The sequence below is a fragment of the Neobacillus ginsengisoli genome (assembly GCF_030813055.1).
Map to the genome: position 1 here is coordinate 1 of NZ_JAUSTW010000015.1, position 57,671 is coordinate 57,671.

Consider the following 57,671-nt stretch of genomic DNA (forward strand, 5'->3'; position numbering starts at 1 on the left):
CAGGCTGTTATAAAATTATTCCGCAGTAGCTCAGTGGTAGAGCTATCGGCTGTTAACCGATCGGTCGTAGGTTCGAGTCCTACCTGCGGAGCCATTTTAACTAACTAGAAAATCAGCTATGCTTCCATAGCTCAGTAGGTAGAGCACTTCCATGGTAAGGAAGAGGTCAGCGGTTCGAGCCCGCTTGGAAGCTTACCTATTTTAATAATAGTAAGGCCCCTTGGTCAAGCGGTTAAGACACCGCCCTTTCACGGCGGTAACACGGGTTCGAATCCCGTAGGGGTCACCATAATATGGAGGATTAGCTCAGCTGGGAGAGCATCTGCCTTACAAGCAGAGGGTCGGCGGTTCGATCCCGTCATCCTCCACCATATTTGCCGGTGTAGCTCAATTGGTAGAGCAACTGACTTGTAATCAGTAGGTTGAGGGTTCAAGTCCTTTCGCCGGCACCACTTTTTTAAATTGAATATGGAGGGGTAGCGAAGTGGCTAAACGCGGCGGACTGTAAATCCGCTCCCTCCGGGTTCGGCGGTTCGAATCCGTCCCCCTCCACCATTCATATTTTAAGAAAAGTTGGACAAACTAGATATTATTAAATCATCATTGGGCTATAGCCAAGCGGTAAGGCATCGCACTTTGACTGCGACATGCGTTGGTTCAAATCCAGCTAGCCCAGCCAAGAGCCATTAGCTCAGTTGGTAGAGCATCTGACTTTTAATCAGAGGGTCGAAGGTTCGAGTCCTTCATGGCTCATTAATTTAACATTGCAGACCCACGGGATTAATTTCTAAGGGTCTTTATCTATGAAATGCGGAAGTAGTTCAGTGGTAGAACACCACCTTGCCAAGGTGGGGGTCGCGGGTTCGAATCCCGTCTTCCGCTCCATTTCTTTGGGGCCTTAGCTCAGCTGGGAGAGCGCCTGCTTTGCACGCAGGAGGTCAGCGGTTCGATCCCGCTAGGCTCCACCATCACACTACATATATTTGCCTTAAATCACCAAGTGATTTAAGGCTTTTTTTATTTGTTTTTTACTATGCTTGTCGCCCCTGAGCAAGGCGCTTCCGCTTTTCGTATGTTTATACATAATTTTGTCGAGTTGAGTCATTACTATGAAAGCGGTTAAAATAGAAGTATAAAGGGTTAGGAGGAGAAATAATGAAAAAGCTTTCGATAATTGGTATGCCGATGGATTTAGGTCAAATGAGACGCGGGGTAGATATGGGTCCGAGCGCAATTCGTTACGCTGGGATAAATGAAAGGCTTAAACCTCTATTCGATGAAGTACATGACTTAGGGGATATCCCGATCGGCAGGCCTGAAGTAGTTATTGATAAAGAATCAAATCTGCGTAATTTAGACTTAGTAGCTGAAAAAAGTGCATTACTTGCTGAAAAAGTGGATGAAGCGATTGAAACAGGTTCATTTCCTCTGGTACTTGGCGGCGACCATAGTATTGCTATTGGTACATTAGCGGGGGTAGCTAAGCATTATAAAAATCTTGGCGTTATTTGGTATGACGCTCATGGTGATTTGAATACAGCAGAAACAAGCCCTTCAGGTAATATCCATGGTATGCCATTGGCAGTGAGCATCGGATTAGGCCATCGCTCTTTAACTGATATTGCAGGCTTTAGTCCTAAAGTTAATCCGGAGAATGTTGTCATTATCGGCGCAAGGTCACTTGACGAGGGTGAGAGAATTTTAATTAAAGAAAAGGGCATAAAAGTTTATACAATGCATGAAATAGACAGACTTGGTATGACAAAAGTGATGGAAGAAACAATTGATTATCTTAAGGAAAAAACAGATGGGGTCCATTTATCTCTTGATTTAGATGGACTTGATCCACATGATGCTCCAGGTGTAGGAACACCTGTCATGGGAGGAATCAGCTACCGCGAAAGCCATCTGGCAATGGAGATGCTGCAAGAAGCCCAAATCATTACCTCTGCAGAATTTGTTGAAGTAAATCCAATTCTTGATGAAAAAAATAAAACTGCCATTTGTGCAGTTGGCCTTATGGGTTCATTATTCGGTGAAAAGCTTTTATAAAATAAGAAGGCAGCAGCTCACGAGCTGCTGCTCCTTTTTATTAATGCTCACAAGAGTTCTTTAATAAATGATATTTATTTAATAATGAATCAAGCCTCATACTGGTTTCAATAACAAGAGAATTTGCAAATGAGGTTTCGGAAGCCATGCGAACCATTTCTTCTCTGCAATTTTCAATATCCTCATTTAGTTTGAACAATTGAATATCCACAAATACTAACCTACTTTCCTCAGGTCCTTACTATTTTTTATCTCCCTAATAAAAATCTTTTATACGAGTTTATTATCCATTTAAGTAAATTTTTGTTAATATTAATGTTATTGAGAAGTTTTTTGTTATATTTGAAACTTTTTTGCTAACGATTCGTACTATCGTATAGCTGCACTGAAGCGAGGTAAATAAATGGAAGCAGTCGTTAAAAAGAGAATTAAACAAGTCATTAAAGGCGATCAAGATGCTTTTGGTGAAATTGTTGAATTGTATAAAAATAGTATCTATCAGCTTTGCTACCGAATGCTTGGAAACCGGCATGAAGCAGAGGATATGGCACAGGAAGCTTTTATTCGTGCCTATATTAATATAAAATCGTTTAATCAAGATTTAAAGTTTTCAACATGGCTGTTTCGTATTGCCACTAATTTATGTATAGATAGAATGCGAAAAAAGAAGCCCGATTACTATTTAGATGCTGAAGTTTCCGGGACAGAGGGTTTGACAATGTATTCACAGATTCCTTCAAATTCCCCGCTCCCCGAAAATGAAATCCAAAGTTTAGAGCTTCATGAAACTGTTCAAAAGGAAATCTTAAAGCTTCCTGAAAAATATCGAACAGCAATCGTATTAAAATATATTGAAGAATTGTCATTAAATGAAATCAGTGAAATCCTTGATTTGCCCCTCGGAACAGTTAAAACCAGAATTCATCGCGGACGGGAAGCATTAAGACAGCAATTACGATATGTGTGATAAGAGGTGAAACAAAAATGTGCCCAAAACAAATCATTGAATTAATGCATGATTTTTTAGATGAAGAAATAAATTCACAGAATGAAATGATTTTAAGAGAGCACCTCCGGAACTGCAAGGAGTGCGAAACGATATTTAATGAATTAAAAAAGACAATAGCATTCGTAAAGAGTACGTCAAATATAAAAGCTCCTGATAATTTTACTGCTAACGTGATGGCCCGTCTTCCAAAAGAAAAGAAAAAGGTCGGAATACAGCGTTGGTTAAAGAACCATCCTTTATTAGCTGCTGCGTCGCTTTTTTTCGTCTTAATGATGGGAAGCTTGTTATCTACTTGGAATCAGGATCATGAATTTTCAGTATCAAAGCAAAGAAACCTAATTGTACAAAACGATACGGTGATTGTCCCTAAAGGGGAAGTGGTTAAAGGGGATGTTATTGTCCGAAACGGAAACCTAAAAATTGAAGGAGAAGTCCAGGGGGATGTTACAGTAATAAACGGAAAAAAGTATATGGCCTCTGCAGGACATGTAACAGGTCAAATTCAAGAGGTTAATGAAGTTTTTGATTGGATTTGGTATTATATGAAAAAAACCGTTCATGAAACGGTAAGTGTATTTGATGATAACAAAAATGAGTAAAAAACAAATCACTCAAAAACGGGTGATTTGTTTTTTACTGAATCAGAATACATATAATAGGTACATGTTAGATTTATGTTATAATAACTAAGGTTATATTCTAATGTTTTTTTAAGTTATAGTACGGAGGAAGAACAATGCCGTTTTTTGCAGATTTCACAATATGGAAATATTTGTCTAGTATTGTTGATGTTCTCCTTGTGTGGTATGTCATTTATAAATTGATAATGGTTATAAGAGGGACAAAGGCCGTTCAATTATTAAAAGGTATTTTTGTTATTCTTCTTGTAAGGATTGTCAGTGAATTTTTAGGCTTAAAAACATTAAGCTGGATGATGGAGCAAGCCATTACATGGGGATTTCTAGCAATAATTATTATCTTTCAGCCTGAACTAAGAAGAGCACTCGAGCAGCTGGGAAGAGGGAAGTTTTTCTCAAGAAGCAGTAATCCTGATGATGAAGATCCCGAGAAAGCTGTGGCTGCAATCATTAAAGCCACAGACTATATGGCGAAACGCCGTATCGGTGCCTTGATTTCTATTGAGAGGGAAACGGGCATGAGTGATTACATAGAAACCGGCATTCATATGGATTCAAACATTTCTTCCGAATTACTCATTAATATTTTTATCCCGAATACGCCGCTCCATGATGGAGCCGTCATTATCCAAAAGAATAATGTCGCAGCCGCTGCCTGTTATCTTCCATTATCGGAAAGCCCGTTTATATCAAAGGAACTTGGGACGAGACACCGTGCTGCATTAGGAATCAGTGAGGTTACGGATAGTGTTACGGTCGTCGTTTCAGAGGAGACAGGGAATATTTCCCTAACGAAAAATGGGGAACTTCATCGTGATTTGAAAGCAGAGGAATTTAAAGAATTACTCTCTAATGAATTGTTATTTACGAACAAAGTCAAACAGACATCCTCAGCCCGTTGGAATTGGAGGGGGAAGAAAAATGGATAAACTGATGGATAATCCGTGGTTTATAAAAATTATTGCCTTGCTGTTGGCGATTCTTCTCTATTCATCTGTGCCGCATACCGGCAGTAAAATAACGGATGTAAATGTACCAGGTGAACAAACCACTGCAACAATAACCGATATCCCTGTAAAAGTATATTACGATACCGAGAATCTGGTTGTATCGGGTATTCCAAATACAGTTGATATGACCATAAAAGGCCCTGTTACACATGTTCAGTCAGCGAAAGCACTAAAAAACTTTGAGGTTTATGTTGATTTAACAAAGGCGAAAATTGGCAATCAGACAGTTAAACTTAAAGTTAAGAACCTATCTGATAAATTGAAGGCAACAATCGAGCCGGGTTATGTAAACGTATCGATTCAAGAGAAGATTACGAAGGAATTCAAGGTTGAAGCAGAGTTTAACAGCAGCTTGCTTGAAGACGGTTATTCTGCGGGACAGCCTATTGTCGAACCGAATAAGGTAAAGATAACCGGGGCGAAAAATGTAATTGATCGGATTACTTATGTAAAAGCGATTGTTGATACCAAGAATCATCTTACCGATACGATTACAAAGGAAGCGCGTATAAGTGTCCTTGATAGAGAGTTGAATAAATTGGAAGTAGCGGTGGACCCCGGCATTGTAAAGGTAACGATACCTGTTAAAAGCACCAGCAAAAACGTTCCAATAAGCATTGTTCAAAAAGGAACGCCGCCTTCCGGAGTATCGATTGATTCCATAACACTCGATGCAACTGATGCCTCCATTATAGGGAGTGAAGATGTTTTAAAAGATACTGACCACGTCCGGGTAGAAGTAGACGTAAGTAAAATTAGTGACAACACGACCCTTACTTTACCTGTCATCATTTCAAATGGAATCACAAAGGTGACACCGCAATTGGTAAAAGCAACTGTAACAGTGAAGAAACAAGGACAAAAATCAGTATCGGGCCTCCCTTTAAAAATAAGGGGTTTGTCCAATTCTTATCAGGCGCAGATTAATGACCCTGTTAATCAGATGATTAATCTATATGTTAACGGTCCGAATTCAGTCGTAGATGGGTTAACGCCTAATGACTTTAACGCCTTTATTGATCTAACGAGTCTTGCTGAAGGCAATCATGAAGTGAAAATTCAAGTTGAAGGTCCTCCCGATGTAAATTGGACACCGGATAAATCGACAGCAACAATTACTATATCTAAAAATGCATAATACGAGAGCAGTATACTTGAAGGAGCGATTTTTGAAATGGGAAAATATTTTGGTACCGATGGAGTTCGCGGAGTGGCAAACAGTGAGTTAACACCTGAATTAGCCTTTAAATTAGGCCGTTTTGGCGGATATGTGTTAACAAAAGATAAGGATCGGCCAAAAGTCATTATTGGACGTGATACCCGAATCTCGGGCCATATGCTTGAGGGAGCCCTTGTTGCAGGGTTACTTTCCATCGGAGCAGAAGTTATGAGACTGGGGGTTATTTCGACTCCGGGAGTAGCATACTTAACAAAAGCATTGGGTGCTCAAGCCGGTGTCATGATTTCTGCTTCGCATAACCCGGTCGCGGACAACGGGATTAAATTTTTTGGTCCTGATGGCTTTAAGCTATCAGATGAACAAGAGTTAGAAATAGAGGCATTAATTGACCTTCCGGATGACCAATTACCACGGCCGATTGGGTCTGAGCTTGGTCAGGTGATGGATTATTTTGAAGGCGGCCAAAAGTATCTTCAATTCCTAAAACACACAGTAGATGAGGATTTCTCCGGAATTCATATTGCATTGGATTGTGCACACGGTGCTACCTCATCATTGGCTACCCATTTATATGCAGATTTAGACGCTGACTTATCTACCATGGGTGCATCCCCAAATGGTTTAAATATCAATGCAGGTGTGGGTTCCACCCATCCAGAGTCACTTGCGGCTTTGGTTAAAGAAAAAGGAGCAGATGTTGGACTTTCCTTTGATGGTGATGGAGATCGTTTAATTGCGATTGATGAAAAAGGAAATATTGTCGACGGGGATCAAATCATGTACATCTGTGGAAAGTATATGAAAGAACAAGGTCGATTAAAGCATGGTACCATTGTTTCAACAGTTATGAGTAATCTTGGATTTTATAAAGGACTTGAAAGTCATGGGATTCACAGTATCCCAACGGCGGTCGGTGATCGCTACGTAGTAGAAGAAATGAAGAAAAATGGCTTTAATCTTGGCGGAGAGCAATCAGGTCATATTATTTTCTTGGATTATAATACTACCGGTGATGGCTTATTAACCGGTTTGCAGTTAGTAAATATTATGAAAGCAACACAAAAGCCTTTATCTGAATTGGCAGGCGAAATGAAAAAATTTCCTCAAAAACTAGTTAATGTAAGGGTAACAGATAAAAATCATGTCACTGATAATGTAAGAGTTAAGGCTGTAATTGAGCAGGTGGAGCAAGAAATGGCCGGGGATGGAAGGATTCTTGTCCGCCCCTCCGGAACAGAACCGCTTGTACGTGTAATGGCAGAGGCCCCTTCAGAGGAGCTGTGCGAAGCCTATGTAAATCGTATCGTTTCTGTTGTAAAAGAAGAAATGGAATTAAAAGAATAGAGACATATAAATATGCATAAGGGAACCCTATAAACCCCTTATGCATATTTTATTATGTATAATTTTACAATTATTTATAAAAATGTAGAATTTTATAGTCAAGAAGTGGTTGACGGACTTCTGACAATCAGGTAAGATGAATTTGCTTTATATCTTCAAAGTGGAAAATTATTCATTTAAAAAGAAAGGTGGATCGCGGATAGTTTTAACTAAAGCGCCTGAACTAATCTGAAGCAGTCAGATTAGTTGACGAGGAGGAGGTTTATCGAATGTTCGGCGGATACCTCCCGGTTGAATCGCACAACCGTAAACTCTTCTTTAAAACACCTGAGGCAACTCGGTGCACAAAGAGAAGAAGCTGCGCAAACAAAAAAAGGTATAGACGGATACCTTAAAAGAACAGAGATAAGGGGGCAAGTACGCCTCCGGTGCATTCTTGCCCCCTATATTTAGGGAGGAAAAGAAAAAATGTGTGGAATTGTTGGATATATTGGAAATAATGATTCAAAAGAAATCTTATTAAAAGGTTTAGAAAAGCTTGAATATAGAGGATACGACTCGGCCGGTATTGCGGTTAAGAATGAAAATGGCGTTCACGTTTTTAAAGAAAAGGGCCGGATTGCCGACCTTCGCAGTATTGTCGATGAAAATGTTGTGGCAAATATTGGAATTGGTCATACCCGTTGGGCTACTCACGGTGTTCCCAGCCAGCTAAATGCCCATCCTCACCAAAGTACGTCGGGTCGTTTTACGCTTGTTCATAACGGTGTCATTGAAAACTACGATATCTTAAAGCGGGAATATTTAGCGGACGCTACATTCGTAAGTGAAACGGATACAGAAGTAATCGTTCAGTTAATTGAGCTGTTTGTAAAAGAAGGTCTTGAAGTAATTGAAGCGTTCCGCAAAACATTAACTCTTTTAAAAGGATCTTATGCCCTTGCTTTGTTAGATGCCGAGAATAATGAAACAATTTTTGTAGCAAAAAATAAAAGCCCTCTGCTTGTCGGCCTCGGTAATGACTTTAATGTGGTTGCAAGCGATGCAATGGCAATGCTTCAAGTAACTGATCAATATGTTGAATTAGTGGATAAAGAAATTGTTATTGTCACAAAGGATCACGTAACCATTCAAAACCTTAACGGTGATATCATTAGCCGTAAGCCATATACAGCTGAGCTTGATGCAAGTGATATAGAAAAGGGGACGTATCCGCATTATATGCTCAAAGAAATTGATGAGCAGCCGCTTGTAATGAGGAAAATCATTCAAACGTATCAAAATGAACAAGGTGAATTAACAATTGCACCTGAGATTATCAATGCGATGAATGATTCGGACAGGGTATATATTATTGCGGCGGGAACTTCCTATCATGCAGGCCTTGTTGGTAAACAGTTTATTGAAAAGATCGCTAAGATTCCTGTTGAAGTCCATGTGGCAAGTGAATTTGGCTACAACATGCCGCTTTTATCTGATAAACCATTGTTTATTTTTATTTCACAAAGCGGCGAAACAGCGGACAGCCGTGCCGTTCTTGTAAGTGTAAAGGAATTAGGTCATCGTACATTAACAATTACGAATGTTCCCGGGTCCACTCTTTCACGTGAAGCAGATTATACTCTTCTTTTACATGCAGGTCCGGAAATTGCAGTTGCTTCGACTAAAGCATACACTGCACAGTTAGCGGTTTTATCTATTTTAGCTGAAGTAACGGCAAAAAGCCGCAATTATACTCTTGGCTTTGACCTTGTACATGAACTGGGCATCGTGGCAAATGCGATGGAAGTTCTCTGTGATTCAAAAGAACTAATTGAGCACATTTCCAGAGAGTTTTTATCTGTAACGCGAAATGCCTTCTTCATCGGCCGTTCGGTTGACCACTATGTTGGTTTAGAAGGTGCCTTGAAGTTAAAGGAAATTTCTTATATACAAGCAGAGGGCTTTGCAGGCGGAGAATTAAAGCATGGCACGATTGCTTTAATTGAAGAAGGTACTCCGATCATTGCTCTCGCAACTCAAGAAAGTGTAAACTTAAGCATTCGCGGTAATGTCAAAGAAGTCGTTGCCCGCGGAGCAAACCCATGCATCATTTCGATGAAGGGGTTAGAAATGGACGAAGACAGCTTCGTCATTCCTGAAGTACATGAATTATTAACACCACTTATCTCTGTCATACCTATGCAATTAATTGCCTACTATGCTGCCTTGCACCGTGATTGCGACGTCGACAAACCGCGTAATTTGGCAAAATCGGTAACGGTTGAATAAAAGCTTATTAATAGAATCGAGAACTGTTGAAAGACAAAAAAGTCGGGTAATGCCATTTTGTCCGTGAAAAATAAAGTGTAACTAAAAAATAAATATGGTAACACACGAAAGGCTTGATCCATTTTGGATTGAGTCTTTTTTTATACGTGCCCAGAAAGCAGAATTTGCCTGACAATTTTCCACTGGGAATTGTGAGACAAATCCTCTTCTGAAATTAACCAATTTTTTGACTTGACATAAGGAGCATTTATCAGACAAATATGGACGTAAGCCGATGATTGTCGTTGGACTATGCTTATTCGTTATTTCCAACTTATTGGCTGCTGCTGCAGATCATTTTTCGCTTTTTCTTGTTTCACGATTAATTGGCGGTATGGGTTCTGCTGCCTTGGTTCCCTCCATTATGGCTTATGTCGTTGATATCACGACAGATGAACAGAGGCCTAGAGCGATGTCATTTCTAGGCGCTTCGATGTCATCCGGTTTTATTATTGGTCCGGGTTTGGGAGGATTGTTTGCTGAGTTTGGAACTAGGGTTCCTTTCTTTGCGTCTGCAAGTATTGGTCTTTTGGCGGTGATCTGTTGCTTACCATTATTACCGGAATCCAAATCTGTAGAGGTTCGTCTCATGCATCTGAAATCGAAACAGAAGAAAGAAAATATTTTTCGTCAACTTGCACAATCGGTTAAATCTCGCTATTTTATCCTATTGTTAATGATATTCGCTCTTACATTCGGACTTACTCACTTTGAGGCGATATATCCGTTGTTCGTTACTCAGAGCTATGGATTTACGACTAGAGATATTTCCATCTTGTTTATGGTTTGTTCCTTGATCGGTACATTCAACCAAGTAATGCTGACCAACAGGCTTACACAAAGATTTGGGGAAAAGCTAATTATTAGCAGCATGCTCTTGCTATCGGCAGTATCTCTTGTGTTCTTACTATTCTCGGGCAATTTCTTTTATGTAATGGTAATTACGATGTTGTTTTTCACATTTAATAACATATTACGGCCGACGATTAACACGTTACTATCGAAGGAAGCTGGAAATGAACAAGGATTTGTAGCAGGGTTGAACAATGCCTATATGAGTCTCGGACAAATTTTTGGGCCAGTGCTTGCGGGGGCTTTATTCGATATTCATATCAACCTGCCTTATCTATTCGGAGCAATCGTGCTACTTGTCAGCTGCTTTATATCAGTCAAGTGGTTAGGGATTAAGAATGGAGTAATCCCCCAAGAAAATAGGAGAGTAAAGGATCAAGCCTTATAGGGGGAATACATTCGCAATGTGTTTAAAAGCCATTTATTGAGTAATTTTCTAAAATGTAGGTAGCAATAAATAGGAATAGGAGCATCTATATATGTGGAAGTGGATGATAGCATTTATAGGATGTATTTTCTTGCTTCAAGGATGTGTCTCAAATGACAGTGGAGAAATCAAAAAACAAGAAAAGCAAAGGGAAGTCGTTACCCAAGGAGTGAATGAACAGCTTCTTCAAGCAGCGGATAGTGGAAAAGGTAAATATCATAAGAAAGTTGATTAAGGAAGGTGTAAGTATTAATGCACAGGACACAAAAGGACGAACTGCTACTATGATTGCAACATATAAAAATGACATAGAGACTGCGAAAGTCCTAATTGAGGCGGGTGCAGACGTCAACATTCAAGATAACATGAAAAATAATCCCTTCTTATATGCTGGTGCAGAAGGATAAATTGAAATCCTGAAGCTTACGATTGATGCAGGTGCTGACCCCGCCATTACTAACCGATATGGAGGAGAGGAACTGCTTTGATCCCAGCCTCAGAACATGGTTATGTTGATGTTGTAAAATTGCTTCTTGATAATACGGATATCGATGTAAATCATGTTAACAATCTAGGTTGGACTGCATAGATGGAAGCGATTGTTCTGGGTGATGGGGGAGAAAGCCAACAAGAAACCATTAAATTATTAATTGAACATGGAGCGGATGTGAACATACCAGATTTGGAAGGAGTGACTCCACTTCAACATGCAAAAGATAGAGGTTTTGAAGAAATAAAAGAAATACTTCTCCTTGCAGGAGCGAAATGACAGAAATTCAGAAAGTAGCATACGTGGAAAATCGCTTTTTTGAAATAAAATAGCCCTATTGCTCTAGATAAAATTTGATGTTTCATGCAATAGGAAAAAATGAAAATAGAACAACTTATGTAATGAAAAGTATGAAAATTGATAAATCGGGCGCTTTAATTTAATAAAACGAGAGCACATATTAGGTCTAATATGTGCTCTTATTTATGTTTAAGAATTTCTATAATTTAGGTCTTTATAACTTAAGGATGCTGCTGATAAATACATGCATACTGTTGTTAAAATTCTATCTTTTTATGAAAATTTTTTCATTTCTTAAACTGGCCCGCTTTGCTAGCTATACCCCTTTATAACGTACCCAAAAGCCGCTGACCGTATCCGATTCCAAGTGGGAGCTGACCACAGCCAGCACGCAATATTTATGATTACAGTTAATTACAGTTAATTACAGATTGAGTTGCATTTTATGGTGGAAGCATTTTCCTAACGATTGGCTGTTTACTTTCTCACCCCAGTAACAAACTATACTGAATTCAATTTATATCGGAGGGAATCGTCAATGATTCAACAAACTGTACAATCAGAAGTTTTAAAAGTGTTAAGCGACCGTCGTGCTGTGAAACAATATAAAGTCGGCCACCAAATGCCGAAAGAGGATCTTGAACAATTGCTGAAATCCGCTTCCGAAACGCCATCTTCTTGGAACCTTCAGCACTGGAAGTTCCTCGTTATCGAAGATCAAGCTCAGAAAGATAGACTGCTTCCAATTGCTTACGGACAAAAGCAAATCGTGGAAAGCACCGTCGTGATCGCTGTTTTGGGTGATCTTGAAGCAAACAAAAATGCAGAGCTTGTTTTTGGTCCTGCTGTAAAAGGCGGATTTATGTCTAAAGAAGTGATGGACACTCTAGTCGATCAAATTAATAGCGCATACCAATATCCGCAACTTGCGCGAGATGAAGCGATCCGCAATGGCTCCTTGGCTTCTATGCAGCTTATGATTGCCGCGAAAGCAATGGGTTACGATACTTGTCCGATGGGTGGATATGACGCGGCCAAATTCGTAGAAGCGTTTAATGTTCCTGCCCGCTATGTACCCGTGATGCTAATCACCGTTGGCCTTGCTGCATCGCCGGCAAGACCGTCCGGCCGTCTTTCTCTGGATCAAATTACTGTTAAGAATACATTCTAATTAAGATTGCAAAAAGGCTAAATGAGACTTCTTTCAGCAAACAGGGGCAAGAATTAAAGAAAATCAATGCATATTTTAGGCATTGTTTTTTGCATACCTATTTAAAAATACTTTCTATAAAGCTCTTGCCTAAAGCTCCCACTTAACTGTGCATAGATCCTTGTAGTCTCACTTTTCTCGTGCCCCAAATAAACTTTGAATAACTTCAAGAGGGGCACCATTATTTAACATGTGAGTGGCATAGCTGTGCCTCAATTGGTGCGGATGAATCGTTTTATTTATTCGTGCCCGACTAGAAATCCGCTTGATGATGTATCTCATTTGAGCTATGCTCATTCGATGTGGATTCCGTTCGGTGACAAAAATGGCGGGATCTCCGTCCTGGCGTTGATCAAGGTAACGCTTAAGCCAAATTTGGCAGCGGATATTAAAATAAACTTCCCTTTCTTTATCCCCTTTTCCTCTTACGACGGCTGAACGATTTGACCAATTAATTCGATTTTTTTCTAATGAAACAATTTCACCAATACGGCAGCCTGTAGAAAACATAAATTCAAACAAAGCCTTTTCCATTGAAGTGGTGCATGCTTCCCGTAAATGTTCGATTTCAAATTCGATCAAAAACTTAGGAATACGTTTCCCATGCCTTTGACAATAACAAAGTACATCTCTCCCTAAAAATTAATTTTTAGAGGAATTATTGACCTTATTCTTAAAATTGAAACGGAAGAAACTATTCAACTATTGTAAGCAGGTTAGTGGAAGAAGGATTAACTATCAGACACTCCAATTATCAGAGAGGACTATGTTGTTTGGTAATGCCAATTTCATTGTAGTTGAGTTTAAGCTGATAGAAAAAAGGCTGTCCAAAAGGTAGTTTCATGGATTTGTGTACAAGCAGTTTTGTCTCTTCTTGCATATTATTTATGGATATCCCTAAGTGAATTTTATTGATTGAAAGGAAGGATTTATTTGAATAACAACTTTGAAGAAAATTTCTTAGAAGAAAGTTCATCAGAAGAGAGTGGTGATAATAAAGGAGGTAATAGAATGGTGAAGGCAATTACAACTGGTGTATTTCATGTGCCCGTTGATAACCAAGTGCCAGATACCAATACTATGATCAACATCTATTTCAAAAATCCGAGTTCAAAACTGCTTACTGCGAATTTCCTAGTGGAATTTTCCTCTCCTGGGGTAGCTCCTGGCGTTCAAAACCCGGAAATTTCGTCTCCACCAAATGGTAGCTGGACTGTAACAGTTCTCCCACACCATACCCTCGTCATCGTAGTCATCGGTCCCGCTTTGGCTTTCGGAACATGGCGTTTTTCATTTTGGGGCGATATTGACCGCAAGGAAATGAAAAACAAACTTAGCGTTGAAGTAATTGCTGGGACAATATTTGGTTCTGGACCGGATTTGGCTTTTGATGATGCAGGGGCGACTTTCCCTCATGCGTTGTTTGTTGATGCAAAAATTGAAGTAACCGGTCCAGCAGTCCCAGTCCCAACAGGCGGTATCATTTCGGTCTAACAAACGAAACAGCTTACAGAATGGAAGGCGATTGCTTGATGCAGTCGTCCTTTCTTTTTCCGGCATGGTGTTATCCCAATGTAACAAAATAAATATTAAGTTACATTCATTTATTGAAGATATAAAAGGCATTAAGCTAAAATAACTGAAGGTTTGTGAAATGATACACTTAAACAAACGGGTGCTTTAGTAAAATAACTGAGGTGCCATTTTTGGTAGCTTTTTCACATTTTCCATCTTCAGCAATCGGGCGCTTTTCCGGAACACGGAAAGCGTCATTTTTAATGGAATAAAGAATTGAGTTAAATAACAAGTTTTGAAATAATTATAATTTAGCATAAAAACTTTGTGGGGTTGCGTTGAAAAAAGGACCACTAATTGCTGGATTTGAGCCAGGAAATTGTTTCTTCAAAACGGTATAAGTGAATATATAACGAGAAATTTAAAAATTTTCGTCTGCAATTAGTATGAATTTGTAGATTCGAAAAAAACACAACAAATTCATTTGAAGTTGTGCTAACATGGCAAGACTAGATTTAGAGAATGGAGAGGGTATCACTATGAAAATAAATCTATTAATTGCGAACAATATTAACAAATTAGATGCAGCACTACCAGTAGATAAATCGTTAGGAATTGCTGGGTTGTCTGGATCTGGTAAAACAACTTTTTGTCAAACTATTGGTGAAGAATCCAAGAAGCGTCTCGTTTCCTTATTGCCTAAGGCTGAATACCAGTATTTATTTTCCAATATTATGGAAACCAATTTTAGTGCCATCAAGATGGAAGACATGCCTTTAGTGCTTTTTCTCGGAAAATCATCGATTTCTTCCAATCCGCGCTCAACGATTGGTACCCATACGGGCGTTTTTAAAGAGTTACGCGTGTGGCTTGCTGAAAAATTTAATCTTTCTCCAGAAGTTTTTTCCTTTAATAATGCATTAGGCTGGTGCCCGGATTGTAAAGGACGCGGAACTACCAAAAATGTCGAATGTCCAAAGTGTAAGGGGAATCGCTATAATCAGGAAGTGGAAGAATATACGATTGAATTATTTGGCAAACCACATACTATTTCCGATATCAACAACTTAAGCATTGAATCTATTAATTCATTAACAGAGGTTTTACATATTAGTGAAGCGAAACAGCATATTCTTAAAAATATTATCAATATGAATATTGGTTACTTAACATTAAATCGGATCATGGGTACATTGTCAGGAGGGGAATTAACACGGCTTTACTTGGCAGAATTCATGGCGGCAAGTGAAAATACCGTAATTATCATTGATGAAATCTCTGTAGGTCTCGATCATCAAACACTCTTAAAAATTTTAGAAGAGATTAAACAATTAGGCTATAGGAATCAAATTTGGCTCATTGATCATTCTGACACGGTACTCGACACAACGGATGAGCAAGTGTTCTTTGGACCTGGCAGTGGTAAATACGGCGGAAAAATTGTCGAGGAATCACCTCGTCCAAAACCTGTTATTTGGGAACGAAATCAGGCAATGCCAACAGAATACTATCAATTTCATGATCTTTACTGTCGTAATATTCAAATGGCTGAAATTCAGATTCCCAAAAATAGACTTGTCACCTTTACGGGTGAATCTGGATGTGGTAAATCGACCCTTGTCAATGAGTGTATGTCCAAAGATTTTCTGAAGCGGTATCCAAAAGATAAACTGGTCATGGTGGGGCAAGATCGAAACCAATCGATTACCAGCCGGTCAACCGTTGCGACTTTTCTTGATATCAAAAAGAAACTCACCAAATACAGTGAGGATATTGATGATATTTTTCAGCGCTCGATTGAAGATATTATTGATGAAATGCCAAATGAAGACATCGCTCATAAACGCTTGAGTTTATTAATCAAACTTGGACTTGGTTATTTGACGTTAGAAAGAAAAACACAATCCTTATCGACTGGTGAATTTCAATGTGTTCATTTAGTTTCTGAGCTGTTTGCCAACTCGAGAAACCCGCATACGCTGTTTATTTTTGACGAGCCTTCAAAAGGGTTATCTCAAAATATTTTAAATCAATTCATTGATAGTGTCAGGGTCATTCTGCAGGATGAATCTGTCTCAATTATGATGATTGAACATAATACTTATATGCTAGAAAACTCTGATTTTATCGTTGATTTTGGTAAAAGACAGCTTGCACCTGTTCAACATCTTGATGTTGTCAGTCATGATGATTATTATCGTCAAAAAAACAGTGCAGATAGAGTTGCTCCATTGCAAATTTCTTCAACACTCAATCAACAAAATGGAATTAACTACTTAAAAGAAAATCATATTGTCTATTTTAAAAATGCAGAAAACGTCTATAAGGGCGGTATCTTAAAAAGCTTATCACCAATGGCCCGTGTGATTTATGGTGAATACGAATCTGAAACAATTGCACCCGTTATCGCCATTGATCTGGAACGGCACTTGTATAGCCAATATAGTTTTCTCTATGAAATTGGCGGCCTGATCAACCATATTGTGGCGGCGCATCCGACCAATAAAGATACGAGAAGCTTCGATTTCTATTATCAAGAAAATCATTGTCCATGCTGCTCGGGCCGCCGGGTGATTGAAAAATTTGATATTGATGTTGTTATTAAGGACAAAACCGTGCCATTCTGGGATGGCCTATTGCATCCAGACGTGATGGAGGTTTTAAAATACTATCAATACCCAAAATTGCAATTCCTCTTTGATGAGATTAAGAATGAGCTCGGTCAGGATATAAGTAAAAGCTATAATGAGATGACAGAAGCAGAAAAGCATACCTTTTTATACGGGTATTGGGAAAAGTCATTCTATGATAAAGCTGGCAAGGCGTCGAGGACATGGGAGGGCTTTAATATCATCATTGGGCGGTATATGTTTATTTCGAAATCGATTATTAAAGAGCATATGAAAGCATCCAAAGAGATGATTACCTGTCCGATTTGTCAAGGAACCGTGCTAAACCATCATAAAAAGCTTAAATTTGGTGACACGGATATTCGTGAGATTATTCAACAGCCACTTGATCAAGTTTTGCAAACAGTAGGGAAGTTACCGGAACTGGAAAAATTGAAAGCCATTGTTGGCGGCGATATGGCTTTGACGGAAGATGTCTCCCTGTTGCCTAGGGAAACACAAGTCGCGCTGAAAATGCTTGAACTGGATCAAGCAAGCTTTGCCCATTATGAAATGGTTTTACAAAATGTCTTACCATTCTGGGACAGAATTAGAGGCAATATCGAATCCATCAGCGTCCATAATCGGATTACCATCTGTGATTTTGCCAATATCACCGAAACGAGAGAAACCATCATTGATAAGTATTTCACCAATGGAAAATACAAAAAACTGACGTATGTCTATGAAGCGTTTGGTTTCAAAAAAATTGTCACCCAAATTAATAAGATTAAAGCAAGTCATCCATGTCCATTCTGTAAAGGGAAGAAAGTTATTTCAGAAGATGGTCTCCATGATGGCGTTTATAAATTATCGATACCATGTGTTAGCTGTCATGCAAGCGGCATTAATGAAGAAGGACGAAAGGAAATCGTCGCATGTCTAGACGTGCAAACATGGCTGACTGGCAACGTAAGTGATGTTGTGGCTGAAAGCTTACGGACGGAGGACGTTGGTGATATTCCAATTTTCAATCGTATTCGGGAGTTGAATAAACAAGATATGATGGCGGTTTACCAATGCCTTGAGCAAAATAATTAAATTAGATTTAATAAAACAAGCGATATTTTAATACAGAGCTAGATGTCAGTCAGTGAAGAAAACTCATTTGCAATAATAAATTGCAAATGAGTATTTATGCTATTCTGAAGAGGAGCTTGTTGGTTTAAAAGAATATTAAAAGTGTCAATCTAGATAGACAAAAGAACGGAGAAAATCTACTTATTATCTAAGCATGCCCATCAAAGCAAAAGTCCTTATGAATGCTTTCAATCTAAGGGAGTAGAAGAAATTGCAAAAGGAAATTACGATACAGAAATTACCCATCCGACAAAAAACAAAATCCAAGCGTTGATAGTATCGTTCAATAATATGGCAAAGAAATTGAAAAAAGGCGAAGAAATACAGAAGGAATATGAAGAAAACCGCAAGCTATTGCTGGCCAAATAAAGATGGTTTCCAAATCTTAAAGGCAGTCCGCAGCGAAAGAGAGATCCCGGTCATCATTGTTTCTGCCAAAACCGATGATATTGATAAAATTAGAGGCTTAGGTTACGGAGCAGATGATTATTTAACGAAGCCGTTTAGTCCGGCAGAACTTGTTTAGAGAGAACAGAAACGAATTATACAGTTTTTAATTGTATGGGAGAAGTAAAGGAACAGGGAAAAGCACCGAGTGTGTTAATAGATGATGGTTTAATTTTATTAACTACGTGCATTAAAAACATAATGACTAAATATAGGTAGCTCAAAATATGTTCCGTCAGAACATCTTCCAGAGCTTACAATGAGTGGATTGGAAACAAGATTATTTGTATGGATTACAAAGTCTTGGACTTGATCTCATGATGAATAGAACAAGCAGGTAAAACAAATCGGAAAGCACAATGGACCACAAAATAATTAAAGGTGAGGTTTAAATATGACAACATTTCTTTTAGTCATCATTTATTTGGCTTTTATCAGCTTAGGTTTACCTGATTCATTGTTGGGGGTAGCATGGCCTGTGATGCAATCGGACTATGGGGCCCCACTTGAGACTGCTGGATTACTTTTTATGACGATTGCAGGTGGTACAATTATTTCCAGTTTAGCTAGCGGAAAGATACTTAAACGGTTCGGTACTGGCAATATCACATTTGTCAGTTGCTTAATGACTGCTGGTGCTTTGCTAGGATTTCATTTTGCTCCATCGGTCGTTTGGTTAATTGTATGTGCCATACCACTTGGATTAGGTGCAGGATCTGTTGATGCAGGATTAAACGATTATGTTGCTACACATTATAAGGCACACCATATGAGTTGGTTACATTGTTTTTGGGGAGTGGGAGCTACTTTTGGTCCTATCATTATGGCTCAGTTTATTTCAGAACAACATTCTTGGAGAAATGGATATCTTGCAATCTCTGGAATTCAGTTCACCTTAACTGTAATCCTTCTCTTCACTTTGCCCTTATGGAATAGAGTGAAAAAAAACAGCAATATCACCTTACATGAAGAGCCGGAAGATTCAAAGGGTGTATTTGATAATGAAGATGTTAAACATGTAAAACCTTTACAAATTAAAGGAGTTAAACTGGCTTTGATCTCCTTCTTGTTTTATTGTGGAGTTGAATCAACAGTGGGTCTTTGGGGAAGTAGCTTTTTGGTAAATGTCAAGGAGTTACCCGTAGCGGTTGCTGCACAATGGGTTTCCTTATATTACGCAGGAATAACAATTGGTAGATTTATTACAGGCTTTATTACCTTTAAGATGAGTAACCGTACTCTCATTCGGATGGGGCAAACAATAGCATTAACTGGCGCCACACTTCTATTCCTACCACTGCATTCCACTTTCTCGCTTGTAGGTTTTATTATGGTTGGACTAGGATTAGCACCGATATTTCCGTGTATGTTGCATGAAACACCAACACGTTTTGGGAAGAAGCATTCCCAGACAATTATGGGTTATCAAATGGCTGTTGCCTATACAGGTAGTACATTCATGCCACCTCTTCTTGGTTTCATTGCATCTCATTCAACAATAGGAATCTTCCCATTTTGTATTGTTGTTTTTGTTGCAGCAATGCTCCTAAGTTCAGAAAAATTAAATACCTTACTGACAAAGAAGGATGTATTAAAGAGGAAAGATACAAGCTCAACAGCATTTTAATCATGTAGGGGTTCAATAGATAACAAAGTTGCTTATTTTTACATTAAAGGAAAATATATTAGGAGTGATTTAAAATGAAAACTGAAAAAGAGAAAATGTTAGCTGGAGAATTATATACAAATGACGCTAATTAAAATAAAATGTGAAACAAAAAACGGGTGATGACTCCCACCACCCTAAATATTTGTTAAATTCATGACCTGTGTCATTATTGAATTACTTGGACTATTGTTTATTTGCAATTACCTCATTACTGACTGATAGATTTATTTTCTTCCTCATTGGATAATAGTATAGGACTAAGGGAGCAACTAACCCCATTATCCAAGCAATATCTGTCCCGTCCAGAATTTTAGAAATTGGTCCAACATACATGGTCGTATTCACAAATGGAATTTCTAGAATAAAAGAAACCAGGTAAGCAATAATTGCAATCCAATTAAATTTTCCATACTGCCCATTTACATCAAAAACATCCAATACATTGTATTCTCCTCGACGTAAAAGGTAATAATCGATTAAGTTAATAGCAGTCCATGGAACCATAAAATAAGAAAGTAAAAGAATAAAATTCTCAAAATTAGTTAAAAAGTTTCCATTCCCCCATATCGCTAATCCTGTTCCAATAAGTGCAGTTGCAAAAACTAGCCAAAATCGAACTTTAGTTGTTGCTTTTAATTTTGTAAATGCTTCTAATGTTGTTGTAATTGACATAAATGCACCGTAAAGGTTTAGCACATTTACCGCTAACACACCTAGCACAATCACCATGTACATTAAAACAGCTAATTGAGGTCCAACAAGTTTTGCTAGCCCTAAACTTGAATTATCTAAAAATTTAGGAATTAATGCCGTAAGAATAACACCTAGTGACATCATCCAAACCGTTCCAATCACAGTTCCTGCATAGGTATAACCAAATGTTTTTGATGATGGGGTATTGCTTGGAAGATATCTTGAATAGTCGGCTACATATGGTGCATACGTTAATTGCCACGTTGCTGCTATACTAACCATTAATAAAAATGAACCCACTGAAAAATGACCTGGTGACCATATATGAGCAGGCATTTGAAGACGAAAAGCCTCAACAGTAACAAAAATAAAAACAATAGCGAAAATAATAGCAAAATATCTCTCCAACTTATGGATTAAATCATAACCAATCATAGTAATAACAAGTGCAATTATGCTCACTAAAACAATTCCCCAGTTAACAGGAATGGAAAATGCACTGCTGATTGCCTGAGCACCGAGCACACTGCTACTTGCAAAAAATCCAATATACATCAGTATGACAACAAAAAGAGGAATAACCGCACCTACTACCCCAAATTGGGCACGACTTTGAATCATTTGAGGAATTCCTAGTTTTGGTCCTTGTACAGAATGGGAAGCCATAAAAATCGCTCCAAGCAGATTCCCTACAACAACTGCAATGAGTCCCCAAAATATGCTTAAACCGAATTCAATCGCTAGGGCACCAGTAACAAGAGTTGTTACTTGCATATTTGCGCTGAACCAAATCGTAAACAAATTGCGAACACTACCATGTCTTTCTTCCTCAGGTATAAATTCTATCGTTCGTTTTTCAATATTCATTGAAACCCCTCCATAAATTTAGCTTTTTTTTAAATTTTACAATGCTGTGCCTCAATCCTATTTTTTATGGAATCGTTTTCAAATGCATTTAACCTAATTAAACTGTTTAGCTATAGCTAAATTTATTCTAATTAGATAAGGAGAAATAAAATAGTAGAATATATATGGAGAATGTAAAAATTATATTTATTTGTAATTTTCACTCTATAATATTTGGTTGACTTTCTTCATTTTATTTAGATTTTATATATTATTTTTATATTCATTCCAGTTATTGATTACTGAATTTTTGAAATAAAAATAAATTTGTACTAGTGTATTCCTTAAAACAAGCATATTTTTTGTAATGTCACAATCCGATTAGGGAACATCATCCTTTTCGTATTTAATGAATGATTGGTTATATCTTACCCCATAGATTTGTCAGAAAGATTATGGTTAGGATCTACAGGAGTATTTTAAACCTTTATTGGGACAATATAATGGCTAATGAAACAACTGCTATGGAAAAGGGGAAGGGAACGTTGATACGTAATTTCAAAGTACAACCAGAGGGAATTATTGAAACCAGCGCAAGAGGGGTTGAAGTATTGAAGACCCCTCAACTCAATAAAGGTGTGGCTTTTACTTCGGAGGAGCGGCGTGAACTGGGTCTCCGCGGGCTTCTCCCTACAACTGTTCTTACCATTGAACAGCAACTTGAACGAGCCTATCAACAGTTTTCTAGTCAGTCCACGGATGTGCTAAAAAATGTTTACTTATCGGCTCTTCGCGACAGGAACGAAGTTTTATTCTATCGACTGGTTTCCGAGCACTTGAGTGAAATGTTGCCCATTATCTACACCCCAACAGTCGGTCAAACGATTGAGCACTACAGCCACCTTTATCGTCGACCTGTTGGTGTTTATCTATCCATCGACGATCCAGACAGTATTGAAGAAGCATTTACTAACTTCGGTGCTTATGCTGACGAAATTGACCTCATTGTAGCCACTGACGGTGAACGTATTTTGGGCATCGGAGACTGGGGTGTTGGCGGCATTGACATTGCGTTAGGTAAGCTCACCGTGTATACGGTTGCAGGTGGTGTTGACCCTCGCCGCGTGATCCCAGTCATTTTAGATGTAGGCACAAACCGGGAAGAATTACTGAATGATCCGCTTTACGTCGGAATTCGCCATCCACGGATTCATGGTGAACAGTATGATGCGTTCATTGATACGTATGTCCGTACAGCAAGCAAGATGTTTCCAAATGCACTGCTTCATTGGGAAGACTTTGCACAGCCAAATGCCAGACCAATCCTTGAAAGATATAAGCATGAGATCTGTACATTTAATGACGACATCCAGGGAACTGGTGCGGTTTCGCTGGCGGTTGTATTGTCAGCTGCGCGTGCTTCAGGAATTCCTTTGTCGGAACATCGTATAGTTGTATTTGGCGCGGGGACAGCCGGTATCGGTGTTGCTGAACAAATTCGCGATGAGATGGTACGTGGGGGACTTTCCCAAGAGGAAGCAAACAGCAGCTTTTGGGGGATCGACCGACCGGGGCTGTTGCTCCAAACTACGGAAGACCTACGTGATTTTCAGAAGCCTTTTGCACGACCAGTGAAAGAAGTGGAAGACTGGAATAAAGATGCAGAGGGTAAGATTAGCATTCTAGAGGTGGTTCAGCGAGTACATCCCACCATTCTTATCGGGACTTCGACGGTTGGAGGAGCGTTTACGGAGGAAATTGTCAAAGCAATGGCTGCTCACACAGCCCGCCCCATCATTTTGCCTCTCTCCAACCCCACGGATAAGTCCGAAGCAAAACCAGCCGATCTCATAAAATGGACAGATGGGAAAGCCTTGGTTGCCACCGGAAGTCCGTTTGAACCGGTCCATTACAAAGGGGTAACATACATCATTGGGCAAGCTAATAACGCCTTTGTATTCCCTGGAATTGGACTCGGCACGATTGTGTCGCGGGCAGAGCGAGTAACCGACGGCATGCTCGTTGCTGCTGCAAAAGCTGTGGCGGGGATGGTTGACACTAGCGCGCCAGGTGCATCATTGATACCCAAGATTGAAGACATGCGGATCACTTCAGCAGCGGTCGCTATTGAAGTGGTAAAGTCCGCCATTTCTGAAGGCGTGGCAAATTCGCAAATCAATGACGTTCAGCAAGCCGTACACGAAGCGATATGGCAGCCTAAATATAGACACGTCAAGGCGGTACAGCATTTTTCATGAGTGTGGGGCAGTTTCAATCTAGGTTATTGATAGTAATGTTAGGGAGTGGGCGGAATGCCTACCCCTTTTTTAATACTCGATTTACTCAGTTTTTACTCACAAAGAAAATCCGTCCCTGACACACAGTTACGGATCTCGCAATAAACCCGGTTGATTTTAAAGGAGAGATTACCTCTCTTTTTATAGCTTATAGCGACAAAATGTCCTTAGCATATTTTAATGTTGGCAACAATCACAGTGACAAAATGCATTTTTGTATAAATTGAAGCAGCGGTGAAAGCGCTCTACTATTAAGATAGAAAGTTCAACAAATAAGTTGAAGGGGGAAAAGAAAAATGAACGAGACAGTAAAAGACAACAAAGATGTCAAAGTTAAAATACAAAAGTTTGGCAGTTATTTAAGCGGCATGGTTATGCCGAATATCGGTGCCTTTATTGCTTGGGGACTTATTACTGCTTTATTTATTCCAACAGGATGGATGCCGAATGCAGGGCTGGCGAAACTGGTTGGTCCAATGATTACCTATCTATTGCCGTTATTGATTGGTTTTACCGGCGGTAGAACAGTTTATGATATTCGCGGAGGTGTCGTTGGTGCCGTTGCGACAATGGGTGTGATCGTAGGTACAGATATTCCGATGTTCCTTGGAGCAATGATCATGGGACCTATCGGTGGATTTGCGATTAAAGGCTTTGATAAGCTCATTCATGGAAAAATTAAGGCTGGATTTGAAATGCTTGTCAATAACTTCTCTGCAGGAATTATCGGTGGTGCTTTAACATTAATAGCATTCAAAGGTGTTGGGCCGGTTGTTGAAGCATTAAGTAAGGTTTTAGCTTCAGGTGTGCAATTTATTGTCGATCATCATGCATTACCATTAGCAAACCTGTTTATTGAACCAGCGAAGGTATTATTCTTAAATAATGCTATTAACCATGGAATCTTAAGTCCATTGGGTGTTGAACAAGCAACGCATACCGGAAAATCGATTCTCTTCATGCTTGAAACAAACCCTGGTCCGGGATTAGGTATTTTACTAGCATACTGGCTGTTTGGTAAAGGTACAGCAAAACAAACGGCACCCGGTGCAGTGATCATTCACTTCCTAGGTGGTATTCATGAAATTTACTTCCCATATATCTTAATGAAACCAATGTTAATTCTTGCAGCTATAGCTGGCGGTGTCAGTGGGGTATTCACCTTTACCTTATTCCATGCAGGTCTAGTAGCAGCTCCCTCTCCTGGAAGTATTTTTGCCCTTCTAGCCATGACGCCAAAAGGCGGTTATGTGGGTACGCTTGCAGGGGTTATCGTAGCAGCAGCAGTATCATTTGCAGTATCGTCATTAATCTTAAAAACAAGCAAGGCGGCGGCAGAAGAGGATTTAACCTCTGCCACAGCGAAGATGGAAGAAATGAAAGGCAAGAAGAGCACGGTTACTGCCGTGTTAAATAACACTCAAGCTGTATTTAATCCTGATCAAGTGAACAAAATTGTGTTTGCCTGTGATGCCGGAATGGGTTCCAGTGCAATGGGAGCTTCAATTCTAAGAAATAAAGTGAAAAAAGCAGGATTAGATATAACGGTAATTAACACGGCCATTAATAATCTGCCTGCGGATGCTAATGTTGTTGTTACGCATAAAGATTTAACCGACAGAGCAAAAGCAAAGCTTCCAAATGCAACTCATATTTCGGTTGAAAACTTCTTAAATAGTCCAAAGTATGACGAATTAGTAAATGGTTTAAAAACCAGTTAATGTAAAAAAGGAACCCGGTGAATGCCGGGTTCTTTATTTACAAGAAAATCTAGTATAAAATTCAATCTTTAAGAATTGTCCAGCTCCAGCGCCTAGGGGCTCGGGGTCATAAGCCAATCCGTACTGAAGGTTAAAAAGCAACCTTGCTGGCTCGTCTTATGCCTGTCGCCCCTGAGCAAGGCGCTTCCGCTTTTATAATTTTGTCAACAAGTATGATGACTAATTTCGTTTTTCCTCTTGTTGTATAAAGGTGTTTAACGTTTTACTATTAAAATGTAAGTTTGAAATTATAATTTTGGCAACAACCTAGGGTAGGAGGACGCTAGTCGGAATTCCTAAACGGAGTGAGATCTATGTATATTTCAGCAAGAGAAAGACAAATTCTTGAAATCTTACTAACCGAATCAAATGAGTTGACCGTAAAAGACCTCGCAGACAAAATAGGCGTAAGTGGAAGAACCGTACACCGTGATTTAAAGAATGTGGAAGATATTCTTGAAGAGTACAATCTAATTTTGCAAAAAAAATCAGGTGTAGGAATCCAGATTACAGGCGATAAAACCAAGATTCGCGACCTTGAGATGTTTTTATTCAATCTCTACCATACCGAATATACACCGGATGAACGGCAGACGATGATCTTATGCACGCTGCTGGAGTCAAATGAGCCGGTAAAGCTGCTTGGTCTGGCAAATGATCTTAATGTAACCATTGCAACGGTTAGTAATGACTTAACGAAATTAGAAGATAGCTTAAAGTCATTTGGGTTGTCATTAATCCGAAGAAGAGGTTACGGGGTTGAAATTGAAGGCTCTGAGACCGCAAAACGAAAAGCCATGAGGAGTTTAATTGCTGAGAATCTGGATGAATCAGAAATTCTTTCATTGGCAAAAGAAAATATTCAAAAACGCTCCAATCAGCAAATTGATACCGTATCTGAAAAGCTATTAGGTTTAGTTGAAAGGAAAAAGCTGCTCATTGTCGAGAATGTGATCGAATCCATCAGTCAGGAGCTTCCTTTTTCAATGGCAGACAGCGCCTATATTGGTTTAGTTGTCCACTTGGCGCTCGCTGTAGAAAGAATCCAAAAAGGAGAAGGCATCACAATCGATCCTTCTTATTTAGAAAATCAACAATCAACAAAAGAATATTTATTTGCGAAAAAGATTGTTGAACAATTAGAACAATCATTTCAAATTACGATTCCTGAAGCAGAGATTGGGTATATCACGATGCATCTAATGGGTGCGAAACTGCGCCATGATCATGAATACTTGATGGAAGCATCCAGTCTGCAGGCAGGAATTAAAACAAAGGATCTCATTGAGTATGTTGAAAGACTATTAGATAGGGATTTAACAAATAATCGTTCGTTATTTGAAGGATTAATGATGCATTTAAAACCTGCCCTCTATCGGATTAAACAGAATATGGGGATAAGTAACCCGTTGTTAGAAAAAATTAAGAACGATTATGGAGAGCTGTTTTCTGTCGTAAAAGAAGCGGTTGAACAAGTGTTTTTTGAGTTTCATGTTCCTGATGAGGAAATAGGCTATCTTGTGATGCATTTTGGGGCTGCGGTGCTCGGTAATAAGGTAATGGGAGAGCTTAATACATTAGTGATATGCTCTAGTGGAATAGGCACATCGAAGATGCTCGTAACCAGATTGCAAAAAGAGTTCCCTGAACTGGATCAAATACAAAATATATCAGTAATGGAATTTAAGAAAATGAAAGCAAGTGATTATCACTTGGTCATCTCAACGATTCCAATCCCCGGCTTTCAGGAAGATTATATTCTGGTAAGTCCGATTCTAAATAAAGTTGAGATTGAAAAAATTCGCACGGTTATTGCCCAATTGCTAAAAAAGAATGCCGGCCAAAAAAAAACGGGCAGCACATTAAAGACTGTAGAAAGTAAAAAAAGTGTCCAAAGACTTGTTGAAGAAATGGACAGTGTTCAGGATTTTGCCAAGGCAATCTCTAAGATATTAATAGGCTTCGACAGAAAAGAGCTAGATGGATATTCCACGATTGAGGACCTATTAACACAGGCATGTCAAGAGCTTTATGCTGACCAAAAGATTAAGGATAGGGAAGAGGTTGTTTTTTCGTTAATCGAACGAGAAAAGCTTGGGGGGCTAGGAATCACCGGAACAACGATGGCATTATATCATGCTCGATCAGTAAATGTGATCGCACCCACCTTCACAATCTATACCCTTAAAAACCCTATTGAAGTACCGGGAATGGATAATGCTTATATGAAAATGAAGCATTTAGTTTTGTTACTGGCACCTGTAATAGCTTCAGAAGAAGAAATGGAAGTATTAAGTTTTCTTAGCTCATTGTTAATTGAAAGTGAAGAAACCATTTCTATTTTTCAGTCGGAAAACAAGGAACAGATTTCAGCATTGTTGACATCAAGATTTGATCAATTTTTCACAGAGAAATTACAAGAAATAAGGAGTGTTTAACCATGTCTCAAGCCATTTTAGCAAAAGAAAATATCTTATTAAATGCATCTGTCGGAACTAAAGAAGAAGCGATTAAATTAACAGGAAGTATCCTTGTTGAAAAAGGATATGTCGATGCAAGCTATATCGGAAAAATGCTTGAAAGAGAAGAGTTAACATCTACCTATATGGGTAATTTTGTCGCCATTCCGCATGGTACAGAGGATTCAAAGGAGTTTGTCAAGAACTCAGGAATTTCATTTGTCCAAGTACCCCAGGGAGTTGATTTTGGCGCTGGAAACATCGTAAAGCTGTTTATTGGAATTGCCGGCAAAAATGATGAACATCTTGATATTTTATCTAATATTGCGATTGTCTGCTCTGAGGAAGAGAATATTGAAAGATTGGTAAATGCAAAAACAGCAGATGAAATTCTAGAAATCTTTGAAGGTGTGGAAGGATAGATTATCCATACATTTGGGGGACGGTAAGCATCGGTTAGTGTAACGTGTATATTTCATTTTTTTGAGAAACAATAAATTTGTCTAATTTGTGACGACAAAGATAGCTTTCTTCTTTATTGAATGAGTGAGATTCGTACTTTATTCTTATTAAGGTACTCTAACAATGAAGGGAAGAGAGCAAATGGCTCAATCTAATATAAAAGTAGCTGTACAAAAGTTTGGTAATTTCCTAAGTTCGATGGTTATGCCAAATATATCAGCTTTTATTGCATGGGGGTTAATTACGGCATTATTTATTCCTACTGGTTTCTTTCCAAATGAAAACCTTGCCAAAATGGTTAGCCCTATGATTACTTATTTGCTTCCGCTTTTAATAGGTTATACAGGCGGTAAGCTAGTACACGACCAACGTGGTGCAGTAGTTGGAGCAATTGCAACGATGGGTGTAATAGCAGGAGCAGATATTCCGATGTTTCTTGGTGCCATGCTTATGGGACCAATCGGTGGTTACGTTATAAAGAAATTTGACCAATGGATTGAAGGAAAAGTTAAATCTGGTTTTGAAATGCTAGTTAACAATTTCTCAGCAGGAATCCTTGGAGGATTGCTGGCAATTCTTGCGTTTTTAGCTATCGGCCCTGCTGTGGACGTGTTTACCGGCTGGCTTGTAAAAGGTGTCGATTGGCTAGTGGGAACGGGATTATTACCGTTGACCAGTATCATCATTGAACCTGCAAAAGTATTGTTCTTGAATAATGCCATCAATCATGGTGTGCTTTCACCAATTGGTGTTGAGCAAGTTAAGCAAAGCGGAAAGTCAGTATTATTTCTACTTGAAGCCAATCCTGGACCTGGTATCGGTGTTTTGCTTGCTTATTGTATTTTTGGCAAAGGAGCGGCTAAGAAATCTGCACCGGGAGCAGCACTTATCCAGTTCTTTGGTGGAATTCATGAAATTTATTTTCCTTATATTTTAATGCGCCCGATGTTGTTTATTGCGGTAATCTTAGGTGGAATGAGTGGAGTATTCACATTGGTTCTTTTAGGCGGAGGTTTATTCGCTCCTGCGTCACCTGGTAGTATTTTAGCAATCACAGCTGTTACTCCGCACCATGCTAGTTCTTACATTGCTAACTTCGCCGGGGTTCTGGTAGCTGGAATCGTATCCTTTGTTCTTTCATCATTCATTTTAAAAACAAGTAAGCAAACAGATGAAAACATTGAAGAGGCTGCTAGAAAAATGCAAGAAATAAAAGGAAAGAAAAGCTCTGTAGCAAATGTATTTGCTTCAAATTCAAATTCACTGCCTGAGAACGTAAGCAAAATTGTTTTTGCTTGTGATGCCGGAATGGGTTCAAGTGCAATGGGAGCTTCTCTGCTTCGTAAAAAGGTAAAGGAAGCAGGCTTGAATATTTCTGTCACGAATACGGCGATTAGTAATATTCCGTCAGATGCACAGATTGTGATTACACAGGAAGAGCTAACACCAAGAGCTAACAATAAAGTTCCAAACGCATACCATGTGTCGGTCGATAACTTCCTCTCTAGTCCTGAATACGATAAATTAATTGATCAGCTTAAAAATCCTGAAATGGATGTGCTAGAGAAAATTGTTGAGGATGCTGATGCAAGTGTCACTTTTGCTGACAATTTTGATGCTGATGATGCATTGCTGAAGGAAGAAAATATATTCTTAAATCAAGAATTCTCCAATAAGGAAGAAGCAATACGTTTCGCCGGTAGAGCTTTAGTAAAGGCTGGATATGTGAAGGAAAGCTATATTGAAGCGATGATCGCGCGTGATGAAATGACCTCAACCTATATGGGGAATGATGTAGCAATCCCACATGGTACCGAAGAAGCGAAAAAGGATGTCCTTAATTCCGGATTTACGGTTTTACAAGTTCCTAATGGAGTAGATTTTGACGGCCAAAAGGTTCGGTTGATTTTCGGTATTGCCGGCAAAGATGGAACACATCTTGAAATATTATCTGGAATTGCCGTTACTTGTTCTGATATGGAAAATATTGAAAAGCTAGTGGTTGCAAAATCGTCAAGAGAAATAATGGATATACTGAATGGTAAAAAAATAGAAAGTTTAGTTTGAAACGAATAGAAAAGCGGCTTTGCTGCTTTTCTATTCACTTTTTTCTTGGTATGTAGCTATGACGCATGTGCTTTTCTAATGTTATTTCAGCTGAAATGAGATGGTAGCATGTTTATTACCTCAAGGGAAAAAACAATCATTGAATTAATTATTAAAACTTCAGGAAAACACACCGCATCGTCGATTGCAGCCTATTTAAATGTGAGTGTCCGGACGATTCAACGTGATTTAAAATCAGTAGAAAAAATTCTTAAGTCATTCGAGCTTCAGCTTGCGCGTAATTCAAATAAAGGTCTAATTATAGATGGAAAGAATGAACAAGTATTTCGGCTCATCCAGCACTTATTGGATGTTGAAACAATTGATCAACCACCACAGGAAAAGAAACTGCAGCTGCTTCTAGCTTTATTGCAAGAAGAAGCATTTAAAATCCAAGCGCTATCCGTTTATCTAGGTGTAAGTATTTCAACCCTTACGACATATTTGGATGAATTAACCGAGTGGTTAAGTCGATTTAATATCCGAATTATTAGAAAAAGAGGTGTTGGGATCGATCTTTTGGGGTCAGAATCAGACAAACGCAAAGCTCTTGCGGGCTATTATTTGCTTAATTTTCATGAAGAACTGATTGAGAGTATATTTCTTTTAGAAAATGAAAAGTGCTCTGAAGAATTGATTCTGTATTATTTAAAACCAAACTATCTCCTAGCTATTGATCGATTAATAAATGCTACCTTTAATAGTTTTCAGCCCCGTCTTGCGGATTTTGATTATATCAGATTAATTGTACATATTGGTATTACCATGCAAAGGACGGAAGAAGATTTTCAACTTGATGAAGATGGAGATTTTACTAGTGAACTGTCACATGAATATAACCTTATTAGGAAAATAAGTGACGAACTTGAAAATGCATTTTCGGTAGAGTTTACAAAAGAGGATTTAGTGTATTTGTCAGTGATTCTAAAAGGTTCTAAGCTTCAAGCTGCGGATGAGGTTCCCTATGATAGTGTTTTGCTGAGCCAGAAGATAAAAAACTTAATACAAAATGTGTCTTCGCAGCTTCATGTTGATTTAACAATCGACTTTTCTTTGTATCAAGGGCTGCTGGCTCATTTGGAGCCTTCATTATTCCGGCTTAAACAGCAAATGGGTCTATTCAATCCATTAAAAGAGGAAATTAAACGAAAGTATCCCGTCCTATTCATGGCGGTCAAGAACAGCGTAGAAAAGGAATTTATAGAAATTGATGAATTTCCTGATGATGAAATAGCCTTCATTGTACTTCATTTTGGGTCTGCATTGGTTATGAGAGAAGAAGAAATTTTAATAAAAGCTTTGATTGTATGTCCCACCGGTATAGGAACATCTAAGATGCTTGCGAGCCGAATAAAAAAAGAAATCATTGAGATTAATTCAATAGAAATCAGTTCGATTAAGGATATTCAGCAACATGGTAATTTAAAAAGCTATGATGTTATTATCTCCACTGTTCGTCTTCCATTTTTAGACATCGATTATCTCTTGGTTTCTCCTCTCCTCAATGAGGAGAATATTCTGACAATCAGGGGTTTTTTACGGAATAACATTGAGAATCTAACGAAAAAAAAGCACTTTATAAAAATTCCGCAAAAAGAGACTCTATCAATTAACTTAACAAAGGTAGGAGTTTCCTCGATTTTACAGGAGCTGGAAGATGTCCGAAAAAGTATCCAAGCTGTTTTAACTAATTTCCGTGTTTATAAGATGCCGCATCAAAGAGGACATGAACAGATTATTGAAAAAATGGTTAAGATGGCCGAAAAGGAAAAGCTTTTAACACATGTAAAAAATGTGTTGGAGTCACTTAAGGACAGGGAAAGAAAAGGTGGATTAGGAATACCGGATACAGAAATGGCTCTTTTTCACTGCAGGCATGAAAATGTCCATGAGCTAATTTTCCAAGTTACTCATTTAGATGAACCTATACAAATTAAAGGCATGGACGGAAAAATCATGTATATGAAGAATTTGTTTCTCATGTTGGCACCTGTGGAATTAAGGGTAAGAGTGCAGGAAATAGTAAGCTTGATTAGTACTAGTTTAATTGAGAGCCCTGAATCCATCATGATTTTTTCCTCAGCGAATGAACAGCATATTCTGCAAAAATTAGAAGAAAACTTTTTAGATTATCTTTACACAAATATAATAAAGGAATGATAAAAATGAAACAAACAGTCCATTTTGGTGCAGGGAATATTGGCAGAGGATTTATTGGAGCACTTTTTTCTCAGTCCGGATATCATGTAACCTTTGTTGATATTGCTGATCAAGTGATTAATATGTTAAACGAAAAAAAGCAGTATCAGGTTAAGTTGGCAACCGATAAACATGAAAGCATGACAATTGATAACGTATCCGGCCTAAATAATATGACACAGGACAACGAAGTAATTGAAGCGATCAAGCATGCTACCTATCTTACGACAGCTATCGGACCGAATATCCTTCCACGTATTGCACCTTTAATTGCGAAAGGATTGACTGAAAGAGTTAATTCAAATGCTGAAAAACTATATGTTATTGCCTGCGAAAATCAAATATCGGCAACAGACCTATTAAAAGGATATATATTTGAACATTTAGATGAAGAGACAACATCGAAATTAGCAGACAAAGTCTTTTTCTTTAATTCCGCAGTTGACCGTATTGTTCCTATTCAAAACAATCAAGGTTCGCTCGATGTTCTTGTTGAACCATATTATGAATGGGTTGTGGAGACAAGAGAAACCATCCCTTCGATTGAGGGAATGACAATTGTATCAGACCTTGCTCCTTTTATTGAAAGAAAGCTTTTTACAGTAAACACGGGGCATGCAGTTATTGCTTATCTGGGATATCTTAAGAACAAATCGACGATTGACCAGGCTTTAGCAGATGAGGAGATTGTCAAGCAAGTTCAGGCCACACTTGGCGAAACTGGCGCTTATTTAATTAAACAATATGGATTAAATCAAGATGAGCACCAACAATATATCAACAAGATTATTAATCGGTTTAAAAATCCCTACCTTAATGATGGTGTAACAAGGGTTGGACGCTCGCCACTTCGTAAGCTTGGACCGAATGACCGTCTGGTGCGTCCGGCTACAGAGGCTAAGAAAGCCGGGCTAGGCTTTACGAATCTTGCAAAGGCAATTGCTTCTGCCTTACTCTTTGATTACCAAGGAGATGAGGAAGCAGTAAAGCTTCAAGCGCTGATTAAGGATAATGGAATTCCAGCTATGCTTAAAGAAGTAAGCGGATTAGACGAAAACAGCGAAATCACTCGTGAAATTGTAAACCAGTACAATGCTATAAAGAAATAAGATATTTTAACTCCTCCCTTAAACACTGTTCTTATTAATGAAACAAGGATGCCGTCTGCACGGCATCCTTGTTTGCTTGAATATGCTCCTTACTCCCTAGAGAAGGGTTTTTTCAAATTGGTAGGCTTCCATTGGCCGCTCGTCATAATTTGCACCTTTACATCTACATCTAAGGAAGATGGAGAAAGCGGGATAACACCGTGTTTTTCATGTTTTTTCCATGATTCTACATTATTACGATAAAGTATTTGCGAAAGCTGATATACATCAATTTCTTTTTTTAGTCCAATTGTGTAGGTTCTTTTGACCTCCTTTTGCAGCATTTGTTCTGATAGTGATTCTAAAGTTTTCACAGGTAAATACTTTACTATTTGGAAAATATCCCCCTCAAAGCTAAGTTTCATCCGAAAATGGGGTTTGTGGTCCTTAATGTAGGGCTGGATTTTGATTTTTGGTTTTTTCAGCACGATTTCGGCAACTGGCTCCCCATCTCTTTTTAATTGGATAGGTGCTCGTTTTATCATCTTATCTGTCCATTTTAAGCCTGTTAAGTCCTTCTCAGACATGTACCCTTTGTAGCGCTTCGATGCTACAAAAGCCGTTCCGCTATACTTTAGCAGGGGGAAATCCTTTTTGTTTGATTTCCATCTTTTTTTTTCAATAGATAAGTAAGGAATTTGTGTTGTCATTCCAGGCTCATAAAAATTGGCACGAAATTTAAAGAACTTCAAAGGACTAAAAAGGGAATAATTTTTTGTCATTTCATTTGGGATATCCATAACAGTATAAAGGGGTGAGATATTCAGGATGGTCCCGGTTGCCAACACATCTTGAATTGATTCCTTTGTTCCAAACACCCACATCCTATTTCTAAACTGAAAGAATCGGGCTAAGAATTCATCGATTTGTCGTATATCTCCATTTTTCAGGACATTTTCAGAGAATACAATTGTTTTAATATGCTCCCAAGACACCTGTTGTTGGGCCGTTCTATAAAAATCGAACGCTGTATGGTCTAAAATCTCCCCGCTTCCTTTTCCGATAAAAATTGGCTGTGGAGCCCGATTTGCAGAACCTTCCTGTTTGGCAAAGGTTGAAAAATTAATTAATTGAGGGTAGATAACGTAACGGTTGTCTTGAAAGTCAATTCCTAAGGCATTAATATACCATACATGTTCTACTTCTCGGGTATCCCAACAACCAGTTAGCAGGAAAATGGATGCAAATACCATAAGAAGCTTTTGCTGAAGTGGGATTTTTTTCATCCTTTTTACTCATCCTTTTTACTCATCCTTTTTTCTTGTGCTATCGTTTGTGTGAAGCTCTTTCGGCCGTTTCAGCATGTTTTTAAAACGAACTCGGAATGTAGCAGGTAAAACACTAGATGGTACAAACGGAGAGTAGGGTGTCATAAACGGAATCCCAAAAGAGCGAAGATTCACGAGATGAATAAAAATGATAAAGATAGCAAATATGAGCCCTACTACTCCGAGAAAGGATGAGAAAATATAGACAAAATAACGGAGGATACTTAACGTTCCAGTTAGTGACTGATTGACTAAAGTAAAGGTTGAAACGACAGAAATTGCCATCATGACTACTATACCTGGGGAGGAGAATCCAGCACTGATGGCAGCTTGCCCAATGATTAAACCACCTACAACGGATAATGTTTGGCCAACAGTAGAAGGGATCCTAAGTCCAGCCTCTCTAAGCAACTCAAATAAAAAAAGCATGATGAAGCCCTCCAGGGCAGCAGGCAATGGTACACCCTCTCTTGACAAGGTCAGTGTTGCCAACAACGTATAGGGAATTTGATCAGGATGATAGGCGACTAAAGAAATCCAAAATCCTGGAAGGAAAACGGATACTAGTAAGCTGAAGATTCTTAGTACCCTACCGAAGCTTGCAAAAGGGGACGTAGAATGTTGATCCTCTGCGTTATTCACGAAAAATGGCAGGGTGACCGGTCCAATTGTCGCAGTCGGGGAGCCTTCAACTAATATAATGAATCGACCAGTAAGTAAACAACTTACAGCATAATCAGGCCGTCCGGTGTATTCCAATAAAGGAAGAAGACTGTAAGTCCGATCGGTAATAAGCTCTTCTATTTGCGTAGACGAAACAACGGCGTCGACATTAATTTCTTTTAGACGGGATCGTACCTGTGCTAATAAATCCAGTGAAATAACGTCCCTCAAATATAGAACTGCAACCCTAGTTTTACTTCTGGTTCCGATTACAAATTCATCGTAACTAAGAGAGGATGTTTTTAATCTTTTCCGAATTAAACCTACATTTGTTTGCAGCTCTTCAACAAACCCGTCCCTTCCTCCTTTCAGAGTAACTTCTGTACTAGGCTCTTCTACTGATCTTGCAGGTAATTGAGCTACTTTGATTGAATAGGCCAGCTTAAATTCAGGGAGCAAAAAGATCAATTCGCCTTCAAAAATTTTTTGGGCGATGTCTTCGGGTAATAAATCTGGCTTTAAGGAGGTTAAAGGGAAAACAACCTTCGACTCTAATTCCTTTGAATCACCGGAAAAATCATTTTCCAGCACCTCATGAAGATGAGGCAATATCGTTCTTCTCAATTCTTTTATATCAATGAGACTTTGACAATATACTGTAAGAATAGAGAACGTATGTAAGTCTTTGCCTAAATGCTGTTTTTGGATGTAGACATCGTTGCATCCCTCAAACCATCCCTGTAAAACTTCCTCATCCCACTTGATGTTACTCGTATCTTGAACAACATGTTTAATGCGCTTCATTTGATTTTATTCCTTTCTTCTTATTCACAATCAAGGATAGGAACGCTAAGAATACAGAAAGAAAAAGAATTAATGCTACAGAGTACGGCATAAATAGGCGGGATAAAAACCAATAAAAAGAAGAATCGTTAATAGACCAAGTTGACAGCAGAGTTATCCCTCCGAGAATGAAGATCTGTAATCCATCTTTTACCTTCTTATTTGTAATTTGCAGAAGATCAGGGATTAAAAAAGTAAGAAGTGACAAGCGGATGAAAGCTCCTACAAACCACTGATAAACGGATAAAAAGTCGAGATGTTCAATATAGCGACCAATTGCTACAAGCCTCCATTCCTCAAAGGCCGGGTAACGTTGCTTTGCAGCTACGAATGGTCCAAACTCTGTGATCGCTCCAATTGTTGGTCCAAGTGTAAGTGTTATAAAAATGATCCCGATCCAAATAAAAGATGTGAACTTTATTTTTGTATTTACGTATTGATGCAAATATAGGATAAAGCCTAACTCGATATAACCTGACACAGGATATATCATGCCATTTATGATCGGTGAGATGCCATGCTCCAAATATGGTTTTAATAAAGAGAAATCTTTATTTGGGAAATTTGCCGTCATGACAAAGAAACCTAAAACAAATACGATCGGCAGAAGGATACCTGTTGTTAGGGCTATGGATTGAATCCCGTGCCTTGAATTATAAAAACAGATAATAGAAAATAAAGCTCCTAAAAAAAGTTTAGGTGTCATCGGGAGATAAAACGATAAAAAAGTTAACGTTTCCTTTAAAGTTACAACACTCAAGAAGAATAAGTATAAGAGGATTATTGCCATTAATGGATAGGCAATAAAAACCCCGAAGTTCCCCCTAAGCCAAAGAAACAGCTGTTCTCCATTCATACGTTTTTGGATAAAAAAGAGAATAGGAATCAAAAATAGATAAGCAACGGATGAGAACAAAATGGTAATCCAGGAATCACGACCAGAAACGTCCAGTAACATAGGGATAATAACTACATGGTTGATAATGCCTGTGCTGCCAATTAGAATAAGAGACATTTGTAGCAGACTTATTGTTTGTTTTTTCAAGTGTATTCTCCTAGTGAACCTATCTTCAATTCCATGATAGTATAACCAGCTGGGATTTTTTCTATGATAAGGAGGCAATTCCAATCTCTTATAAACAACCAAACTTTTCAGCATACAGGTACTAATTATGGCCAATACTAACTTTAAAATAGTTGAATCGAATGGGGGAATGTGGTATATTTATATTCGTTCTTAACTGACCAAAAAACTAAAACAGTCAAAAAAGGAGTTCCGATGGCTACTGATAGAAGAAAGATGATTATTGAGGCCTCGACCAAGTCCTTTTCATTGTTTGGCTATAAAGCGACAACGATGGATCAAGTCGCAAAGCTTGCAAACGTTGGGAAGGGGACAATTTATACTTTTTTTAAAAATAAAGAAGAGCTCTTTGAAGAAATCATTTCTACGATGGTAAAAGAAATGATTGCTGAAGCTGAAAGTGTGATTCAACCAGAATTAACTTTTACTGAAAATGTCCATCGTGCCCTTTATCGGTTATTAGAATTTCGCTCACAGCACCAGCTAATGATTAAATTGATCCAAGAAGAGAGGGAAATGGGAACCTTAGCTGTATCTGAAATGCTTCAACACATTGAGGATGAAATCATTGCATATTTAAAAAAGAAAATTGAAACCGCAATAGACAAAGGAGCAATTCCGGCGGCTGACACTGAAATTACCAGCTTCCTGCTTTTGAAAATGTATATTGCACTTGTTTCCGATTGGGAAAAAAATCATCAGCCGCTGAGTTCAGAACAAATCGCAGAGTTAATGGAAATATTCTTATTAAAAGGATTATCACAATGGTGATTCTTCTTTTTTAAAGAAAAATGACCAGTTGGGAAAAACAGTCATTTAGAAAAGTTAATAGGAGGAAAACAGATGAAGGTGTTAGCATCATTAAAAAGTGAATTTTTAGGAATCCTCCGTAATCGTAAGCTGCTTATTGCAGTTATCGGGGTAATGACGATTCCACTGCTTTATAGCGGAACATTCTTATGGGCATTTTGGGATCCATACGGCCATGTGGACAGAATGCCGGTCGCCATTGTAAATCAAGACCAAGGAGCGGTTTATAACGGCAAAAAGTTAGAGATTGGCAATGATTTAGTGAAGAATTTAAAAAAGAAGAAAAGCTTTGAGTGGCAATTTGTCAGTGAGAAGCAGGCGAATAAAGGGCTTAAAAATCAGAAGTATTATATAAAAGTTGAAATTCCAAAAGATTTTTCCAAAAATGCCACAACCTTGCAAAGTGACCATCCGAAAAAATTAAATTTGATTTATACTCCAAATGAAGGCTTTAATTATCTGTCTTCAAAAATTGGTGATTCAGCCGTTACCAAAATTAAGGATGAAGTGGCAAGCACTGTTACCGAGACTTATGCAGAATCAATTTTTACTAATATTAAGGATGTTGCAAAAGGATTAGACAAAGCAAGTAATGGTGCCGGAGATCTTTATAATGGCATTGATCAAGCAAAAAATGGTGCAGGGGATTTAAATACAGGGATAAATACTGCCAAAAGCGGCGTTGCTGACTTAAGTAAGGGTGCCAAATCCGTTGACTACGGTGCCAAGCAAATCCAACAAAACCTTACGCTGCTTGCCAAAAAATCAGTGGAGTTTTCACAAGGTGTTGTGTCTGCTTCGACAGGGGCTAAACAAGTTCAAAATGGACTTCAGCAGTTCGGGTCAGGGCTTGGTCAAATAAAGGCCGGCAATGCCCAATTGTTAGATGGAGCGAAAAAGTCCGAAGCAGGTGCCAAGCAATTATCTGAAGGATTAGATTCAGCAGCAGCAAAGCTTCCGGAGCTTCAAAACGGCTCCAAGCAACTGGCTGATAATATGGGTCAGCTTTCTTCATCGATTGAGAAATGGAAACAAGGAGCAGGGGACACCAAGACAGGAGCTGACAAAGTAAGCCAAGGACTTCAGCAAGTAGTTACCCAAGTCAGTGCAATGGCCGACGGTACTGCGGATCCTGCTGAAAAGGCAAAGCTTGAAGGCTTGGAAGCAAGCTTGCAACAGCTATCAGAAGGCAGTCAAAAGGTTTCCGGGGGCGTTGCAGTATTATCAGATAATGCAGGCCTTTTAAAACAAGCATCTGATCAATTAGCAACAGGAGCAGGTCAACTGAATCAAGGGCAAAGTCAATTTGCAACAGGCGTTAGTCAACTGTCTGCAGGTGCGAAACAGCTTGCAGGCGGGCAGGAGCAGCTAACACAAGGCTTAAGTGTTTTCGCTTCAAAGCTGGCTGAGGCCGAAAATGGTTTTAGTCAAATTACCGGTGGTAACAGCAGTTTAACAACCGGATTAAATCAATTAGCAGCGGGTTCTGTACAGCTTCAAGATGGAACCAACCAGCTGGCACAGGGTTCTACCCAATTAGCGGATGGCACAGGTAAACTTTCCGAAGGGAATACGGACTTGAAGAATGGAATTGACCGTCTTGCCGGTGGTTCTTCAGAATTGACAAGCGGCATGGGGAAACTCTCAGATGGATCGAAAGAGTTAAGTACGGAACTGAATAAGGGTGCAAAGGACGCAAGTGATGTCAAAGCGAATAAGGGTGTCTACAATATGTTCGCGAAGCCAGTCAATCTAAAAGAAGACCGGATGAACCATGTTCCGGACTATGGTACCGGATTTACCCCTTATTTCTTATCGTTAAGCTTGTTTGTCGGAGCACTGATGCTTTCGATTATCTTTCCAATGCTTGAACCGGCGGCAGCGCCGAAAAGCGGCTTTGGCTGGTTTGCCGGTAAATTAGGCATTTTGTTAGCGGTCGGTATTGGTCAGGCGCTTTTGGCTGACTTTGTGCTCCTGCAAGGACTCGGATTAGTCGTGAAGAGTGTTCCATATTTTGTTATGTTAAGTATTTTTACCAGCTGGACGTTCTTAGCGATTATTCAATTCCTGGTAACGGTTCTTGATAATCCAGGCCGTTTCTTAGGGGTAATCATCCTAATCCTGCAATTAACCAGCAGTGCCGGAACGTATCCAATTGAATTGGTGCCAAAGATTCTGCAAAAATTGAATCAATTCTTGCCGATGACCTATTCAATTGCCGGATTTAGAGCGATTATTTCAACAGGCGATTTTGGCTTTTTATGGGCGAATATCGCACATATGGCGATTTTCTTTGCTGCGTTTATCACGGTAACTCTTACATTCTTTGTGGTTAAATTCAAACGTCAGAGCGGTCCGCAATTTCAATAAAAGAAGAGCTATCTCCTTTTGCAGGAGATAGCTTTTTATTTTACATTTGCATATCTGCTCTTAAGTGAACGGTTATAATGGTTAAACTCTTTGTATGCGAAGCTATCACTTTTTTTAAAAGAATGAGCTTGAACTTTTCCTTTGCTGTTTGAAGTGTATTCCTCAATCAGGCTTAAAAACATTCCAAAACCAAAAACAACCATGCAGGCAACCATGATTCCGATCCCTAATATAGAGAGGAAATATCCTTGGTTGTAACCGCTTGCAAAAAGGCTGAATAAAAAAAGAATCATTCCGAAGCTAATTCCATAAATAGTGGCCTTTTTAAAAGTGAGTAAAGTGTTTAACTGTTTTCCCTGCATCGTTATCAACTCCTTATACTGAATATTCTATCAATTGTCACGAAATTGTCAAATCTTTTTTAAAATTTAGTGAACTTTACATTTAAAAATTGCTTCTGGAAAAAAACTCGGGTATAATGCCCCGAGTTTGCGTTAGTGATTAGAAAGTTACTTTGAACTTTGATAACTGTCTAGCTCCATAAGAGTATGCTTCGGAAGCGATACCTCGCACGAAAGAAAAGCGTTAGCTTTTCTGAGGAGCGCCCAGCGACTGGTGTACTTCGCTAAACGGTCGCTTCCGCTTTTCTTATGTCCGTTTACTTATATTTTCCTGTGCCATTTTCACTAGCTCACGAACCATGCTCCCGCCTAATCTTCCGCCGACTTTTCCTGCCTGTTCTGAAGTCAGCTGTCCATTGTACCCTTTTTTCAATGGAACTCCAGTTTCTTCCGCCGCTTCAAACTTCGCATCCTCAGGGTTTTGAACATTTACTACCTTTGCTTTTAGCTGATCCAAGCCGCTTCTAGCTTCAGGGACAAGGATTTTGTTTCTTCTGGCCATGGTGATTCCTCCTTTCCCTTATCATTTCCCCGCCTGAAAAAAATAATAAACTTCACTGGATAAATCCTTTTTTATCCAGTATAATAATTGTTAAACAATTCGGAAAAAGTCAATGAAAAAGAAAGTAGTTATCTGTGAAGTATTAGCGAGCCAGGGGTGGTGGAAGCCTGACGGGGATCAGATAATGAAGCGCACTTTTGAGACGCCTGCCTGAAAACAGTAGGGTATGCCGGAGAATACTCCGTTAACAATGTAAGCTGGTTCTTTTGAACAATTAGAGTGGTACCGCGGGTTGAACTCTCGTCTCTTTATTTAGAGGCGGGGGTTTTTTGTTTTAGAAAAATAAAGGGAGGTCTTATGAAAATGAATTTTAAAAAAGAACTTGCAGCCCTGCTTTCTACGTCACTAGATAATGAAATCCCGGCGAGTGAATTAGAGCTGCTAATTGAAAAGCCAAAAAGCGAAGTGCATGGTGATTTAGCTTTTCCCTGCTTTTTCTTAGCAAAAACTAAAAGAAAATCACCGAATGTGATTGCTGAAGAATTAAGTAAAAAAATTGCCTCACCTATTTTTGAAAAAATAGAAGTCATTGGTGCCTACGTGAATATTTTTTTAAACAAACAGACGGTTGCCCAAAAGCTGATAACCGATATCTTACAGAAAAAGGAAAGCTATGGTGCTCTTGATTTAGGAGAGGGTGGTAAGGTAACGATCGATATGTCTTCTCCGAATATCGCCAAACCCTTTTCCATGGGGCATTTGCGCTCAACTGTTATTGGGAACTCGTTAGCCTTAATTGCGGATAAATGTAACTATTATCCGCTAAAGATAAACCATCTTGGCGATTGGGGTACGCAATTCGGCAAGCTTATCACGGCTTATAAGCTTTGGGGTGAAGCGGAACAAGTAAGAAAGAATCCCATTAAAGAACTGTTGGCACTATATATCAAATTTCATGAGGAAGCACAAACGGATCCATCCCTTGTTGAGGAGGGCCGAAAATGGTTTAAACGCCTGGAAGAAGGAGACGCGGAAGCATTAACTCTATGGCAATGGTTTCGCGATGAATCACTAACAGAGTTTTCGAGAATTTATGAATTAATGAACGTTCAATTTGACTCGTTTGCCGGGGAAGCCTTCTATAATGACAAAATGGACCCGGTTGTTAAACTCCTCGAGGAAAAACAATTGCTGGTTGAATCTGATCAGGCCTTAGTGGTGGAGTTAACTGAAGAGCAACTGCCGCCATGCCTAATCAAAAAATCGGATGGAGCCACCCTTTATGCAACCCGTGATTTAGCTGCGGCTATCTATCGGAAGGAAAACTATGATTTTAAGAAATCCCTGTATGTAGTCGGACATGAACAAAGTCTCCATTTTAAACAGTTAATCGCTGTTTTGGATAAAATGGGTTACGGGTGGGCTCAGCAAATGGATCATGTTCCGTTCGGGATGATGTTAAAAGACGGAAAGAAAATGTCAACGAGAAAAGGAAAGGTTATTCTGCTAGAAGAAGTACTTAATGAATCGATCTCAATGGCACGACAAAATATTGAAGAAAAGAATCCTAACCTGTTATATAAAGACGAAGTCGCAAGACAGGTCGGAGTTGGAGCCGTCATTTTCCATGACTTAAAAAACCATCGGATGAATGATATCGAATTTTCTCTTGAAGAAATGCTTCGTTTTGAAGGGGAAACAGGTCCATACGTGCAATATACGTATGCGAGGGCGTGTTCCATTTTACGAAAAGGCCAATGGCAATCAGAACTTTCGGCAGAAATAAATCATGATTCTTGGGATAAGGAATGGAAGGTCATTAGCTATTTAATGGAATTCCCAAATACTATTAAAAGAGCGTTTGAGAACTTGGATCCGTCACAAGTCGCTAAATATGTAATTGACCTGGCACAAGCCTTTAATAAATACTACGGTGAAGTAAAAATTCTTGAAGAAAGTGCTGAGCAACAAGCAAAATTAGCACTTACAGCTTCCGTTACAATTGTTCTTAAGGAGGGCTTACGATTACTGGGGCTGGAAGCTCCTGAGGAAATGTAGGGTGAAATATTTTAATAAATAGCTGATTTTGGTTAAAATTAAACAGAATAATTTGGGGAGGTAGATTTGATGAGTGAATTATTGTTTAAGCATTTTGAGCTAACAAGAAGCTTTTTTTTAAAAAATGTTGATGCACTGGATGAGAGCATAACTGAAGTACAGCCTGAAGGCTTTAATAACACGATTCATTGGCATGTGGGCCATGTATTAACGGTAGCAGAGCAATTTATGTTTGGTTTTCCTAAAAAATCAAACAGCTTACCGGAAAAGTATATGGAACTATTTGCTACTGGTACGAAACCGGCTGATTGGCAGGGAGATGTCCCTTCTGTCAGCGAATTATCGGCACAACTAAAAGAACAAATGAAGCGGATTAAGGAGATTCCGGCAGAGAGTTTGAATGAAAAGCTAAAAAATCCATTCCTTGGTCTTGAAACGTTTGGCGAGGTTGCTAATTTCGCCATTTTCCATGAAGCCAACCATTTGGGACAAATCCATGCAATGAAACGCGTGATTGTAACTGCTTCAGCGAAATAATGAATGTAAAGGCTGGCCTCTCCATAGAGTCAGCTTCTTTCATTTTAAAAATTCCGAAGCTGAAGTTTAAATGAGGAAACTATACTAAAGAAAAAATGGAGTAGTTGTCAGGAGCGATCGTATGAGTCTTGGGTTTGCAGCATACCAATCACCAATTGGAATCATTCGTGTTATCGCAGATGAATCCGGTGTGAAAAGAGTTGAGCTTTTCGAAGAGGATTGGAATAAGTTTTTGAAAGAGAATCCAACGATTAAAGAGGATAGGACACTTTGCGGCGAAGCCGTACGCCAATTAGATGAGTATTTTAACGGGCTGAGAAAAGAATTTGATTTGCCGCTTTCCATTGAGGGAACAGAGTTCAGAAAGAAAGTTTGGAATGCGCTGTTAAATATCCCGTATGGAGAAATCCGAAGCTATTCAGATGTGGCAGAAATGATTGGCAATCCGAAGGCCGTTAGAGCGGTGGGTCAAGCAAATAGGGCTAATCAACTGCCGATTATTATACCTTGTCACCGCGTCATCGGTAAGGGCGGAAGTTTAGTTGGATATGCGGGCAGCAACACGCCCATTAAAGAAATGTTGCTTGAAGCAGAAGGACACAAAACAAAATCCTAGATTTTTACAGTGCTTTTGTAAAGGGCATAGGGATAAAAATTCCCTATGCCCATTTTAATTCAAGTACTTTCGTAATAAACAGATGTCTTTCGAGAAGAATAAATAAAAATCTACCATCGCATTAAAAAAGAGTAATTCTGTTTTGTTAAAAAGAAAACACTTCATAAAAACGATTGAGTTGTGATAAAATCAATCGGGTAATTCTAATTAGAATATTTTGGTGGGTGAAATCACATGCTCTCTTCTATCAAGAGGCTATTGATAGGCCGTCCGTTAAAATCGACGGCATTAGGCGAACAAAAACTGAATATATTAAAGGCTTTAGCGATTCTGTCATCGGATGCATTATCTTCGGTTGCATACGGGACAGAACAAATCCTGATTGTGCTGGCAACCATTGGTGCGGTTGCTTTTTGGTATTCCATACCGATTGCAGTTGGGGTATTGTTTCTCTTAGCGGCACTTATTTTATCGTATCGGCAAATTATCTTTTCCTACCCACATGGCGGAGGGGCATATGTCGTATCCAAAGAGAATCTAGGCGTTAATCCGGGATTAATTGCCGGTGGTTCCTTATTGGTTGATTACATACTGACCGTGGCTGTAAGTGTGTCTGCCGGAACGGATGCGATTACATCTGCGTTTCCGGCACTGCATCCGCATACCGTGTTTATTGCTTGTATTTTAGTTGTTTTGATTACTCTTTTAAATTTACGTGGTTTAACGGAGTCAGCAACCATTCTGGCCTATCCGGTATATTTGTTTGTACTAGCCATTTTGGTTTTAGTTGGTGTTGGTATTTTTAAAATTGCCACAGGCCATACCTCTGCTTCGATCCATCACGCTCCAATTGGTGCACCGGTTTCGGGGATTACGCTATTCTTACTGCTCCGTGCTTTTGCATCAGGCTGTTCTGCGTTAACGGGTGTTGAAGCTATTTCGAATGCAATTCCAAACTTTAAAGATCCCGCGCCAAATAATGCATCGAAAACGCTGATATTAATGGGATCTTTGTTGGCGTTGCTTTTTTCCGGTATCACCTTTTTAGCGTATTATTATGGAATTGCTCCAAAGGCAAGCGAAACCGTTGTCTCGCAAATTGCCAGAGAAACATTTGGGCGCAATTACCTCTACTTTTTTGTCCAGGGAACAACAGCTTTGATTTTGGTCCTTGCAGCCAATACCGGTTATTCAGCCTTTCCACAATTAGCGTTTAACTTAGCAAAAGATAAATATATGCCAAGGATGTTTACCATAAGGGGAGACCGTCTCGGTTATTCGAATGGGATTGTTTCCTTAGGAGTCGCATCGATCCTGCTTATCATTACCTTTCATGGAAAAACAGAACATCTAATTCCCCTTTATGCGGTAGGGGTGTTTATTCCGTTTACTTTGTCGCAAACCGGTATGATTATCAAGTGGCTTCGCGAAAAGCCGGCAGGGTGGATTGCGAAACTAAGTGCTAACTTTATTGGTGCGCTCATTACCTTAACCGTTCTACTTATTTTCTTTATTACGAAATTTAGCCAAGTATGGTTTGTTTTTGTCTTTTTGCCACTAATTGTTATTTTCTTTCATCGAATTAATACGCACTATGAAGCTGTTGGCGAACAATTAAGAGTTGACCCTGAACATCCGGCAATTCCGATTGAAGGAAATGTCATTATTGTCCCCGTTGCAGGAATCACAAGGGTTGTGGAGAACTCTATCAATTATGCCAAGTCGTTAACCGATCAAATTTTCGCTGTTTATATTTCCTTTGACAGGGAAGATGAGAAGCGCTTTGAGGAAAAGTGGCAGAAATGGCAGCCGGATGTTCGGCTTGTTACTTTGCAATCCCATTATCGCAGTGTGCTTGTGCCACTTTCGAAATTTATTGATACCATTGAACATAAAGCAAGCGAAAATAATTACAGGGTAACCGTCCTGATTCCACAATTCATTACAAAGAAAAGCTGGCATAATATCTTACACAATCAATCAAGCTTTTTGATTCGCGCTTATCTTATTTTTAAAAAGAGGGTTATTATTTCTACCCTGCCTTATCACTTTAAAAAGTAAGGTTACTATTTTAAAAATTAAATATATATTGGTTTTCTAGGGTTCCGCGGTCAATATGCCGGTCTGGTCCAAGAGAAAACGCATATCAAATGATATGTACACGGAAGGATAAAAGCCTGGGAGAGATGTCGGTGAACGATATTTTTCCGGGCTTTTTTGTTTCTAAAAGATAAGAATGTATAAATTTTTTGACTTTGAGAATGTCTAGCACCGGCGCCCGGCGACGAGACGACTTCGCTAAACGGGCGCTTGCGCATTTCTTATATAGGGGGAATTTGAATGATGGAAATATTAATTACAAACAAATGGGTTATTTTGCTGACGCTGGAGGTGTTAGCATGGTCATCGACATTTTTCCTTCTATATGCCAGATATGGGTTGAAATCAAAAATATGGTTCAAAGCTGCAACAGTTTTATTTGCTCTAACAGGGGTGATTCCTCAAGTGTTAATGGGAATCATTAATTTTATAGTAACGAGAAAAATTGATTTATTTACTTTAATCATTTTGTTATTAATTTTATATGGTTTTACCCTAGGGAAAAACCAAGTCAAAAAAATGGATATCTGGGCGCAAAAGAAATTTTCTACTAAACAATCTAACGAAAAAAACCACCATTAATCAGTGGTTTTCTTCGTTTTCTTTATTAAAAAGTAGATGACAGCTAATACGAGGGCGGCAATAATAAGCGGCAACACATATGGCTGTGCGTATTCTTTTACATGTGACCAGTTTTTACCTAACACCTGTCCTAAATAAAGGAATAGGATACACCAAGGCACAGTAGCGGCCACCGTATATAGGGTAAATTTTCCGATTGGCATTTTAGAAATACCGGCAGGAATGGAAATAGCTTGTCTTACGACAGGAATAAAACGGGCAAAGAAAACCACGCCGGCTCCATATTTTATAAACCATTGTTCTGAAAGGTCAATGTGGCTCTGTTTAAGAAGGATGTATTTTCCATACTTTTGCAAAAATGGACGTCCTCCATAATAGCCTGCCCAATATAAAAATAATTGGGCGATGGTTCCGCCGATTGTTCCTGCAATAACTGCTCCAATGAAATTTACATGACCTTGCGAGACCATATACCCACCATAACCCAAGACAATTTCACTTGGGATGATCTCTACCATTAATGCAAGGGCAATGCCCGGATAGCCTAATTGTGACAAGAATAATAAAGCAGAGTAAATAAAATCTTTCATAATCCACCTTCACTTATATATGTTTTAACTTTATTTAGTGTATCCTAGTTTGAATCATAATGAAATATATATAGTTGCTTGTTAATAAAATATTAATATGTAATTTGTTTTCATTTAATATAGATGAAATGCAGCCGGGAGACAAATAATAATAAAGAATCAATCGAAATAAAAGCTTTAAATTTGTAAAAGAATTGAAATAAGCTATTTGACCTATTATTTGATAAAATGGAAAAGGATTAACCATGTAACCCTATCATCTTGAAGCTTTCTTTTATACATATTTTCATACAAAGTTAGTAATTAGTTCTCATTTTATGGTTTGAACGGAGGAGTTAGGCTTTGAAAAAGCATCATCAAGACATACGGGATCTTATTTATGTTCATTTAAATCAAACGGATCAGTATGTAATGTCATACGGCATCGAATTCAATGAATTCGCTGCTGCTTTTTCAGGTTCATTAAATCATTTGCTTTTATTAAAGCACCGCTTTGATGATGCTGATTTTAATATGCACACACTGCTTGAATATTGTCCGGATGGCAGAATAGCGAAGTTAGCGGCAGAAGATGTCTATAGTTATGGAAATTTCTGTTGGATTGATTTTCTTGAAGAAGAGGTTTTAAATGAGCTCACCGGCCAGGAAATAGCGGAATTATTATATTTAGGTCATCAAAAACAACATTTGAAATTACCTTTTTATAATAAATTAGGAAATCGATTTGTTTACTTGGCTCATGACGATGGCTGGTTTAACAAAATCTATTACCGCAGCTTTAAAGACTTTTTCCATTTGCTAAGTCTGGCAATAGCAGATAAATTAGGGACGTTAAAGCTGGAAAAATCACTCTTAGGTATCAGAAAAAAACGCTCCTATCCTCCGGTGAATAAAGAAATTCTTCTTTCTTTGACACCGTTCATCAAAGAAGGAATCTGTATCTCTTTAAAGGATGCCGATCATCAGCGCAGTCGAATAGAGATTCCAATTTGGGTAATTGGGGACTTTGCAAATATGGATGATATGTATGAGGAATATGAACAAATTGCGGGTAAACCGTGTCATGCTAAAATCATCTTTGATAAGAAAACAAAAGAGTGGAAGCTCAATGTTATTTAAATCTCTCCGGATAAAAGGAGAGATTTTCATTTATGCGCTTATTAATTTTACGGTCGATTGTTTTTAGGCAAGCAGTGGATTTCATAAAATAGTAAATAGAAAAAAGTTGGGTGAAAATTCTTTTAAAAACATGATAGCAAAGTACCCGTTTTTATTTGATTTATTTGATAAAGTGTTAAAATATAAAAGTGAATGAGAATATGGAGGTTTCGTATGAAAACAAAACTTGGTTTATTATATGGTGGAAAATCCGCTGAGCATAAAGTTTCCTTGCAGACGGCTCTTGCTGTTATTCGTGCGCTTGATCATGAAAAATTTGAAATTCATCCTATTTACATAAATGTTGAGGGGCAGTGGATCAAAGGTCCTCAATTAACCGGACCGGTAGAAAATGTGACGGCACTTGAATTTTCACAGGGAAATCAATTATCCCCATTATCATTGGCACCTGCACTATTTCAAGCTGAAAAACAAGAACAACAACCCTTGGATGTTATTTTTCCGCTTTTGCATGGTCCAAATGGCGAAGATGGAACGGTGCAAGGGTTATTGGAATTATTAAATCTCCCTTATGTTGGTAACGGAGTTCTTGCATCTGCGGCGGGTATGGATAAAGTTATGATGAAAAATGTGTTTGCTCAAGCGGGGCTCTCGCAAGTGAATTATGTTGCTTTTATAAAAAGTGAATGGGAAATGGCGAAAGAGGCAGCCTATGCCGAGGTGGAACAGGTTCTTGGTTATCCTTGTTTTGTTAAGCCGGCCAACCTTGGTTCAAGCGTAGGAATTAGCAAGTGTACGAATCGCACAGAGTTGGATGCCGCTTTTGGCGAGGCTTTCCAATTCGATCGCAAAGTGATTATTGAAGAAGGTGTTGTAGCCCGCGAAATCGAAGTAGGTGTTCTTGGAAATGACGCCCCTGAGTGTTCGGTTGCCGGTGAAATTGTTCCGAAGAAAGATTTTTATGATTACAAAGCGAAATATGAAGATGGTGAGACAGCTCTTATCATTCCTGCAGATATTTCGGTGGAAGATTATGGCCAAATTAAAGAGATGGCGATACGTGCTTTTAAAGCATTGGATTGTTCAGGGCTTGTTCGTGCTGATTTCTTTTTAACGAAGGATGGAAAGGCGTTAATTAATGAAGTGAATACGATGCCCGGATTTACGCCGTTTAGTATGTTCCCGCTATTGTGGAAACACACCGGTGTTGAATATCCGCAATTAATTGAGCGTTTGGTGAACCTTGCAAAAGAAAGACACGCTGAAAAACAAAATATAAAATATACTTTCTAGAATAACGGTGACACGGCTGATGTGCCGTGTCCATTTCTTTTGAAAAAGGAGGAAAATATCCATGATAAAGAGGTCGCTTAAGCAGATTTCCGAGATGATTTCGGCGAAAAATGATCTTTCCCCGTTTGCGGATGTCATGATCAAGGGAGTTTCAATTGATTCCCGAAAAATCGAACAAGGCCACTTGTTTATTCCCTTTAAAGGTGAGCGTTCGGACGGACATATTTTTGTTGAGGAATCTATCCGGAAAGGAGCAGCAGCTGCACTTTGGCAAAGTGATGTCCCGAACCCACCTACGCATTTGCCAATTCTAATAGTGGACAACTGCCAGGTTGCCCTGCAGGAATTAGCGCGAAAGTACCGAAAAGAATTGCCTGTAAAAGTGGTTGGAATAACAGGAAGCAACGGGAAAACAACGACGAAAGATATGACAGCCGGGCTCTTAGCCATACAATATAAAGTCCAAAAAACAGAAGGTAACTATAATAATCATATCGGACTGCCGCTAACTGTTTTGGGATTACACGAGGACACGGAAATTGCCGTCCTAGAAATGGGCATGAGCGGAAAAGGAGAAATCGAATTTCTTACGAAGCTTGCACGTCCGGATGCTGTAGTGATTACGAATATCGGAGAATCTCATTTACTTGACCTCGGTTCCAGGGAAGGGATTGCCGAAGCAAAGATGGAAATTTTGAAAGGACTGCAAGACGGCGGTCTTGCTGTACTACATGGTGATGAGCCGTTATTGATGGAGCGGATTCATCGTGATCAAGGAAATATAAAAATCCAAACCTTCGGCAGAAATGATACAAATGATTTATACCCTATCGAAATCCACCAGCTTGACAAAGGAAATCAGTTTACGATTAATGCCTCCAATAGTAGCTTTGAGCTCCCTGTCTTAGGGACGCATAATATTCTAAATGCACTTGCATCCATGTTAATTGCCAAGTATTTTTCGATTCCTTTTGAAAAAATGAATGAAGGCTTAGCAAGGATAAAACTGACAAATATGCGTATGGAGCTTGTTGAAGGAAAGCACGGTGAAAAAATCATCAATGATGCCTACAATGCCAGCCCGACTTCGATGATGGCTGCGATTGAATTGGTCTCAAATCTTCAGGGGTATGAACAGAAAATCCTTGTTCTTGGAGATATGCTTGAGCTGGGACCGCAGGAAGAGCAATACCATCTTCAAATTGGAGCAGGGCTAAATGCAGACCAAATTGATTTGGTGTTCACCTACGGGCAGTTAGGCGGACATATCGCCAAAGGTGCACGTGCCGCTTTAGGCGAGCAACGGGTATATGCTTTTACAGATAAGGCGGAACTTATTCAAGAGCTGGAGCAGCACTTATGTGAACAGACATTGGTTTTAGTCAAGGCATCCAGGGGAATGAAATTAGAGGAAATCGTGATATCCTTACAAAAAAGCTGATGTTCGTATTTTATGAAATTTTTATTTTTGGACAATACTGTATGAAGTAAATGTCCTTAATGGCAGGTGAGCGACCGTGATTGGCTGTTTGTGCATTCATGGCTTTACAGGTGCTCCATATGAAGTGGAGCCCCTGGTAGAGTATTTAACTGAACGAACAAATTGGGTATTCAGTGTGCCGACTCTACCCGGTCATGGGGATACGCTCTCTTTAAAAGGAGTGCACTACCATCAATGGATTGAACATGCTGAGACCGAATTAAACCGGCTTATTCAAACATGTGATGAGGTGTATGTGATTGGTTTTTCCATGGGAGGCCTTATCGCCAGTTTTCTTGCGGCAAATTATCATGTGGACAAGCTTGTTCTTCTTAGTGCTGCAGCGTATTACGTAAATCCGAGGCAGATTGCAAGCGAACTAAAATCGATGATGATTGACTCGCTAAGAGGAAACTTATTGGATAATGAATTATTTCAGCGTTATAAAAGAAAAATAAAAGAAACTCCCCTTGCGGCTACATGGCAATTTCGTCAATTGGTCTCTTCTATCAAACCACTTTTAAATCAAGTGGAGGTACCAACGCTAATTGCACAGGGTGAGTGTGACGGGATTGTGCCGCCGAAAAGTGCTGAATACTTGTATCAAACGATTGGTGCAAAGCAGAAAAAGCTTACTTATATAAAGGATTCTAAGCATCATATTTGCCATTGTGAGGAAAAAGAAGCCCTATTTTCTCAAGTGTTGGACTTTTTGATGGAGCGGTAAGGCTGGTTTGAATCTGTCGTAAACTTGTCTTTATTGCAAAATAGTGGTATGATATTCATCAACGTGTCTAAAGAACGATAAAAAAAGGGCATACTCCTTTGGAGAATGTCTTTTTTTTGGTAAAATAAACTTGTTACCTAATTACGGCATTTTGATGCGTATCGGGAGAAAATATTCAGCACTTAAATAAAAATATTTTCAAATAGATGAAGGAGAATGAAAACATTGACAAAGTTTCAAGACTTAGGCCTAAGCCAGGCCACTTTAAAAGCTGTTCTCAAAATGGGTTTTGAGGAAGCTACACCAATCCAAGCAGAAACGATTCCATTGAGTTTAGAAAATAAAGATTTGATCGGGCAAGCTCAAACAGGAACAGGTAAAACAGCTGCATTTGGTATTCCGTTAGTTGAAAAAATTGATACGAGCATGGATGCCATCCAAGGGATCATCATCGCACCGACTCGCGAACTGGCGATTCAAGTATCAGAAGAGCTTTATAAAATTGGAGCGGGCAAAAGAGTTCGCGTGTTGCCGATTTACGGCGGGCAAGATATCAGCCGTCAAATCCGTTCATTAAAGAAAGCTCCTCATATCATTGTCGGTACTCCTGGACGTGTTTTGGACCATATTAATCGTAAAACAATGCGCCTTGATACTGTAAATACAGTTATTCTTGATGAAGCAGATGAAATGTTAAATATGGGATTCATTGAAGATATAGAATCTATTCTTGCTTCAACACCAACAGAGCGCCAAACATTGCTTTTCTCAGCAACAATGCCAGGCCCAATTCAAAGAATGGCCGAAAAGTTCATGAAGGATCCACAAATCGTCCGTGTTAAAACGAAAGAAATGACTGTTCCATCCATTGAGCAATATTATCTTGAAGTGATGGAAAAGAATAAATTTGACGTGTTAACAAGACTTCTTGATATTCAATCCCCGGAATTGGCTATTGTATTTGGCCGTACCAAGCGCCGCGTTGATGAATTATCCGAAGCATTAACCTTAAGAGGGTATACAGCAGAAGGTATTCATGGTGATTTAAGCCAAGCAAAACGTTTATCTGTCCTTCGTAAATTTAAAGAAGGAACGATTGATGTTCTTGTTGCAACAGACGTAGCTGCAAGAGGACTCGATATTTCCGGCGTAACACATGTTTACAATTTTGATATTCCGCAGGATCCTGAAAGCTATGTTCACCGAATCGGCCGTACAGGTCGCGCTGGTAAAACAGGTGTGGCACTAACATTCATTACACCGCGCGAAAAATCTTACCTAGCTGTAGTCGAAAAAACGACGAAGCGTAAAATGGAAAAAATGAAAGCTCCGACACTTGATGAAGCGTTGGAAGGCCAGCAAAAAGCGGTTGTAGAAAAAATCGTGCAAACGATTGAATCCAACAATTTACATTACTACAAAGCGGCAGCCCAAGAATTGCTTGAGGAAAATGATGCTTCAACAGTTATCGCAGCTGTTTTGAAAATGTTAACAAAAGAACCGGACACTACACCAGTTAAACTGACCGAAGAGCAGCTTCCACAAAAAAGAGAAAGAAAACCGCAGGACCGTGACCGTAGAAGAAGAGATGATTCCAGAGGTTCATACAATGCGGATCGTAACAGAAAAAAAGCACCGGTAAAACCAAGAACCGGTGAAAAAAGAACCGGTGGAAAATCAAAACCAAGAAGCTTTAATCATTAATAAAAAAGAGCATGGACACTTGTCTATGCTCTTTTCGGTTTTCACAACCTTTATCGTCACATTTCGAGGTCAACCTTTTTTATAATACCAATTTATATCATCTTATCTTTGAGAATTGTCTAGCTCCAGCGCCCAGCGGCTAGTGTACTTCGCTCTTCTCCATGCGATAAGTCAACATCGGATCGCTCCGCTCTCCGTGTTTCCTTTATCTCAGTCGAAGCGCTCCAGTCCTGTCGTGCGCTAAACGGGGCGCTTGCGCTTTTCTTATCTTTGTATCAAAAAACCAAGGATGGCAATGATAATAATTGCGCCCCAGATAATCACTTTTAATGGTGATTGGTAGGATAGTTTTTTTCTATTGCTTTCAGCCCAATTAACTACACTTTTCATTGAATCGGAAAAATCACGTTTATTAAAATAGGGGATAGCACCGATTGCAAATCCTGCCATTAATCCAAATAAATGAGCTGTAATATTAATATTCGGTTGTAAAAATGTCATAATCAAACTAACAGCACAAAGAACGATGATAATTTGCGAGTTTTGCTTGCTGAGCCAACTTTTTCGGAACATAATGATGGCAAGGTAAAAACCAAATAAACCAAAAATCGCACCACTTGAACCAACATGCGTATATGTGATGGGTTCAAGCTCTAGTGTGGCGATATTTGCGATGATTCCGGAAACAAGGTAGACAACTAAAAATTTACCGCTGCCAAGCATCCGCTCCAATGCAGGCCCGAAAAGGAGAAGGGAAAAACTATTAAACACTAGATGGGCAAGACCGCTATGCATAAAGGTTGGTGTAATAAGCCTCCAATATTCCCCTTCCTTAATATACAAATTTACACCTGAGAAGGTTTCAATAAACCAGTAGTTAGGGAATATCGGCAGAACAGTGAAAAGATATAATACTAAATGGATGGCTATAATAATAGAAACAATCGGATAAAAGCGGATAAATTCCCGAAAGCTCTCCGTTCTTGTAAACATCATAAACCTCCTGTTTATTCTTATAAAATCATTTTTGCCTTATTTTTAAACTTGTACACTATTATTTATGCATATTGCAACTTAATTAGAAGGAAGATGAACGATGATTAAAGGAATTGGTATCGATATTATTGAACTATCACGGATAGATGATTTACTAACTAGACAAAAGAAACTGATTGACCGCATATTGACCCCCAGGGAAAGGGATCGGTTTGAAACGCTTTCCGGTAGCCGCCAAGTCGAGTTTTTGGCGGGAAGATTCGCTGCCAAAGAAGCCTTTTCAAAAGCAATGGGTACAGGAATTGGAAAAAACCTGTCATTTTTAGATATAGAAATCTTAACGGATGAACTAGGGAAACCCTTTTTTAGAAAACCAGAGGTTCATGCTCACTTATCCATCTCCCATAGCAGAGACTATGCCGTCGCCCAAGTAATTATTGAAGAGGAAAAACCTTTATAAAAATAAACACTTGGCAACCTCATTAGCATATTCCGTAAGGTTGTCTCATATATTCATAGGGAAATAGGAGAGACAAGGTCAGCTATGGTCATTTTGGAAAGCACATTATCCACTGCCTGATCCCTGCCTTTCTCTTCTCCATAATCATATGAGACAAGAAGGGGTTGAAGGAATGAGGAAAAAGTTGTTGCTGCTTGCTTCGGGGCTGATGGTCATCTTTTTGCTGGCTGCCTGTGGTTCTAAATCACAAGATGATGTGGTGAAAGAGTTAAATGGAAAACTTGGGGACTTATCAGGATATAAAGTAAATGCCAAAATGACGTTAAAAATGGGAACTGATTCACAGGTTTATAACGTGGATATTTGGCATAAAGATCCTACTTTTTACCGGGTGAATTTAAAGAATGCCGGAAAAGATCAAAGTCAAATGATTCTAAGGAATGAGGAAGGGGTATTCGTCCTCACGCCTGCATTAAATAAGAGTTTTCGCTTCCAAAGTGATTGGCCGCAAAACAGCAGCCAAGCCTATCTATATGAATCACTGATTAAGGACATCATGGCAGATAAAAATGCCAAGTTCTCTACGACCAAGGATTATTATGTATTTGAAACCAAAACACGTTACCAAAATAATAGTATGCTGCCAACCCAAGAAATAAAGCTAAATAAAAGTGATTTATCACCGGCAGTCGTTAAAGTGATGGACCCTGACCGGAATGCCCTTGTAACGGTTGAATTTTCAAAAATGAATTTTAATGCCGACTTTAACAAGGACGATTTCGATATGAAAAAGAACATGACACGTGCCCAGCTTGGATTACCGGCAATGGCTAAGGCTAGCGATCAAGCGTTTACGGTAAAATATCCAACTGCAGAGATTTCAGGAACAAAATTAATTAAAGAAGATGATGTCAAGGTCCAGGATGGCAAGCGGGTTGTTCTGACCTATGATGGTAAAAAGTCATATACTCTTATTGAGGAAAAGGTCGCTGTTAAAGAAGCATCGATTACGCCTGAGGATGTAGACGGAGATTTAGTTGATTTAGGTGTAACCATTGGCGCTGTTTCTGACCACTCCATTTCCTGGACAAAAGACGGTGTTGATTACATGATTGCATCGAAAAACCTATCAAGGAATGAGCTTGTGGAAGTAGCAAAATCTGTCCAAGGTGATGCAGTGAAATAAAGATAAATAACATCGCAGGCTCTTTTAAAGGGGCCTGTTTTTCTTTATTTAAAATTGAAATTTGTCTAGCTCCAGCGCCTAGCCACTCGAGGTCGCGTTACGCCTGCCGA

At 39.0% G+C, this 57,671-nt stretch carries 42 protein-coding genes, 10 tRNA genes, 5 pseudogenes, 1 riboswitch and 1 other annotated feature; of the genes and pseudogenes, 47 read left to right on the plus strand and 10 right to left on the minus strand.

Going from position 1 to position 57,671, the window contains the following annotated elements; all coding sequences use genetic code 11:
* Positions 1-19: 19 nt before the first annotated feature.
* The 11 genes from J2S10_RS25675 to rocF all read left to right on the plus strand — a co-directional run bounded on the left by J2S10_RS25675 (position 20) and on the right by rocF (position 2,052).
* Positions 20-94, plus strand: a tRNA-Asn gene (locus tag J2S10_RS25675).
* Positions 95-120: 26 nt separating this feature from the next.
* A tRNA-Thr gene (locus J2S10_RS25680) sits at positions 121-193 on the plus strand.
* Positions 194-214: 21 nt separating this feature from the next.
* Positions 215-289: transfer RNA gene (locus tag J2S10_RS25685), tRNA-Glu, on the plus strand.
* A 6-nt stretch (positions 290-295) separates the two neighbouring features.
* Positions 296-371: transfer RNA gene (locus J2S10_RS25690), tRNA-Val, on the plus strand.
* 5 nt (positions 372-376) lie between these two features.
* Positions 377-452, plus strand: a tRNA-Thr gene (locus J2S10_RS25695).
* A gap of 18 nt (positions 453-470) precedes the next feature.
* Positions 471-555, plus strand: a tRNA-Tyr gene (locus J2S10_RS25700).
* Positions 556-604: 49 nt separating this feature from the next.
* A tRNA-Gln gene (locus tag J2S10_RS25705) sits at positions 605-679 on the plus strand.
* 1 nt (position 680) lies between these two features.
* Positions 681-753, plus strand: a tRNA-Lys gene (locus J2S10_RS25710).
* Positions 754-810: 57 nt separating this feature from the next.
* Positions 811-885 (plus strand) — tRNA-Gly (locus tag J2S10_RS25715).
* Between the two features lie 7 nt (positions 886-892).
* Positions 893-968, plus strand: a tRNA-Ala gene (locus J2S10_RS25720).
* 187 nt (positions 969-1,155) lie between these two features.
* Positions 1,156-2,052: an arginase gene (gene rocF / locus J2S10_RS25725; RefSeq protein WP_307413784.1), complete on the plus strand. Its 897-nt coding sequence runs from the start codon at positions 1,156-1,158 to the stop codon at positions 2,050-2,052.
* Positions 2,053-2,092: 40 nt separating this feature from the next.
* On the opposite strand, the gene J2S10_RS25730 is transcribed toward rocF, so the two are convergent.
* Positions 2,093-2,263: an aspartyl-phosphate phosphatase Spo0E family protein gene (locus J2S10_RS25730; protein ID WP_307413786.1), complete on the minus strand. Its 171-nt coding sequence runs from the start codon at positions 2,261-2,263 to the stop codon at positions 2,093-2,095.
* Positions 2,264-2,455: 192 nt separating this feature from the next.
* On the opposite strand from J2S10_RS25730, the gene sigW reads away from it, so the two are divergent.
* The 10 genes and pseudogenes from sigW to J2S10_RS25775 all read left to right on the plus strand — a co-directional run bounded on the left by sigW (position 2,456) and on the right by J2S10_RS25775 (position 12,783).
* Positions 2,456-3,019, plus strand: a complete 564-nt coding sequence (gene sigW, locus J2S10_RS25735; RefSeq protein ID WP_307413788.1) for an RNA polymerase sigma factor SigW — start codon at positions 2,456-2,458, stop codon at positions 3,017-3,019.
* Between the two features lie 17 nt (positions 3,020-3,036).
* A complete protein-coding gene (locus tag J2S10_RS25740; RefSeq protein WP_307413790.1) occupies positions 3,037-3,660 on the plus strand; it encodes an anti-sigma factor family protein in 624 nt (207 codons plus the stop codon).
* A 137-nt stretch (positions 3,661-3,797) separates the two neighbouring features.
* On the plus strand, positions 3,798-4,628 hold the full coding sequence (gene cdaA / locus J2S10_RS25745; protein ID WP_307413793.1) for a diadenylate cyclase CdaA: 831 nt from the start codon (positions 3,798-3,800) through the stop codon (positions 4,626-4,628).
* Complete coding sequence (locus J2S10_RS25750; protein WP_307413796.1) at positions 4,621-5,847, plus strand: CdaR family protein; 1,227 nt, start codon at positions 4,621-4,623, stop codon at positions 5,845-5,847. The genes cdaA and J2S10_RS25750 overlap by 8 nt, the downstream gene beginning before the upstream one ends.
* A gap of 36 nt (positions 5,848-5,883) precedes the next feature.
* Positions 5,884-7,233 (plus strand): phosphoglucosamine mutase, encoded by a 1,350-nt coding sequence (gene glmM / locus J2S10_RS25755; RefSeq protein ID WP_307413799.1) that lies wholly within the window; start codon positions 5,884-5,886, stop codon positions 7,231-7,233.
* A 468-nt stretch (positions 7,234-7,701) separates the two neighbouring features.
* Positions 7,702-9,504 carry a glutamine--fructose-6-phosphate transaminase (isomerizing) gene (gene glmS, locus J2S10_RS25760; protein ID WP_307413801.1) on the plus strand — a complete coding sequence of 601 codons (1,803 nt, stop codon included), beginning with the start codon at positions 7,702-7,704 and terminating at the stop codon, positions 9,502-9,504.
* Positions 9,505-9,763: 259 nt separating this feature from the next.
* Positions 9,764-10,783, plus strand: a pseudogene (locus J2S10_RS25765) (MFS transporter); the annotation flags it as partial.
* A 91-nt stretch (positions 10,784-10,874) separates the two neighbouring features.
* Positions 10,875-11,057 (plus strand): hypothetical protein, encoded by a 183-nt coding sequence (locus tag J2S10_RS27630; RefSeq protein WP_442417894.1) that lies wholly within the window; start codon positions 10,875-10,877, stop codon positions 11,055-11,057.
* Positions 11,050-11,591, plus strand: a pseudogene (locus J2S10_RS25770) (ankyrin repeat domain-containing protein); the annotation flags it as partial. The gene J2S10_RS27630 and the pseudogene J2S10_RS25770, both read left to right, overlap by 8 nt.
* Before the next feature lie 562 nt (positions 11,592-12,153).
* Positions 12,154-12,783 carry a nitroreductase family protein gene (locus tag J2S10_RS25775; RefSeq protein WP_370876291.1) on the plus strand — a complete coding sequence of 210 codons (630 nt, stop codon included), beginning with the start codon at positions 12,154-12,156 and terminating at the stop codon, positions 12,781-12,783.
* Positions 12,784-12,884: 101 nt separating this feature from the next.
* Here J2S10_RS25775 and J2S10_RS25780 read toward each other — a convergent pair.
* Positions 12,885-13,425, minus strand: a pseudogene (locus J2S10_RS25780) (tyrosine-type recombinase/integrase); the annotation flags it as partial.
* Positions 13,426-13,755: 330 nt separating this feature from the next.
* On the opposite strand from J2S10_RS25780, the gene J2S10_RS25785 reads away from it, so the two are divergent.
* The 5 genes and pseudogenes from J2S10_RS25785 (at position 13,756) to J2S10_RS25800 (ending at position 20,160) form a co-directional block, all read left to right on the plus strand.
* A complete protein-coding gene (locus J2S10_RS25785; protein ID WP_307413808.1) occupies positions 13,756-14,316 on the plus strand; it encodes a hypothetical protein in 561 nt (186 codons plus the stop codon).
* A gap of 560 nt (positions 14,317-14,876) precedes the next feature.
* Positions 14,877-18,047 (plus strand): ATP-binding cassette domain-containing protein, encoded by a 3,171-nt coding sequence (locus J2S10_RS25790; RefSeq protein WP_307413810.1) that lies wholly within the window; start codon positions 14,877-14,879, stop codon positions 18,045-18,047.
* Between the two features lie 400 nt (positions 18,048-18,447).
* Positions 18,448-18,609 (plus strand): annotated as a pseudogene (locus J2S10_RS25795) (response regulator transcription factor); the annotation flags it as partial.
* Positions 18,610-18,756: 147 nt separating this feature from the next.
* A pseudogene (locus J2S10_RS27635) lies at positions 18,757-18,874 on the plus strand (ROK family transcriptional regulator); the annotation flags it as partial.
* Between the two features lie 53 nt (positions 18,875-18,927).
* A complete protein-coding gene (locus J2S10_RS25800) occupies positions 18,928-20,160 on the plus strand; it encodes an MFS transporter (RefSeq protein ID WP_307413812.1) in 1,233 nt (410 codons plus the stop codon).
* Positions 20,161-20,385: 225 nt separating this feature from the next.
* Here the strand turns inward: J2S10_RS25800 and J2S10_RS25805 are convergent, their stop codons facing one another.
* On the minus strand, positions 20,386-21,762 hold the full coding sequence (locus J2S10_RS25805) for a purine-cytosine permease family protein (RefSeq protein WP_307413813.1): 1,377 nt from the start codon (positions 21,760-21,762) through the stop codon (positions 20,386-20,388).
* Between the two features lie 527 nt (positions 21,763-22,289).
* Here J2S10_RS25805 and J2S10_RS25810 point away from each other — a divergent pair.
* From J2S10_RS25810 to J2S10_RS25840, 7 genes are all read left to right on the plus strand, one after another.
* Positions 22,290-23,999 carry an NAD-dependent malic enzyme gene (locus J2S10_RS25810; protein ID WP_370876292.1) on the plus strand — a complete coding sequence of 570 codons (1,710 nt, stop codon included), beginning with the start codon at positions 22,290-22,292 and terminating at the stop codon, positions 23,997-23,999.
* Positions 24,000-24,334: 335 nt separating this feature from the next.
* The gene (locus J2S10_RS25815) at positions 24,335-25,759 is read left to right on the plus strand and encodes a PTS mannitol transporter subunit IICB (protein ID WP_307413815.1); all 1,425 of its coding nucleotides are present in this window, start codon (positions 24,335-24,337) and stop codon (positions 25,757-25,759) included.
* A gap of 353 nt (positions 25,760-26,112) precedes the next feature.
* Positions 26,113-28,236: a BglG family transcription antiterminator gene (locus J2S10_RS25820; RefSeq protein WP_307413817.1), complete on the plus strand. Its 2,124-nt coding sequence runs from the start codon at positions 26,113-26,115 to the stop codon at positions 28,234-28,236.
* Positions 28,237-28,238: 2 nt separating this feature from the next.
* Complete coding sequence (locus J2S10_RS25825; RefSeq protein WP_307413818.1) at positions 28,239-28,679, plus strand: PTS sugar transporter subunit IIA; 441 nt, start codon at positions 28,239-28,241, stop codon at positions 28,677-28,679.
* A gap of 181 nt (positions 28,680-28,860) precedes the next feature.
* Positions 28,861-30,786 (plus strand): PTS mannitol transporter subunit IICBA, encoded by a 1,926-nt coding sequence (locus J2S10_RS25830; RefSeq protein ID WP_307413820.1) that lies wholly within the window; start codon positions 28,861-28,863, stop codon positions 30,784-30,786.
* Between the two features lie 108 nt (positions 30,787-30,894).
* A complete protein-coding gene (locus tag J2S10_RS25835; RefSeq protein ID WP_307413821.1) occupies positions 30,895-32,985 on the plus strand; it encodes a BglG family transcription antiterminator in 2,091 nt (696 codons plus the stop codon).
* Positions 32,986-32,990: 5 nt separating this feature from the next.
* Positions 32,991-34,133 carry a mannitol-1-phosphate 5-dehydrogenase gene (locus J2S10_RS25840; RefSeq protein ID WP_307413824.1) on the plus strand — a complete coding sequence of 381 codons (1,143 nt, stop codon included), beginning with the start codon at positions 32,991-32,993 and terminating at the stop codon, positions 34,131-34,133.
* An 89-nt stretch (positions 34,134-34,222) separates the two neighbouring features.
* Here the strand turns inward: J2S10_RS25840 and gerXC are convergent, their stop codons facing one another.
* The 3 genes from gerXC to gerXB are packed head-to-tail and all read right to left on the minus strand — an operon-like array spanning position 34,223 to position 37,991.
* A complete protein-coding gene (gene gerXC, locus J2S10_RS25845; protein ID WP_307413827.1) occupies positions 34,223-35,398 on the minus strand; it encodes a spore germination protein GerXC in 1,176 nt (391 codons plus the stop codon).
* Positions 35,399-35,416: 18 nt separating this feature from the next.
* Positions 35,417-36,907: a spore germination protein GerXA gene (gerXA, locus tag J2S10_RS25850; RefSeq protein WP_307413830.1), complete on the minus strand. Its 1,491-nt coding sequence runs from the start codon at positions 36,905-36,907 to the stop codon at positions 35,417-35,419.
* On the minus strand, positions 36,894-37,991 hold the full coding sequence (gene gerXB / locus J2S10_RS25855; protein ID WP_307413832.1) for a spore germination protein GerXB: 1,098 nt from the start codon (positions 37,989-37,991) through the stop codon (positions 36,894-36,896). The genes gerXA and gerXB overlap by 14 nt, the downstream gene beginning before the upstream one ends.
* A gap of 234 nt (positions 37,992-38,225) precedes the next feature.
* Here gerXB and J2S10_RS25860 point away from each other — a divergent pair, with 234 nt between their 5' ends.
* Positions 38,226-38,801 carry a TetR/AcrR family transcriptional regulator gene (locus J2S10_RS25860; protein WP_307413833.1) on the plus strand — a complete coding sequence of 192 codons (576 nt, stop codon included), beginning with the start codon at positions 38,226-38,228 and terminating at the stop codon, positions 38,799-38,801.
* A 72-nt stretch (positions 38,802-38,873) separates the two neighbouring features.
* Positions 38,874-41,210: a YhgE/Pip domain-containing protein gene (locus J2S10_RS25865; RefSeq protein ID WP_307413835.1), complete on the plus strand. Its 2,337-nt coding sequence runs from the start codon at positions 38,874-38,876 to the stop codon at positions 41,208-41,210.
* A gap of 35 nt (positions 41,211-41,245) precedes the next feature.
* Here the strand turns inward: J2S10_RS25865 and J2S10_RS25870 are convergent, their stop codons facing one another.
* Together J2S10_RS25870 and J2S10_RS25875 are read right to left on the minus strand one after the other, a co-directional pair.
* A complete protein-coding gene (locus tag J2S10_RS25870; protein ID WP_307413836.1) occupies positions 41,246-41,572 on the minus strand; it encodes a hypothetical protein in 327 nt (108 codons plus the stop codon).
* Positions 41,573-41,858: 286 nt separating this feature from the next.
* Complete coding sequence (locus J2S10_RS25875) at positions 41,859-42,113, minus strand: alpha/beta-type small acid-soluble spore protein (RefSeq protein WP_307413838.1); 255 nt, start codon at positions 42,111-42,113, stop codon at positions 41,859-41,861.
* 103 nt (positions 42,114-42,216) lie between these two features.
* Positions 42,217-42,424, plus strand: a binding site (T-box leader).
* Positions 42,425-42,476: 52 nt separating this feature from the next.
* On the opposite strand from J2S10_RS25875, the gene argS reads away from it, so the two are divergent.
* The 5 genes from argS (at position 42,477) to J2S10_RS25900 (ending at position 48,006) form a co-directional block, all read left to right on the plus strand.
* Positions 42,477-44,171: an arginine--tRNA ligase gene (gene argS, locus J2S10_RS25880; RefSeq protein WP_307413840.1), complete on the plus strand. Its 1,695-nt coding sequence runs from the start codon at positions 42,477-42,479 to the stop codon at positions 44,169-44,171.
* Positions 44,172-44,240: 69 nt separating this feature from the next.
* The gene (locus J2S10_RS25885; protein ID WP_307413842.1) at positions 44,241-44,708 is read left to right on the plus strand and encodes a DinB family protein; all 468 of its coding nucleotides are present in this window, start codon (positions 44,241-44,243) and stop codon (positions 44,706-44,708) included.
* A 121-nt stretch (positions 44,709-44,829) separates the two neighbouring features.
* Positions 44,830-45,324, plus strand: a complete 495-nt coding sequence (locus tag J2S10_RS25890) for a methylated-DNA--[protein]-cysteine S-methyltransferase (RefSeq protein WP_307413844.1) — start codon at positions 44,830-44,832, stop codon at positions 45,322-45,324.
* Positions 45,325-45,558: 234 nt separating this feature from the next.
* Complete coding sequence (locus J2S10_RS25895; protein ID WP_307413846.1) at positions 45,559-47,385, plus strand: APC family permease; 1,827 nt, start codon at positions 45,559-45,561, stop codon at positions 47,383-47,385.
* A 25-nt stretch (positions 47,386-47,410) separates the two neighbouring features.
* Positions 47,411-47,510: riboswitch (guanidine-I (ykkC/yxkD leader) on the plus strand.
* A gap of 154 nt (positions 47,511-47,664) precedes the next feature.
* Positions 47,665-48,006, plus strand: a complete 342-nt coding sequence (locus tag J2S10_RS25900; RefSeq protein WP_307413848.1) for a hypothetical protein — start codon at positions 47,665-47,667, stop codon at positions 48,004-48,006.
* Here the strand turns inward: J2S10_RS25900 and uptA are convergent.
* Positions 48,003-48,599, minus strand: coding sequence for an undecaprenyl phosphate transporter UptA (gene uptA, locus J2S10_RS25905; protein WP_370876293.1), 597 nt, complete (start codon positions 48,597-48,599; stop codon positions 48,003-48,005). The two genes, J2S10_RS25900 and uptA, sit on opposite strands and share 4 nt — an antisense overlap.
* A 339-nt stretch (positions 48,600-48,938) precedes the next feature.
* Between uptA and J2S10_RS25910 the strand changes: the two genes are divergently transcribed.
* The 5 genes from J2S10_RS25910 to J2S10_RS25930 all read left to right on the plus strand — a co-directional run bounded on the left by J2S10_RS25910 (position 48,939) and on the right by J2S10_RS25930 (position 54,919).
* Positions 48,939-49,715, plus strand: coding sequence for a hypothetical protein (locus tag J2S10_RS25910; protein WP_307413852.1), 777 nt, complete (start codon positions 48,939-48,941; stop codon positions 49,713-49,715).
* 213 nt (positions 49,716-49,928) lie between these two features.
* The gene (locus J2S10_RS25915) at positions 49,929-51,008 is read left to right on the plus strand and encodes a D-alanine--D-alanine ligase (RefSeq protein WP_307413854.1); all 1,080 of its coding nucleotides are present in this window, start codon (positions 49,929-49,931) and stop codon (positions 51,006-51,008) included.
* 61 nt (positions 51,009-51,069) lie between these two features.
* Positions 51,070-52,449 (plus strand): UDP-N-acetylmuramoyl-tripeptide--D-alanyl-D-alanine ligase, encoded by a 1,380-nt coding sequence (locus J2S10_RS25920; RefSeq protein ID WP_307413856.1) that lies wholly within the window; start codon positions 51,070-51,072, stop codon positions 52,447-52,449.
* 76 nt (positions 52,450-52,525) lie between these two features.
* Complete coding sequence (locus J2S10_RS25925; RefSeq protein ID WP_307413861.1) at positions 52,526-53,215, plus strand: alpha/beta hydrolase; 690 nt, start codon at positions 52,526-52,528, stop codon at positions 53,213-53,215.
* A 225-nt stretch (positions 53,216-53,440) separates the two neighbouring features.
* On the plus strand, positions 53,441-54,919 hold the full coding sequence (locus J2S10_RS25930) for a DEAD/DEAH box helicase (protein ID WP_307413864.1): 1,479 nt from the start codon (positions 53,441-53,443) through the stop codon (positions 54,917-54,919).
* A gap of 264 nt (positions 54,920-55,183) precedes the next feature.
* Here J2S10_RS25930 and J2S10_RS25935 read toward each other — a convergent pair whose 3' ends face one another.
* Positions 55,184-55,912, minus strand: a complete 729-nt coding sequence (locus J2S10_RS25935) for a rhomboid family intramembrane serine protease (protein ID WP_307413868.1) — start codon at positions 55,910-55,912, stop codon at positions 55,184-55,186.
* 103 nt (positions 55,913-56,015) lie between these two features.
* Here J2S10_RS25935 and acpS point away from each other — a divergent pair, with 103 nt between their 5' ends.
* Positions 56,016-56,375: a holo-ACP synthase gene (gene acpS / locus J2S10_RS25940; RefSeq protein ID WP_307413870.1), complete on the plus strand. Its 360-nt coding sequence runs from the start codon at positions 56,016-56,018 to the stop codon at positions 56,373-56,375.
* A 172-nt stretch (positions 56,376-56,547) separates the two neighbouring features.
* The gene (locus tag J2S10_RS25945; RefSeq protein ID WP_307413873.1) at positions 56,548-57,561 is read left to right on the plus strand and encodes a LolA family protein; all 1,014 of its coding nucleotides are present in this window, start codon (positions 56,548-56,550) and stop codon (positions 57,559-57,561) included.
* Positions 57,562-57,671 lie beyond the last annotated feature (110 nt).

What these genes read in the sequence shown, in the direction of transcription:
- rocF (WP_307413784.1), top strand. Translation starts at nt 1,156, where the DNA reads ATGAAAAAGCTTTCGATAATTGGTATGCCGATGGATTTAGGTCAAATG.
- sigW (WP_307413788.1), top strand. Translation starts at nt 2,456, where the DNA reads ATGGAAGCAGTCGTTAAAAAGAGAATTAAACAAGTCATTAAAGGCGAT.
- J2S10_RS25740 (WP_307413790.1), top strand. Translation starts at nt 3,037, where the DNA reads ATGTGCCCAAAACAAATCATTGAATTAATGCATGATTTTTTAGATGAA.
- cdaA (WP_307413793.1), top strand. Translation starts at nt 3,798, where the DNA reads ATGCCGTTTTTTGCAGATTTCACAATATGGAAATATTTGTCTAGTATT.
- J2S10_RS25750 (WP_307413796.1), top strand. Translation starts at nt 4,621, where the DNA reads ATGGATAAACTGATGGATAATCCGTGGTTTATAAAAATTATTGCCTTG.
- glmM (WP_307413799.1), top strand. Translation starts at nt 5,884, where the DNA reads ATGGGAAAATATTTTGGTACCGATGGAGTTCGCGGAGTGGCAAACAGT.
- glmS (WP_307413801.1), top strand. Translation starts at nt 7,702, where the DNA reads ATGTGTGGAATTGTTGGATATATTGGAAATAATGATTCAAAAGAAATC.
- J2S10_RS27630 (WP_442417894.1), top strand. Translation starts at nt 10,875, where the DNA reads ATGTGGAAGTGGATGATAGCATTTATAGGATGTATTTTCTTGCTTCAA.
- J2S10_RS25790 (WP_307413810.1), top strand. Translation starts at nt 14,877, where the DNA reads ATGAAAATAAATCTATTAATTGCGAACAATATTAACAAATTAGATGCA.
- J2S10_RS25800 (WP_307413812.1), top strand. Translation starts at nt 18,928, where the DNA reads ATGACAACATTTCTTTTAGTCATCATTTATTTGGCTTTTATCAGCTTA.
- J2S10_RS25805 (WP_307413813.1), bottom strand. Translation starts at nt 21,762, where the DNA reads ATGAATATTGAAAAACGAACGATAGAATTTATACCTGAGGAAGAAAGA.
- J2S10_RS25815 (WP_307413815.1), top strand. Translation starts at nt 24,335, where the DNA reads ATGAACGAGACAGTAAAAGACAACAAAGATGTCAAAGTTAAAATACAA.
- J2S10_RS25820 (WP_307413817.1), top strand. Translation starts at nt 26,113, where the DNA reads ATGTATATTTCAGCAAGAGAAAGACAAATTCTTGAAATCTTACTAACC.
- J2S10_RS25825 (WP_307413818.1), top strand. Translation starts at nt 28,239, where the DNA reads ATGTCTCAAGCCATTTTAGCAAAAGAAAATATCTTATTAAATGCATCT.
- J2S10_RS25830 (WP_307413820.1), top strand. Translation starts at nt 28,861, where the DNA reads ATGGCTCAATCTAATATAAAAGTAGCTGTACAAAAGTTTGGTAATTTC.
- J2S10_RS25835 (WP_307413821.1), top strand. Translation starts at nt 30,895, where the DNA reads ATGTTTATTACCTCAAGGGAAAAAACAATCATTGAATTAATTATTAAA.
- J2S10_RS25840 (WP_307413824.1), top strand. Translation starts at nt 32,991, where the DNA reads ATGAAACAAACAGTCCATTTTGGTGCAGGGAATATTGGCAGAGGATTT.
- gerXC (WP_307413827.1), bottom strand. Translation starts at nt 35,398, where the DNA reads ATGAAAAAAATCCCACTTCAGCAAAAGCTTCTTATGGTATTTGCATCC.
- gerXA (WP_307413830.1), bottom strand. Translation starts at nt 36,907, where the DNA reads ATGAAGCGCATTAAACATGTTGTTCAAGATACGAGTAACATCAAGTGG.
- J2S10_RS25860 (WP_307413833.1), top strand. Translation starts at nt 38,226, where the DNA reads ATGGCTACTGATAGAAGAAAGATGATTATTGAGGCCTCGACCAAGTCC.
- J2S10_RS25865 (WP_307413835.1), top strand. Translation starts at nt 38,874, where the DNA reads ATGAAGGTGTTAGCATCATTAAAAAGTGAATTTTTAGGAATCCTCCGT.
- J2S10_RS25870 (WP_307413836.1), bottom strand. Translation starts at nt 41,572, where the DNA reads ATGCAGGGAAAACAGTTAAACACTTTACTCACTTTTAAAAAGGCCACT.
- J2S10_RS25875 (WP_307413838.1), bottom strand. Translation starts at nt 42,113, where the DNA reads ATGGCCAGAAGAAACAAAATCCTTGTCCCTGAAGCTAGAAGCGGCTTG.
- argS (WP_307413840.1), top strand. Translation starts at nt 42,477, where the DNA reads ATGAATTTTAAAAAAGAACTTGCAGCCCTGCTTTCTACGTCACTAGAT.
- J2S10_RS25885 (WP_307413842.1), top strand. Translation starts at nt 44,241, where the DNA reads ATGAGTGAATTATTGTTTAAGCATTTTGAGCTAACAAGAAGCTTTTTT.
- J2S10_RS25890 (WP_307413844.1), top strand. Translation starts at nt 44,830, where the DNA reads ATGAGTCTTGGGTTTGCAGCATACCAATCACCAATTGGAATCATTCGT.
- J2S10_RS25895 (WP_307413846.1), top strand. Translation starts at nt 45,559, where the DNA reads ATGCTCTCTTCTATCAAGAGGCTATTGATAGGCCGTCCGTTAAAATCG.
- J2S10_RS25900 (WP_307413848.1), top strand. Translation starts at nt 47,665, where the DNA reads ATGATGGAAATATTAATTACAAACAAATGGGTTATTTTGCTGACGCTG.
- J2S10_RS25915 (WP_307413854.1), top strand. Translation starts at nt 49,929, where the DNA reads ATGAAAACAAAACTTGGTTTATTATATGGTGGAAAATCCGCTGAGCAT.
- J2S10_RS25920 (WP_307413856.1), top strand. Translation starts at nt 51,070, where the DNA reads ATGATAAAGAGGTCGCTTAAGCAGATTTCCGAGATGATTTCGGCGAAA.
- J2S10_RS25935 (WP_307413868.1), bottom strand. Translation starts at nt 55,912, where the DNA reads ATGTTTACAAGAACGGAGAGCTTTCGGGAATTTATCCGCTTTTATCCG.
- acpS (WP_307413870.1), top strand. Translation starts at nt 56,016, where the DNA reads ATGATTAAAGGAATTGGTATCGATATTATTGAACTATCACGGATAGAT.
- J2S10_RS25945 (WP_307413873.1), top strand. Translation starts at nt 56,548, where the DNA reads ATGAGGAAAAAGTTGTTGCTGCTTGCTTCGGGGCTGATGGTCATCTTT.